The 57,671-nt window shown below is 32.6% G+C and carries 46 protein-coding genes, 2 tRNA genes, 3 pseudogenes, 1 riboswitch and 1 other annotated feature (1 of these 53 running past the window's edge); of the genes and pseudogenes, 17 read left to right on the forward strand and 34 right to left on the reverse strand.

Going from position 1 to position 57,671, the window contains the following annotated elements:
• Positions 1 to 75 precede the first annotated feature (75 nt).
• From HMPREF2578_RS07970 to serS, 23 genes are all read right to left on the reverse strand, one after another.
• Complete coding sequence (locus tag HMPREF2578_RS07970; protein WP_070508375.1) at positions 76 to 1,632, reverse strand: type I restriction-modification system subunit M; 1,557 nt, start codon at positions 1,630 to 1,632, stop codon at positions 76 to 78.
• Between the two features lie 12 nt (positions 1,633 to 1,644).
• Positions 1,645 to 2,214, reverse strand: coding sequence for a restriction endonuclease subunit S (locus tag HMPREF2578_RS07975; RefSeq protein ID WP_070508376.1), 570 nt, complete (start codon positions 2,212 to 2,214; stop codon positions 1,645 to 1,647).
• Between the two features lie 91 nt (positions 2,215 to 2,305).
• Positions 2,306 to 5,098, reverse strand: coding sequence for a type I restriction endonuclease subunit R (locus tag HMPREF2578_RS07980; RefSeq protein ID WP_070508377.1), 2,793 nt, complete (start codon positions 5,096 to 5,098; stop codon positions 2,306 to 2,308).
• 443 nt (positions 5,099 to 5,541) lie between these two features.
• Positions 5,542 to 6,510: a TIR domain-containing protein gene (locus HMPREF2578_RS07985; RefSeq protein ID WP_070508378.1), complete on the reverse strand. Its 969-nt coding sequence runs from the start codon at positions 6,508 to 6,510 to the stop codon at positions 5,542 to 5,544.
• A 14-nt stretch (positions 6,511 to 6,524) separates the two neighbouring features.
• Positions 6,525 to 8,921, reverse strand: a complete 2,397-nt coding sequence (locus HMPREF2578_RS07990; RefSeq protein ID WP_070508379.1) for an ATP-binding protein — start codon at positions 8,919 to 8,921, stop codon at positions 6,525 to 6,527.
• 104 nt (positions 8,922 to 9,025) lie between these two features.
• Positions 9,026 to 9,838: an abortive infection family protein gene (locus tag HMPREF2578_RS07995; protein WP_070508380.1), complete on the reverse strand. Its 813-nt coding sequence runs from the start codon at positions 9,836 to 9,838 to the stop codon at positions 9,026 to 9,028.
• 162 nt (positions 9,839 to 10,000) lie between these two features.
• Entirely contained in the window at positions 10,001 to 10,480 is a 480-nt protein-coding gene (rlmH, locus tag HMPREF2578_RS08000; RefSeq protein WP_048760983.1) for a 23S rRNA (pseudouridine(1915)-N(3))-methyltransferase RlmH, read from the reverse strand.
• Between the two features lie 420 nt (positions 10,481 to 10,900).
• Positions 10,901 to 11,683 carry an MBL fold metallo-hydrolase gene (locus HMPREF2578_RS08005; RefSeq protein WP_087437087.1) on the reverse strand — a complete coding sequence of 261 codons (783 nt, stop codon included), beginning with the start codon at positions 11,681 to 11,683 and terminating at the stop codon, positions 10,901 to 10,903.
• A 273-nt stretch (positions 11,684 to 11,956) separates the two neighbouring features.
• Entirely contained in the window at positions 11,957 to 12,748 is a 792-nt protein-coding gene (locus tag HMPREF2578_RS08010; protein WP_070508381.1) for a two-component system regulatory protein YycI, read from the reverse strand.
• Entirely contained in the window at positions 12,749 to 14,080 is a 1,332-nt protein-coding gene (locus tag HMPREF2578_RS08015) for a YycH family regulatory protein (RefSeq protein WP_070508382.1), read from the reverse strand. It abuts the gene before it with no gap.
• The gene (gene walK, locus HMPREF2578_RS08020; RefSeq protein WP_070508383.1) at positions 14,070 to 15,896 is read right to left on the reverse strand and encodes a cell wall metabolism sensor histidine kinase WalK; all 1,827 of its coding nucleotides are present in this window, start codon (positions 15,894 to 15,896) and stop codon (positions 14,070 to 14,072) included. Before walK ends, HMPREF2578_RS08015 begins: the two co-directional genes overlap by 11 nt.
• 12 nt (positions 15,897 to 15,908) lie before the next feature.
• On the reverse strand, positions 15,909 to 16,610 hold the full coding sequence (yycF, locus tag HMPREF2578_RS08025) for a response regulator YycF (RefSeq protein ID WP_048679001.1): 702 nt from the start codon (positions 16,608 to 16,610) through the stop codon (positions 15,909 to 15,911).
• 488 nt (positions 16,611 to 17,098) lie between these two features.
• A tRNA-Asp gene (locus HMPREF2578_RS08030) sits at positions 17,099 to 17,171 on the reverse strand.
• A 5-nt stretch (positions 17,172 to 17,176) separates the two neighbouring features.
• Positions 17,177 to 17,251: transfer RNA gene (locus HMPREF2578_RS08035), tRNA-Glu, on the reverse strand.
• Between the two features lie 390 nt (positions 17,252 to 17,641).
• Positions 17,642 to 18,925, reverse strand: a complete 1,284-nt coding sequence (locus HMPREF2578_RS08040) for an adenylosuccinate synthase (RefSeq protein WP_017175614.1) — start codon at positions 18,923 to 18,925, stop codon at positions 17,642 to 17,644.
• 279 nt (positions 18,926 to 19,204) lie between these two features.
• Complete coding sequence (gene dnaB / locus HMPREF2578_RS08045; RefSeq protein ID WP_002449507.1) at positions 19,205 to 20,605, reverse strand: replicative DNA helicase; 1,401 nt, start codon at positions 20,603 to 20,605, stop codon at positions 19,205 to 19,207.
• Positions 20,606 to 20,713: 108 nt separating this feature from the next.
• Positions 20,714 to 21,160: a 50S ribosomal protein L9 gene (gene rplI, locus HMPREF2578_RS08050; protein WP_002488452.1), complete on the reverse strand. Its 447-nt coding sequence runs from the start codon at positions 21,158 to 21,160 to the stop codon at positions 20,714 to 20,716.
• Positions 21,157 to 23,124 carry a DHH family phosphoesterase gene (locus tag HMPREF2578_RS08055; RefSeq protein WP_017175615.1) on the reverse strand — a complete coding sequence of 656 codons (1,968 nt, stop codon included), beginning with the start codon at positions 23,122 to 23,124 and terminating at the stop codon, positions 21,157 to 21,159. The genes rplI and HMPREF2578_RS08055 overlap by 4 nt, the downstream gene beginning before the upstream one ends.
• Positions 23,125 to 23,151: 27 nt before the next feature.
• Positions 23,152 to 24,063, reverse strand: coding sequence for a YybS family protein (locus HMPREF2578_RS08060; RefSeq protein ID WP_070508384.1), 912 nt, complete (start codon positions 24,061 to 24,063; stop codon positions 23,152 to 23,154).
• An 89-nt stretch (positions 24,064 to 24,152) separates the two neighbouring features.
• Positions 24,153 to 25,121, reverse strand: coding sequence for a homoserine O-acetyltransferase MetX (locus HMPREF2578_RS08065; RefSeq protein WP_017175617.1), 969 nt, complete (start codon positions 25,119 to 25,121; stop codon positions 24,153 to 24,155).
• Between the two features lie 71 nt (positions 25,122 to 25,192).
• Positions 25,193 to 25,293, reverse strand: a riboswitch (SAM riboswitch).
• 85 nt (positions 25,294 to 25,378) lie between these two features.
• Positions 25,379 to 25,708, reverse strand: a complete 330-nt coding sequence (locus tag HMPREF2578_RS08070; RefSeq protein ID WP_070508385.1) for an AzlD domain-containing protein — start codon at positions 25,706 to 25,708, stop codon at positions 25,379 to 25,381.
• Positions 25,705 to 26,400 (reverse strand): AzlC family ABC transporter permease, encoded by a 696-nt coding sequence (locus HMPREF2578_RS08075; RefSeq protein WP_049418820.1) that lies wholly within the window; start codon positions 26,398 to 26,400, stop codon positions 25,705 to 25,707. The genes HMPREF2578_RS08070 and HMPREF2578_RS08075 overlap by 4 nt, the downstream gene beginning before the upstream one ends.
• A gap of 286 nt (positions 26,401 to 26,686) precedes the next feature.
• Positions 26,687 to 27,970 carry a serine--tRNA ligase gene (gene serS / locus HMPREF2578_RS08080; RefSeq protein WP_002488451.1) on the reverse strand — a complete coding sequence of 428 codons (1,284 nt, stop codon included), beginning with the start codon at positions 27,968 to 27,970 and terminating at the stop codon, positions 26,687 to 26,689.
• 75 nt (positions 27,971 to 28,045) lie between these two features.
• Positions 28,046 to 28,249 (reverse strand) — a binding site (T-box leader).
• Between the two features lie 270 nt (positions 28,250 to 28,519).
• Here serS and HMPREF2578_RS08085 point away from each other — a divergent pair.
• Positions 28,520 to 29,332, forward strand: coding sequence for an NAD(P)H-hydrate dehydratase (locus tag HMPREF2578_RS08085; protein ID WP_002488487.1), 813 nt, complete (start codon positions 28,520 to 28,522; stop codon positions 29,330 to 29,332).
• Positions 29,333 to 29,380: 48 nt separating this feature from the next.
• On the opposite strand, the gene gyrA is transcribed toward HMPREF2578_RS08085, so the two are convergent.
• From gyrA to dnaA, 6 genes are all read right to left on the reverse strand, one after another.
• The gene (gene gyrA, locus HMPREF2578_RS08090) at positions 29,381 to 32,035 is read right to left on the reverse strand and encodes a DNA gyrase subunit A (RefSeq protein ID WP_070508386.1); all 2,655 of its coding nucleotides are present in this window, start codon (positions 32,033 to 32,035) and stop codon (positions 29,381 to 29,383) included.
• 41 nt (positions 32,036 to 32,076) lie between these two features.
• Positions 32,077 to 34,011: a DNA topoisomerase (ATP-hydrolyzing) subunit B gene (gene gyrB, locus HMPREF2578_RS08095; protein WP_019834694.1), complete on the reverse strand. Its 1,935-nt coding sequence runs from the start codon at positions 34,009 to 34,011 to the stop codon at positions 32,077 to 32,079.
• Between the two features lie 9 nt (positions 34,012 to 34,020).
• On the reverse strand, positions 34,021 to 35,136 hold the full coding sequence (gene recF / locus HMPREF2578_RS08100) for a DNA replication/repair protein RecF (RefSeq protein ID WP_017175622.1): 1,116 nt from the start codon (positions 35,134 to 35,136) through the stop codon (positions 34,021 to 34,023).
• The gene (gene yaaA / locus HMPREF2578_RS08105; RefSeq protein ID WP_170999996.1) at positions 35,133 to 35,375 is read right to left on the reverse strand and encodes a S4 domain-containing protein YaaA; all 243 of its coding nucleotides are present in this window, start codon (positions 35,373 to 35,375) and stop codon (positions 35,133 to 35,135) included. Before yaaA ends, recF begins: the two co-directional genes overlap by 4 nt.
• Before the next feature lie 359 nt (positions 35,376 to 35,734).
• The gene (gene dnaN / locus HMPREF2578_RS08110) at positions 35,735 to 36,868 is read right to left on the reverse strand and encodes a DNA polymerase III subunit beta (RefSeq protein ID WP_025987126.1); all 1,134 of its coding nucleotides are present in this window, start codon (positions 36,866 to 36,868) and stop codon (positions 35,735 to 35,737) included.
• A 289-nt stretch (positions 36,869 to 37,157) separates the two neighbouring features.
• Positions 37,158 to 38,510 carry a chromosomal replication initiator protein DnaA gene (dnaA, locus tag HMPREF2578_RS08115; RefSeq protein ID WP_002488122.1) on the reverse strand — a complete coding sequence of 451 codons (1,353 nt, stop codon included), beginning with the start codon at positions 38,508 to 38,510 and terminating at the stop codon, positions 37,158 to 37,160.
• 692 nt (positions 38,511 to 39,202) lie between these two features.
• On the opposite strand from dnaA, the gene rpmH reads away from it, so the two are divergent.
• From rpmH to HMPREF2578_RS08165, 10 genes are all read left to right on the forward strand, one after another.
• Positions 39,203 to 39,340: a 50S ribosomal protein L34 gene (gene rpmH / locus HMPREF2578_RS08120; protein ID WP_000240855.1), complete on the forward strand. Its 138-nt coding sequence runs from the start codon at positions 39,203 to 39,205 to the stop codon at positions 39,338 to 39,340.
• Between the two features lie 98 nt (positions 39,341 to 39,438).
• Positions 39,439 to 39,783, forward strand: coding sequence for a ribonuclease P protein component (gene rnpA / locus HMPREF2578_RS08125; protein ID WP_017175623.1), 345 nt, complete (start codon positions 39,439 to 39,441; stop codon positions 39,781 to 39,783).
• 140 nt (positions 39,784 to 39,923) lie between these two features.
• The gene (gene mnmE / locus HMPREF2578_RS08130; RefSeq protein ID WP_017175624.1) at positions 39,924 to 41,303 is read left to right on the forward strand and encodes a tRNA uridine-5-carboxymethylaminomethyl(34) synthesis GTPase MnmE; all 1,380 of its coding nucleotides are present in this window, start codon (positions 39,924 to 39,926) and stop codon (positions 41,301 to 41,303) included.
• A gap of 70 nt (positions 41,304 to 41,373) precedes the next feature.
• On the forward strand, positions 41,374 to 43,251 hold the full coding sequence (mnmG, locus tag HMPREF2578_RS08135; RefSeq protein ID WP_017175625.1) for a tRNA uridine-5-carboxymethylaminomethyl(34) synthesis enzyme MnmG: 1,878 nt from the start codon (positions 41,374 to 41,376) through the stop codon (positions 43,249 to 43,251).
• Positions 43,251 to 43,973 carry a 16S rRNA (guanine(527)-N(7))-methyltransferase RsmG gene (rsmG, locus tag HMPREF2578_RS08140; RefSeq protein ID WP_017175626.1) on the forward strand — a complete coding sequence of 241 codons (723 nt, stop codon included), beginning with the start codon at positions 43,251 to 43,253 and terminating at the stop codon, positions 43,971 to 43,973. Before mnmG ends, rsmG begins: the two co-directional genes overlap by 1 nt.
• Before the next feature lie 53 nt (positions 43,974 to 44,026).
• Entirely contained in the window at positions 44,027 to 44,866 is an 840-nt protein-coding gene (gene noc, locus HMPREF2578_RS08145; protein ID WP_017175627.1) for a nucleoid occlusion protein, read from the forward strand.
• A 170-nt stretch (positions 44,867 to 45,036) separates the two neighbouring features.
• The gene (locus HMPREF2578_RS08150; protein ID WP_017175628.1) at positions 45,037 to 45,399 is read left to right on the forward strand and encodes a DUF3147 family protein; all 363 of its coding nucleotides are present in this window, start codon (positions 45,037 to 45,039) and stop codon (positions 45,397 to 45,399) included.
• A gap of 18 nt (positions 45,400 to 45,417) precedes the next feature.
• Positions 45,418 to 45,813 carry a DUF3147 family protein gene (locus tag HMPREF2578_RS08155; protein ID WP_017175629.1) on the forward strand — a complete coding sequence of 132 codons (396 nt, stop codon included), beginning with the start codon at positions 45,418 to 45,420 and terminating at the stop codon, positions 45,811 to 45,813.
• Complete coding sequence (locus HMPREF2578_RS08160; RefSeq protein WP_017175630.1) at positions 45,779 to 46,321, forward strand: TetR/AcrR family transcriptional regulator; 543 nt, start codon at positions 45,779 to 45,781, stop codon at positions 46,319 to 46,321. Before HMPREF2578_RS08155 ends, HMPREF2578_RS08160 begins: the two co-directional genes overlap by 35 nt.
• 415 nt (positions 46,322 to 46,736) lie before the next feature.
• Positions 46,737 to 47,312, forward strand: a complete 576-nt coding sequence (locus HMPREF2578_RS08165; protein WP_017175631.1) for a helix-turn-helix transcriptional regulator — start codon at positions 46,737 to 46,739, stop codon at positions 47,310 to 47,312.
• A 42-nt stretch (positions 47,313 to 47,354) separates the two neighbouring features.
• Here HMPREF2578_RS08165 and HMPREF2578_RS08170 read toward each other — a convergent pair whose 3' ends face one another.
• The 4 genes from HMPREF2578_RS08170 to HMPREF2578_RS08185 are packed head-to-tail and all read right to left on the reverse strand — an operon-like array spanning position 47,355 to position 50,632.
• Complete coding sequence (locus tag HMPREF2578_RS08170) at positions 47,355 to 47,546, reverse strand: VraH family peptide resistance protein (RefSeq protein WP_017175632.1); 192 nt, start codon at positions 47,544 to 47,546, stop codon at positions 47,355 to 47,357.
• Between the two features lie 26 nt (positions 47,547 to 47,572).
• Positions 47,573 to 49,453 (reverse strand): FtsX-like permease family protein, encoded by a 1,881-nt coding sequence (locus tag HMPREF2578_RS08175; protein WP_017175633.1) that lies wholly within the window; start codon positions 49,451 to 49,453, stop codon positions 47,573 to 47,575.
• A complete protein-coding gene (locus tag HMPREF2578_RS08180; protein ID WP_017175634.1) occupies positions 49,443 to 50,201 on the reverse strand; it encodes an ABC transporter ATP-binding protein in 759 nt (252 codons plus the stop codon). Before HMPREF2578_RS08180 ends, HMPREF2578_RS08175 begins: the two co-directional genes overlap by 11 nt.
• A 23-nt stretch (positions 50,202 to 50,224) precedes the next feature.
• Complete coding sequence (locus HMPREF2578_RS08185) at positions 50,225 to 50,632, reverse strand: YxeA family protein (RefSeq protein WP_037541632.1); 408 nt, start codon at positions 50,630 to 50,632, stop codon at positions 50,225 to 50,227.
• A gap of 206 nt (positions 50,633 to 50,838) precedes the next feature.
• Here HMPREF2578_RS08185 and lepB point away from each other — a divergent pair, with 206 nt between their 5' ends.
• Positions 50,839 to 51,411, forward strand: coding sequence for a signal peptidase I (gene lepB / locus HMPREF2578_RS08190; protein ID WP_017175636.1), 573 nt, complete (start codon positions 50,839 to 50,841; stop codon positions 51,409 to 51,411).
• 227 nt (positions 51,412 to 51,638) lie between these two features.
• Here lepB and HMPREF2578_RS08195 read toward each other — a convergent pair whose 3' ends face one another.
• Entirely contained in the window at positions 51,639 to 53,213 is a 1,575-nt protein-coding gene (locus HMPREF2578_RS08195; protein ID WP_017175637.1) for a BCCT family transporter, read from the reverse strand.
• A gap of 183 nt (positions 53,214 to 53,396) precedes the next feature.
• Between HMPREF2578_RS08195 and HMPREF2578_RS08200 the strand changes: the two are divergent.
• From HMPREF2578_RS08200 to HMPREF2578_RS08220, 5 genes and pseudogenes are all read left to right on the forward strand, one after another.
• Positions 53,397 to 53,582, forward strand: a pseudogene (locus HMPREF2578_RS08200) (RimJ/RimL family protein N-acetyltransferase); the annotation flags it as partial.
• A gap of 88 nt (positions 53,583 to 53,670) precedes the next feature.
• A pseudogene (locus HMPREF2578_RS08205) lies at positions 53,671 to 54,111 on the forward strand (GNAT family N-acetyltransferase); the annotation flags it as partial.
• Positions 54,112 to 54,300: 189 nt separating this feature from the next.
• Entirely contained in the window at positions 54,301 to 54,693 is a 393-nt protein-coding gene (merR, locus tag HMPREF2578_RS08210; RefSeq protein WP_001863748.1) for an Hg(II)-responsive transcriptional regulator, read from the forward strand.
• Between the two features lie 28 nt (positions 54,694 to 54,721).
• Positions 54,722 to 56,362, forward strand: a complete 1,641-nt coding sequence (gene merA / locus HMPREF2578_RS08215) for a mercury(II) reductase (RefSeq protein WP_017175640.1) — start codon at positions 54,722 to 54,724, stop codon at positions 56,360 to 56,362.
• Between the two features lie 159 nt (positions 56,363 to 56,521).
• A pseudogene (locus tag HMPREF2578_RS08220) lies at positions 56,522 to 57,671 on the forward strand (ISL3 family transposase) (it continues 172 nt past the right edge of the window).

The raw sequence follows: 57,671 nt of genomic DNA on the forward strand, positions 1-57,671 counted from the left end.
GCTAGGTTTCCTAATTTTTGAAGTTTCCATTCATCTTTAAACTCTGGGAATCTTAATTCTGGAGTATTTGTGTATTCAGTCATGTTTTAACACTCCTAATTCTTTGAGATAATCGTTGATTTCTGATTCTACGTTGGTGATTTCTTTATCAATATCTGACAGTTGTTGTTGGACTTGGTCTAAGTCAATCGGTTCTTCTTCTTCAAATGTATCGACATATCTTGGTATATTTAAGTTATAGTCATTTTCTTTGATTTCATCTAAAGAAGCTACATAGCTAAATTTATCAATAGTTTCTCTATTACGATATGTTGTAACAATTTTATCAACATCTTCATCTGTCAGTAGATTTTGGTTTTTACCTTTTTCGAATGATTGTGAAGCATCAATGAATAGTACGTTATCACTATCTTCACGACATTTCTTAAATACTAATATACTTGTGGGAATACTTGTGCCAAAGAAAAGGTTGGCTGGTAATCCAATCACTGCATCTAAATAGTTCTTTTCTTCAATTAAATATTTACGAATCGTTCCTTCAGCCGCACCACGGAATAGTACTCCATGAGGTAAAACAACAGCCATTGTACCATTATCATCTAAATAATGAATCATATGTTGAATGAAGGCAAAATCTGCTTTTGATTTAGGAGCTAACTTACCATAACCGCTAAAGCGTTCATCATCTAAGAATGATGGATCGGCACTCCATTTCGCACTATAAGGTGGATTGGCAACGACTGCATCAAATTTTTCTCCTCTAAATGCGGGATTTTCTAAGGTATCATCATTATCTATTTTAAAACGTGTATAATTTACATCATGTAGTAACATATTCATTCGTGCTAAGTTGAATGTGGTATTGTTATATTCTTGACCATAATAGAAGCGAACATCGGCTTCACGTCCCACACGCAATAATAATGAACCTGAACCACATGTTGGGTCATATACATTTTTTAAGTTCGGTTTATTCGTAGTCACAATCTTAGCTAAAATCTTAGACACTTGTTGCGGCGTATAGAATTCCCCCGCTTTTTTACCTGCATTAGCCGCAAATTGACCAATTAAATATTCATAAGCATCCCCTAACATATCAATTTCAATATCACTATGCACAAACGGAAGTGTAGCTAAATTAACCATGACTTTCGAAATAAGTTTCGTACGTGCTGCATTGGTATTACCTAAACGTGTAGAGTTTAAATCCATATCAGCGAATAAATGGTCAAAGTCTTCTTCACTGTCTTCACCACGTGTTGATTCTTCGATTTTATTAATCGCTTTATGCAAATCTTCAATTTCAAACGTTTGAGTTTCAATTTTCTGAATTAAGTGACTAAACAAATCTTGAGGTTCAATTACAAAACCAATTAAATTGATTAACTCTTGTTGTAACGCTTCGCGATATTCTTCATCTTCCCATGCTTCTGCATATGAAATGTGGTCTTCCTTTAATAACTCAGCTACTTCTTCTTCTGTTTTTTCTGATAAGAAGCGGTAAAAGATAAGGCCTAAAATATAATTTCTAAACTCGCTTGCATCCATGTTTCCACGTAAATCATTCGCAATACTCCATAATTTCTTTTGTAATTCGGCTTGTTGTTGTCTTTGTTTTTCCGTTGTTGACATCTATATGTCCTCCTAAAATAAATATTCTGATAAAAGTTGGTCCATCAAGTAAGTGCGTTTCGCTTGTAAATACTTTAAGTATCTACGTCGTTCATTAAGTTTTCCTATACGTTGTTGTTGTTCTAATGGAGGTAGCGTTATCTTAAGTTGTTTAAGTTGATTCAATGTTAATTTTTTAACTAATGAACCTCCTTGCTTAAATTGATTTAACTGACTCTTTGCTTGAGATGAAGCATTCATCCAATAGACAAAATAATTAGCATCGATGTGTGCTGTGTCAATTTCAATATGCGTATAATTATAAGGGAGAATACTTTCATGATGTTGTTGACTCACAATGACACACTCACTCGTCATCATATTAATCACGATATCACCCGTATGAACCATCTTGGCTTGATGTGTTGTGCTTAAGGTTACCTGCTTAGGCTGATGTGCTGTTGGTTGAAACACTCCATCATCGAACTCCATCATACGTTGATCATAGATAGGTAATGTTATACCTTGAGAAGCTTCTACAGTCTCAAGTCGATTGATTAAAGAACCATTATGAAACGTAAATAATTGAGATATTTGACTCACCTTCTTTTTTGTATTTTTTTATTACTACAAATTGAGTATATAATAAAAAAATCCTTGTAGTAAAGAAAAAATACAAGGATTTTTGTAAAATTTATTCAATCATACCATATTTTTCAACGGTATCTTCAATAAACTGTATAATTTGGTCGGTTTTTCGTTTACGTTTCATAAAAGGTTCTGAAATATTTTGACCGATAGATTTACGATCGATATTACCACTATATTCATACTCATTAACAGCTTCATTAAGTAACATAGCAGAAAAAGCTTTTTGTTCTGCAAATGCATCAATTTCTTTGGTTTTTTCTTTGTCTTCAAATTCATAATAGGCTTCATTAATATCGGAATCTTCTTTTAGTGACGGCACAACTTTATCTAAGAAGCTACGGATCAAATCAGCTTTCAAACGTAATTGTTGATCATCGGCTTTATCTAATAACTTATGAATTTGATGACGTTTTTCATCACGTGCTTTTGCATCAGATAGATTAATTTGACCAATGAGATCCATAATATACTTCACATTAATCAAATCATTACGCATTAATTCAACTTGGAAATCAATATCATCTAAAACGGAAACAGCCTCTTCATCATCCACTTTTTTACTGCGTATGACTTCTTCATAAATATTTAAGTATTTTCCTTTATAATCTTCATATGTTTGTTCTGCAATACCAAGTTCATTTTCTGTAAATTGAAATTCATCGAAGGTTTTTAATTTAATTAAAGTATTCGATAGATCACGGAACGAAATGACAAATTCTTTTTTTAAATCCTCAGCCTCTAATTTATCGACATCTAAAGGCGTTGGCGCTAGTTGAAAAACGTTTTGCAAGATATCTCTGAAATTATCTAAATATTCTTCGTAAGACAGACTTAATACTGTATCTGTATTATCTGTTTGTGAGAAAATTTCAATGGCTTCATCCGTTTGTTTTTTTAAATCACGATAACATACAATATTACCGTAAGGTTTACGTTCTTTTTCAACGCGATTTGTTCTTGAATAGGCTTGAATTAAATCATGATGTTTCAAGTTTTTATCAACGTAAAGGGTATTCAGTTTCTTACTATCAAAACCAGTCAAAAACATATTAACTACAATAAGAATATCAATCTTGTCATCACGAACCACTTCTTTCATACGCTTAGATACGTCAGAAAAGTAGCCTTCGAAATTATCCGTATTATAGTTCGTTTTAAATGTTTGATTATAATCATTCATAATGCGATCGAGCACTTCTCTTGAATGAACATGATTGTCATCCTCTTGTGCATCTTCATTAGCCTGATACGTAAAAATAGTTGCAACATTTAAATCATGAACACCTTCGTTTTTTAGTCTTTGGAATGTATCATAATATTTAATCGCCATTGGAATACTTTGAACCGCAAACATAGATGTGTAATTTCCGTTATCCGTTTTCTTGTGATAATTTGAAATTAAATGTCGACAAACAGCTTCAATACGTTCATCTGCCATCCAAATTTCCGACGTATTAATTTTAGACATATATTCTTCATCCAAATCTTCATGTGAATTAAATGTTTGATTGTATTCAACGGAAAATCCAAGCACATTATGGTCCCTAATAGCATCTTTAATGAGATAGTGATGTAAACATGTATCAAAAATGTCCGCTGTAGCACGCCCATCTTGGCTCTTATTTTCTTCAAAACGTGGTGTGCCCGTGAATCCAAAGTATTGTGCATTTTCAAAATGTTGCTTAATTAAACGATGCATGTCACCAAATTGCGTACGATGACACTCATCAATAATAAAAATCACTTTATCTTGTTTATATGATTCCATTACTGAATGATTGGACTTCACTGCATTCGCCATTTTTTGAATCGTTGTCACAATTAAAGGTAAAGTTGGATCAGCTAACTGTCTCAATAATTTACGTGTATTATCCGTAAAATCAACCGAGTCTTCTTGGAATTTATTAAATTCAGATAACGTTTGATTATCTAAGTCCTTACGGTCGACTAAGAAAATCACTTTTTTAATATTTTCTTCTTGCGATAATAATTGACTCGCTTTAAACGAAGTCAGTGTTTTACCACTACCTGTGGTATGCCAAATGTAACCATTGTTATTTGTTTCTAACGCACGATTTAAAATGGCCTCAACCGCATAGACTTGATAAGGACGTAAGGCCATTAGAATTTTATCTGTTTCATTGACGATCATATAACGACTAATCATCTTAGCAATGTGACATGGTTCTAAGAAATCTTCAATAAAGTCTTTAAGATAGTTAATACGCTCATTTTGTTCATTACTCCAATAAAACATTTGTCCCTTAAAGATTTCACGATCACTATTCGCATAGTAGCGTGTTTCCATTTTGTTACTAACGACAAATAATTGTATGTATCGGAATAAATTTGTATAGTTTTGACGACGATAACGCTCAATTTGATTAAACGCTTCCGTAATCGCTACCCCACTACGTTTCAATTCTATTTGAACTAATGGTAGACCATTAATCAAAATCGTCACATCATAACGACTTTTATACTTATCTTTCACACTGATTTGATTAGTTACTTGGAATTTATTCTGACACCATTGTTTTAAGTTCATGAAATTCAGATATAAATCAGTATCATCATCACGTTTAAGTACATAACTATCGCGTAATTGCATTGCACTATCAAATACAGATTTACCGTTAATTCCCGTCATTAAACGTTCAAATTCACGATCCGTCAGCGGTTTCCCATTTAATTTATCCTTATGACGTTCATTGATAATGTTCCGAAAATTATCATGTAGTTGTTCAACGTTATGTATATTTACTCGTTCGTATCCTAAACTCTCAAGTTGTTGTAGCACTTCATTTTCTAATGCATATTCACTTTGATAAGCCATTCATTCATTCACCCTAAACTTAATCTTTCCTTAAATATATCAAAATTTAGTAATAATTAATATTGCATACTTCGTTTTTAAGCAACTAATTAATAAAAACCGCATCACTTATGATATGCTTTTGCGTATCGGTTAATGATGGGGTTTTTCTTCTTTTTAAGCTTAAAAATGACTTAACTAATCTCATATTAAAGCCAACAATATTTCCTTAATTTTGAGCTTTATTTTACTTCGTCAATAATAAATTAATTTAAATCTTAGTTCTATGGATAAGATTTTGTCAGTATATATAATCTAACTTTTGGATAGAAAATGATGTTTCGATTACTTTTTACTAATGAAGACACAATATTTTGAATACCTTATATAATAGAAGTTTTTAAAAATACATTCTATTCAAGAATAATTCTTCAAACTTGCTTAAAAAAATAGTGAAATTACAATTACTTATTGATTAAATCTACTAATTCTTTAAAATCATTCTCATACATATCTTTAAAGGATTTACCTACTTTATCACTCAAAGTGTTAATAAAATCATCCATTGTAGATATTATAGAATTTAGTTTTCGCACATCTAATGATAAGTTAGACATTGATTCTACGGGAAGATTTGCGCATTCAATACTTTGATTTAATTTCTTTCTTTTATTTTCCCAATGAGCAAGATATTTTATTCTGTTTTCAAAATCATAAATATTAGCTTCAAATCCATTGTATCTATTTTTTTCATTATAATATATTTCGTCGTTACTATTAACAATGATAAAAAACAACTTTTCTTGATAATTTTTATCTTGCATTAACTGCATAACCTCATACATACAATTAAGCGACATAATATATGCACTGCTTACCACTGCAATAGTAAAATCATGCTCTCTTATTGTCTTCATAAATTCTTCTAAACTATCCCTATACTTTGTAATATTTATATCACGAGTTATTTCTATATTATTATATCTATCTAACTCACTCTCTAAAATATCCACTAAATCACTATCTTTATGTGAATACGAGATAAAAACTTTTTTTATCATCATTTCTTCTAATTCTCCATATTTACTGATTTTGTAAGGTATATTATTGACTTTTACTAAATCATCTGATTTATCAATTGAAATATAAAAAAGATTATTACCATTAAACAATAGATTATTATATTTTATCTTTATTGACCCTTCTATTAAATTTTGAATATGTTTTAAATCTAAATTAAAAGCAAATTTTTTTACAGTTAATTTCACACCATCATCCTTTATACCAAAAATAATATCCCCACCATTACTATTAGAATATGCAGAAATAAATTTCGCTATTTCTTCATAGCTCACAATTGGATGAAAATATGTGATATTCTCTCTATTACTATTATTAATTTTATTCCATATATCTTCAACTGTCCTACTCATTAATATCATCTCTCTTATAATTTAGTTAATGGTATTTTAGATATACCTGTTGTTTTAAGTAAATCTCCTAAAGTAATCATCTTTTGGTTTTCACCATCGTCTGTCCACAATTGGTAAGCATAATCATCTAAAGCCTCTAATTCCTCATCATGATAGAATATTATCTTTTGATAATCGCTTGGGCGAATAATGATTCTTATATCTTTTCCTTTATATTTAGCCGGGAAGACCGTGTCAGAAAACTTTTCACTAATCCAGTCTTCTAAAGTAGCTGGAAGTGCATAATCTTTAAGTTTACTTAAATAATTAAAAATATTTTCTATACTTCTATGTAATAAATTCTCAACATAACGTTTCATTTCTTCTGTTGAAGTAACTACATGCTTTAATTGTTTAATTATATCTTCACTACTGAGTTCAGAATTATTAATAACCTCCATTACTTTATCTCTATTATTTATTAGTTCATCTAATTCTTCATATTTAATATTATTTTCTTCTATTTTTTCTGCTATTTTATATCTTTTTAGATTTTCTTCTGGAGATGACAACATCATTTGTTTTGAATATAAATTTTCAAACCACTCTTTTGATTTTTCTTGATTTGCTAGGAACCAATTAGTTAATCTATTAAATATTTTTTGAGTATTTTCTGTTCTTTCTATATTATCAATAGTTTCCTTAGTTAAAAGTTGTGATACTTTAGAATCAATTTCATTAGCACATATTGCATTTGTTTTAACTTTACTTGATTGGTTATTGAAATAATCGTTAAAAGCAACAATATCCTTATTTAATAACTGCTCTTTAATTTTTCCACCTAGAGATGTTAAAATCTCTTTTAGCTCATTGTCTATATTTTCATCAAGATAAATATCATTAAATTGTATAAATTCATTATTTTGATTAGGCACTAATACTGATTCTAAAACCGTCTCAATACCAGCGTCTTTAATCCAGAGAGAATAAAAGTCATTTAACCAATTAGTATAAGAAGTTTCATCCTTCAAGTAAGTAGCTAAATTATCAATATTTAAATTTTTAAAAGTATCATTTATCCAAGAGAAGTCCATATTCTCTCCAAATACAACAGACCAACCTAAGTAAGAATCTTTAGTTGGTATTAATGCAAGTCGAAAATCAGATAAAATATCCCAAAGCAAACTTTTATATGTAATTTCTTTGGTTTTCGGTAATCCTATTACTACTTTATTATTATCATTTTTAAATGCTAACTTTTCTATTTTTCCACAATTATCAACTGGAATAATTCTACTAGTATCAATATATTCTTTGATTGCTTTATAGGAATACTCTTGAATAACTGATTTACTAGATGGTTTAATAATACAAATATTAAATTCATCTTTCACTTTTTTAGTTTTTGTACAATAATATATCAATTCCTTATACATCGAAATTGCTTCTTTTATTAATTCCATATTTAGCGTATTACTATCTCGAATGGCATTCCTATCTCTTTCTACATCAAATAAATTAGAATTAACTACTATAGGAAACCTAAAATCCTCAGTCCCTAATAGAGGGAAATCACAGAAAATTTTTGGCATAGTGTCAGGAAATGCTGAGAAGTATAACTTTTTATCGGAAATTTCAATATTACATCCAATTGTTACCCTATTTCCATTTAATATTAGTAATTTTTCTTCTCTATCTGGAGAGGCAATACAAACAATCTTAAACTTACTATTTTTTTTAAATTTATTTTCACTTTTCTTCATGTAACACTGTTTATTATATGTAATAGATTTTATATTTTCATTAAAAGTTAATACGTAGGGAATAGTCTTTTCTAAATCAGCTATCCCTTCTTTAACTGCTTGTTTTATATTTTCATCATCAATTGAATAAATAAATTTTGTATCATTAGATTTTTCTTCTAATTCTTCTTTATGTTGACTAATAGTAGATAATTTTTCTAACATAATTTTCGTTTTTTCCTTAATATCGCTATATGTTTCTCCTGATCTATCAACTTTAAAATCTAGTTTTGTATATTTACCATCTTCTTGAATAAATGAACCTTTAATTTGTACAATTTCCGATAGCAAATGAGTCGACATAAAGCCAGTACCAAACTTTCCTGTTTTTTTTTCTTCCAAGCTTTGCTTAGAGGAAATTTGTGTAATCAAATCTAATAAATTTTTATAACAAAATGGTAAGCCATTGTGACTAAATACAATTTGATTATTATAATATTCAATATTTATATCGATTTTTCTATCTTTTGGGGTACAGTCTGATGCATTCTGAATTAGTTCCCAAATCCATCGACGTCTAATAACTTTCTTTTCTACTTCGGAAGACTCTCTTATCTTTTTCAACTCATCCCAAATTGTATTTGAACTAGCATCCAAAACTTTATTTAATAATACATATTCATTATTCATATTAATAATCAACCTCATTTCAAAAATTAAATAATATTATTATATCATTTAAAAATTAATGGTATAAAATATAAAAAATCTTTCTTTAATAATTTTCTTTTTATTCATATTTTTCTACTCTTTTTATACGTTGATAGTAAAAACTCTGTCATAGCTTTTGCAGCATTAATAGCAAGAATGGCATGTCTATTTTCTGGCTTATAATTCTTAAAAGATTTACCATGAGCATCTCCATATTCATTACGAATTTCATCTAAACCATTGATAATATTAATCATACCGCTTAAAATTGTTTTAAACATCGCTTCATTATGACCACCAGGAGAAAGGTTCATAATTTTCCCTACTTTTTTGTAGAGATCTCTTAAACCTTCATTATTTTTATACAACACTTCTTCTGAATCCAGAATATGTTTTATACTACTTTCTACCATTGCTTTAGCCGATGTAATAGCATCTTCAGGGTCAATTTCAGCTTCTTTTTCGATTCGTTCACACTCTCTTAATATATAATTATTATCACTATTTCGAGCTAATTCTTTGATATTAAATAAGCTTACCTTGGAGTTCCTATTAGTTATAATACCCTTGTCTTTCTCATACTCAAAACCATTTAATTTAATCACCTTAATAAGCCTACTTATTTCTTCATCATTATCCCAATCATCGAGATCAATTTGCCATTTTATCAGATAGAATTCAATAACTTTTAATAACTTTTGAAACTCTATATCATTTTCAAGATTTAATGTAGAAATATATTCCCATGCTAAACTTTTTCTTTGACCATTATATTTAGGTGTTACATTCGGATTTTTTATTATATTAGCATAACTAAAAGAATTGTCTATCTCTTCCAAAACACTTCTACTAGATAAAATATTTAAAAACTTATCAATTAACATTTGCCTATTCATACCAATCAATTCCCTTCATTTATCGCCATATATTAATTACTATTTATATCATTAAAATAGTCTCATTTATCATATGTTTAACCAAAATATATCAATAAGTTTTATAAAACTTATATGTTAAGATTCGATTAATTTTTCTTCACGAAGTGGCTAAAAACCGCATCACTTATGATACGCTTCGCCTCTCATAATCTTAAATGCTCGATACACCTGTTCAATTAAGACGACGCGCATCATTTGGTGTGGGAAGGTCATTTTACTGAATGAGAGTGCGTAGTTGCTACGATTTAAGACGTCTTGATGTAGTCCGTTTGATCCTCCAATGACGAAGACGAAGTCGCTTTGCCCTTGTGTCATACGTTGTTGTAGTTCTTTAGCTAAACCTTCTGATGACAACATTTTACCTTGTATTTCTAATGTAATAACGGTGGCTTGTGGTTTAATTTTGGCTAATAATCGTTGTCCTTCTTTTTCTTTGACTTGTTCAATCTCTTTATCACTCATAGTTTCGGGTGCTTTTTCATCCGGCACTTCAATCATCTCAATTTTAGAATATGCACCGAGTCTTTTTTCATATTCAGCAATCGCTTGTTTCCAGTATTTTTCTTTTAATTTGCCGACAGCTAAAATAGTAATCTTCATTATAGTCCTCCGTGTTGATAATAGTTATTCTACTTATCCACAAGTTATCAACTTGTTAACAGAATTCCCTCTAATTATAACAGGAATGTATATAAATTCTGTGGAAAATTTGAGATTTATCTACAAAAAATGTCATTTATATACTATTTTTGTGGATAAGTATGTGTATAATGTGAGTATTTCTATGTGTATTATTCACAATAGTGGATAACTTTCTTTAAATTTGGGGATAACTTCACGACCGTCTTTTATATTTATTCACAGATTCTAAATAAATCACTCTAATTATCCACTTTTTAATGAATATTCATGTATAGTCCAAATTGTTAGATAATAACTTTAATTTTTCCAAAAAAAGAGCTTAATAAAAACCTCATATTTTCTTAAGGCTTTCATTAAGCTTCATACTTCATTTCAATTTTATAACGTGTAAATCGGTGTCGCTTGTGCTTTATCTGTATCACATAATAATACTTCTTTTTCAGTATCGATATCATGTTCATTTAATACTTGTCCAACACTCATGCGTGCTAAATCTTTCATATTATTATCACGAGATAAGTGTGACAGATAGATACGTTTCGTATGACCTGTAATCACATCCGCCATCGCATGTCCTGCATCTTCATTTGACACATGTCCCATATCACTTAAAATACGCTGTTTCGTCTTCCAAGGATAACGACACATGCGTAACATATCTACATCATGATTACTTTCAAACATAAAAGCGTCACTACCTTGAATCATACCTTTCATTCGATCTGACACATAGCCGGTATCTGTAATCATTGTAAATTTTTTATAGTTATTATGGAAAATGTAAAATTGTGGATCAATCGCATCATGAGAAACATTAAACGATTCTATATCAAAACCTGCAATAGATTTTGTTTCATATGGATTGAAAATAAATTTTTGATCCATTGGAATTTTATCATCTTTTTTCTCAATCGCTTTCCACGTTTTTTCATTCGCATACACTGGTAAACCATATCGACGTGCAATGACGCCAAGTCCTTTAATATGGTCGCTATGTTCATGTGTCACTAGGATGCCATTCAGATTCTTCATATCTCTATCAATCTGACTAAATAAATCTTCCATCTTTTTACCCGTAAGACCGACATCTACTAATAGACTGCCTTTCTCACTTTCTACATAAGTCGCGTTTCCTGTACTACCGCTTGCTAATACGCTCATTCGAATCAAGATGGTTCATCCTTTCTCTTTATCTTAAATTTTAATTATTTAGAGTGCCTTCAGTCTAATTATTTTATATTTACTCTTTTTCTAAAAAAATATAGTTTCGAACTTGTATCTCTGTTCGAAACTTTCCGCTCTAAAAGTACTTTTATATTATACTATACCAACCTGTAACTAGAAATTCCAATTCTCTGTTTATATTAAATATGTAAGAGCAAAACAACGGGCAAATTTGACCGCCATTTTGCTCTATTTAAAATGATTCACTTTTTAGTTATCAATCACTTTTGGATTGACTGAAGTGGCTTCAACATAATATTTTTTCGTTTCTTCTTTACCTTTATGTTTCACTTTGATTTCCCAGTTTGCTTGTAGTAATTGAACGTTGGTTTCTCTTACTACTGAGTAATATCCTAATCTTGCATCTAATACTTCATCGCCAGCTTTTAAATAACGATTGAAATACAAGCTTTCAATTGCTTTACGCGGCGTAATGACTTGCTTCTTAGGATTATTGTCACCTTTTGCAGGTTCAATTTTACTCATTAATGTTTGTTTATACATTGTCGCTTTACCATCGTCTATATTAAAGCGAAGGCGTGCTTTATTGTTATTAAGCAATGGGTACCCATCATACGTTTGTTCGTAAGTGACTGTATTTGAATTCATATCGCCAAGTTGATAGACCTTACCATTATAAATATGATTGATAATGTAATCTTTTAAATCGCTGAGATTACGATCACTTACATTTACAGTATTATCTACGTCACCGCTTACTGTGAAACCAGAATCACTTGTTTCTAATGAAGATTTATTTTCAGCGTATGATTTAAAGTTTTTAGAAGTAGCAGTAATCATTTGCATCTTCGTACCACTTACATCTTTATTTAATACATCTGTCGATACTTTAATCTCTTCTTGCTGGAAGTTTACTTCATTATCGCTTTCAGTTTCATTAATTTGCGATTTAGTCACCTTATTAATATAAATCAGAATGAGAAAAATATTGACTAGAACAAACACGAAAATAAACAATGTTTTGGTTAGTTTCCAGTTCATTTATTCAAGCCTCCCATCCTGATATACATACCATTCACCATCATACTCAACATACCACGTTGGAATAAATTCACTATTACGTTGTACTTCGATGTCATCTTTATCTGGCTTATCATCTTCTTTATAGCCAACGATCATATTCGATACTTTCTCAAAATCAATGTTATGATTATTTGCAAGTGACGCACGTACCGTTTCCAAACTATCTAATGATGTTGTTGCGCCGTCTAAAGGCACACTTGAACGTAGAAGGGCACGTTTATAGTCATAAATTCCTTTTTCTCCCCAAGTCACGTTAATTTCATTTAACTGCTGATCATTAAATGTAGGATGTCCATTGAGGAATAATTGATAGGTTAATTCTCCTGACATATTATCCGTATTGAACAGACGGAAATCATCGTTAAAGAAACCACCATGATTATTAATATATTCGAATGTACTTGGAATGGAGGTATCCATATCTTTCGAACCTGATTCATCTTCAGATAAGTTTTTATAATGGTACTTTTTACTGTCATCATTATAGTTTGCGACGCCAGTATTATTATTATATGTGGTTGAACCACTTTTTCCGCTTCGAATAATGACAGAATCATCAAATAAAATTGAGTTCATCGTTTCGACTGAAATCGTATCATATACCATACGATATGAGCGTAGGTCTTTTGGATGTTTCGGCGCAAAAATATGCGTTGATTTATCAATCGTCGTCTTATTCGTAATCACTTCCGAATAGGTTTCCATATCTTTTTCTAAATGATGAATGATTTTATTAAATGGCGTTGCCTTAGCGTCTATCGTCACTTTCATGACTTGTTGATGATGTTTACTCAGCGCATATAATTCTAAATCACCCTTAGGATTTTTATCAATTAAAATTCGATTAAAGCTAAAATGTTTAGGAATTTTAGCTGAGTTATTAAGTACTTGACCTAAATAGGTTGTTAGTGGCATATCATACGTAAAATCCAACACGACAAAATCATGGTCTAATATCGGAGTTTGCAAATTATACCCTTTTTGCATCAATTCTACTTTACTCACTTCATGATCTTTGAGTGGATCAATCACTTGAGCGAGTTGAGATCTTGATGGTGTCAATCCTTTTACTTTATCCCCTTTAACTGACACAACTTGATAAGGTGAAATCACTGTGTCCATCTTTGCAGCTAAAGGTTTACCAATGGTTTTAGTATTATTTTTTTTACTATCCGCGCTGTCTAAATTATTTAAATCTGGAGTAAAGTTCCAAATCATATACGTAAGGACAATACTCATCATGACTAAAAGAAAAAGGATAACTGATTTAATATGTTCCTTACTGTTCATCCCAATCACCGTCGTCTATCACTTCACATGGAAGTGTAATAAATATCGATGTGCCTTGTCCTTCAACACTGTTTGCCCAGATACGACCATTATGTGCTCCGACAATTTCTTTTGAAATGGCCAGTCCAAGACCCGTACCACCCATTTTACGTGTACGTGCTTTATCTACGCGGTAGAAGCGATCAAAGATTTTATCCACTTTATTAATTGGAATACCGATGCCATTATCTTTAATACGAATGGTCATTCGATTATAAAGTGCATTTTGTTTCACGTGGAACTCGACACGTTTATCTCCACGAGAATATTTCATCGCATTCGTAATGACGTTATCAAATACTTGCGTCATCTTATCTGGATCTATTTCTGTGAAAATCGTTTCATTTGGAATTTCACGTACAAACGTTGTATCTTTCGCTGCCATTTCATGTCGATTAATAATTTTATTAATAAACATATTAAAGTCGACAATTTCTTTTGTAATTTGTTCTGTCTCATTATCCATTTTAGATAATTGAAGTAAGTCATTGACTAGTCGAATCATACGTACCGTTTCTTCACGTGTGACTGAAAGGAACGATGGCGCAAGATTTTCATCTTTCCAAGCGCCTTCTTCAAGTGCTTCAATATAACTGTTCATTGAGGTTAGTGGCGTACGTAATTCGTGTGATACATTGGCAACGAATTCGCGACGTTCACGTTCCACTTGTTGTTGTTCTGTAACATCGTGTAATACGGCGATATAACCATTAACAAATCCCGTATCTTGTACAATCGTGCTAAAGTTGACACGTGCAATAATACCTTCTTCTTCGTTCATATCAATTAAGATACTATCATTATTCTCTTGAATTTCTTCTAATGAAAAATCGCCTTCTATTTTTAAAACATTTAGCATGTAATAACCAATGAGATCTTCTTTCGCCATACCTAACATTTTAATCGCCATATCATTCACAATACGAATACGACCACGTCGATCCGTCGCAATGATACCATCACTCATATGTGTGATGACAGAATCGAGTCGACGTTTTTCACTTTCTGTATTCGCTTGGGCTTCTTGTACACGTTTAGAAAGATTATTAAACGCAAGCGCAAGTTCACCAATTTCGTCATTGCCATAAATCTTAACACGCTGTGTATAGTTCCCTTTCGACATTTCAACTGTTTGGTTACGCATATCTGTAATCGGTCGCGTAATCGTTCGCGCAATAAAGAAACCGAGTATAACCGTGATAAATAAGGAAATAGCCGTACCAATAATAAAGATTTGGTTAATATTGTTAAGCTGGTTATATACATCATTAATATTTGACTCTATGTAAATATTACCGATCACATCATTGCTATTCTTAACTGGTAAGTTGTAAATCCAAATCCGTTCTTTACCATGACCATAGTCTTTTAAGACGTTATGACTATTTGCTTCGCCAAGAGAGATTGCTTTTTGAACAGAATTATCATTCACTTTTTGATTAATTAAGCTATGTGATGATAACTTCGCTGTAGCCATTATAATTTGGTCTTTATCAATAAAGCGGATTTCTTCAATCTCTTGTCGGTTAGCGTATTCATTCAGTAGCGATTGAACTTCCTTTTGTGCATTTGAAGGATGGTCTTTATAAATACGCTCAATATTGACTTCGAGTTGTGTCGCATATTGTTTAATATTCTTCATGAAATTATTTGTTAATTCTTTTTCTAAACTATTAGTGAAATACAGACCAATAATCTGCATTCCAATAATAATCAGTAAGACATAAACAATAACGAGTTTTGTGTGAAGGGATTGGAGTTGTTTCAGCCACTTCATCGTTTGCAACTCCTAATCATGTTGTTGGAGGAAGTATCCAACGCCTCGACGTGTCACAATATATTCTGGATGAGATGGATCGTCTTCAATTTTTTCTCTTAAACGACGAATGGTTACATCCACTGTACGCACGTCTCCAAAATAATCGTAGCCCCAAACCGTTTGTAATAAGTGTTCACGTGTCATAACTTGACCCATATGTTTTGAAAGATAGTGGAATAATTCAAATTCACGATGTGTTAATTCAATATCCTCACCACGTTTTTTAATTGAATAGGCATCGGGATAAACCACGATATCTTTAATCGCAATTTCATTCGTTATACCTTCTGATTCTTGCGCAGGTTGAGAATAGTGACGTCTTAAGTTTGCTTTCACACGTGCAATTAATTCACGTGTACTAAATGGTTTCGTCACATAATCATCAGCGCCTAATTCAAGACCCAATACTTTATCAATTTCTGAGTCTTTCGCTGTTAACATAATAATTGGCATTTCGTATTTTTTACGTACTTCACGACATACTTCCATGCCATCACGACCAGGTAACATAATGTCTAACAATACGATGTCTGGCTCTTCTTCATAAATTAAATCGACTGCATCATTACCATCATAAGCGCAATGAACTTCATAGCCTTCTTTTTTTAAATTAAATTCTAAAATATCCGCAATTGGCTTTTCATCATCAACTACAACAACTTTTCTAGCCATATCTATAAACCTCATTTCTCAAATTGTAGTTTAAACCTTAATGTTTATTATATTTTGAGTAAAACATTAACTGTATTATATGGCGCTATCTTACGTCTTAACGCACGTTTATCTACTATATAATTTAACATTAATATTCACTTAATTCTATTTTCATATTTAAAATTATAGAATAACATTAATTTAAAGTTTACCACTCTCGTTTTATATTACAAATAAGTTGAGCGCCTTGAATATTGGACAAAAGTCGTAGGAAGACTGAAACGATACAATGTTACAAAATGATGATAGAGGATAGTCGTTGAAAATTAAGAGTGATATATAAAAGATGTATAAAAAAAGAGAGAAATATTAAAAATATATTGCGACGTCACCTATTTGTAATACACACATCGTTTTACTCATGATAACGTCTATATATTTATAAAAATAAAGACGCAATATTAAAAAAGCATAAAAAAAATGCCTACCCTTTTGGATAAGCAATACGGTCTCGACGGGAATCGAACCCGCGATCTCCTGCGTGACAGGCAGGCGTGTTAACCGCTACACTACGAGACCTAAAATGGTGACTCCTACGGGACTCGAACCCGTGTTACCGCCGTGAAAGGGCGGTGTCTTAACCGCTTGACCAAGGAGCCGTTCTTAAGCACAAGATAGATTATAGCATAGCTTTTATTTTAAAGACAAGAACTTTTTTACATAATTTTAATATTTTTTTATAATTCCTTAATTTTTAGAAAAAAAGAGTTGTTTTGAAGATAGATTACATAACAATATACTTTTTTTCTTTACTTTTACATTATTAATTCATATTCAAATTTAAATGATACGGTTATCATTATCTTATTTTATATATAAAAAACGTTGCTAAAGTGAGTCACTTTAACAACGTTAGATGTATACAATTAAATGTTTTATTATTAACAGGCTTCGAAACGTAATTCTCTCATCCATCATATGCTAATCTCTAAAATCAAAAACCGATTTTCGCTCTTAGCACGTTATTGCTCTAGGTTTATACGCTTTTCTTACCATAATTTTTCTAATAGGTTTGTTTGCTCACGGTCAGGGCCTACAGAGAAGATTGAAATATGAACGCCACATAATTCAGAAATACGTTCTAAGTATTTACGTGCGTTTTCAGGTAATTCTTCTAATGTACGACAACCTGTAATGTCTTCCGTCCAACCAGGTAATTCTTCGAAGATGGGTTTACAACGACGTAATTGATCTAAGTTTGCTGGATATTCTGTGATTGTTTCACCATCTAACTCATATGCTGTACAGATTTTAACTGTATCTAAACCTGTTAAAACGTCAATTGAGTTAATAGATAAGTCTGTAATACCACTTACACGACGAGAGTGACGTAATACAACTGAGTCGAACCAACCTACACGACGAGGACGTCCTGTTGTCGTTCCATATTCACGACCTACTTCTCTAATATGATGACCATCTTCATCGAATAATTCAGTAGGGAATGGGCCATCACCTACACGAGATGTATAGGATTTACATACACCAATCACTTTAGATACGAAGGTTGGACCCACGCCAGTTCCTACTGTCACGTTACCTGCAACAGGATTACTTGACGTTACGAAAGGATATGTACCATGGTCGATATCTAACATAACACCTTGTGCACCTTCAAATAAAACCTTTTCATCAGCTACGAAAGCGTCATCCAAAATTTTAGCTGTATCTGTAACGAATTCTTTTAAACGTTGACCAGCGGCATAGTATTCATCGAACATTTCATCAAAGTGTGGACAAGTTTCATTAAACATCCCTTTGAAATATGCATTTTTAATCTCAATATTTTCTTTTAAACGTCTTTCAAATGTATCTTTTTCTAATAGATCAGCCATACGAATACCAATACGTTGTGCTTTATCTACATAAGCTGGTCCAATACCTTTTTTCGTTGTACCGATTTTATTATCGCCGCGACGACGTTCTTCATATTCATCTTGTGCTAAGTGATACGGTAAGATGACTTGCGCACGGTTTGAAATACGTAGATTATCTGTAGAAATACCACGTTCATTTAAACCGTCTAATTCTTTTAATAATGCAACAGGATCTACAACCACTCCATTACCAATCACTGCTAATTTATCTTTATAAAAAATACCTGATGGTACTAAATGTAATTTGTATGTTTCTCCACCAAACTGAATGGTATGACCTGCGTTATTACCACCTGAAAAACGCGCAATCACATCTGCTTGTTCTGCTAAGAAATCTGTAATTTTACCTTTACCTTCGTCTCCCCATTGTGTCCCAACTACTACGATTGATGACATGTGAGCACCTCCAAAGTTTTCTCAATTAACCACTAAGTATTCTATCAATACGTTTCATATAATGCAAATAAAAATCGAACATTAAAAATAGCATTCACATCAGTCAAATAAATACGTATTTTTTATTAAAAAACCTTTAAAATTGCTAATTTACCAGTATCTCAAGTCAGTTTTACAAATGTTTAATACACATACTTCACTTAACTTTACTTTTTAAAAACAAAATAAAAACCGTACATTTATATTAAAAATAATAATAATGTACGGTAAAAAATATTTTTATGACATGTCTGCATGTGCATAATCAATGTCTGTAAATTTATTATATTGTTTCATAAAGTGTAACTTCACTGTGCCTGTCGGGCCGTTACGTTGTTTGGCAATAATAATTTCAATCTCACCATTATCGTCATTGGATTGAGGTTCGAACTGCGTACTATCGTCATCTTCTTCACCATCGCCTCGATTATAATAATCATCACGATACAAGAACGCAACAATATCTGCGTCTTGCTCAATTGATCCTGATTCACGAATATCACTCATCATTGGTCGTTTATCTTGACGTTGTTCTACGCCACGAGATAACTGACTCAGTGCGATAACGGGACATTCTAATTCACGAGCGATGGCTTTTAACGTACGTGAGATTTCAGAGACTTCTTGTTGTCTATTATCTGAAAAGCGTGAGCCACTCCCTTGAATAAGTTGTAGATAGTCAATGACAATCATATCAAGACCATGTTCTTGTTTAAGACGACGACACTTTGATCGTAAATCTGTAATACGAATTCCTGGTGTATCATCAATAAAAATCTTTGTTCTCGATAATTTACCTACTGCAATCGTAAATCGATTCCAGTCTTCTTCTGTCATTGTCCCTGTTCTTAAACGGTTAGAATCTACATTTCCTGAACTACAAATCATACGTGTCGCAAGTTGATCGGCACCCATTTCAAGTGAGAAAATACCTACTGTATAGTTATCTTCATGAGTGGCTACTTTTTGAGCGATATTAAGTGCGAAGGCAGTCTTACCTACAGAAGGACGGGCTGCTAAAATAATTAAATCATTTCTATTAAAGCCCGCAGTCATCTGGTCTAAATCGCGGTATCCAGTAGGAATACCCGGCGTTTGCCCACTATTTTGATCAAGTTCCTCTGCAGTCTCATATACTTGACCTAAGACATCTCTAATATCTTTAAATCCATCACTTTGACGGTTTGCTGAGAGTTCAAGAATACGTTTTTCAGCATCACTTAAAATAGCATCTAATTCAAGCTCATTATTATACCCATCATTCGCAATGCTGTCAGCTGTTTGAATTAATCGACGTTTAAGCGCAAGATTAGCAACTATATTTCTATAGTATTCAATATTACGTGTCGTCGGTACATTATTCGATAATTCAGCTAAATATTGAGGGCCACCAGCCTCACTTAATGTACCTTCTTTCGTTAATTGTTCCATTAACGTGACTACATCAATCTCATGAGCATCTTCGTTTAAGTTCATCATTGCTCTAAAGATATGTTGGTGTGCACCTCTATAAAACGACTCAGGAAGTAATACCTCCTGAGTCGAACCTATTAATTCTGGATCTAAAATAATTGCACCTAAGACAGACTGTTCAGCTTCATTGTTATGGGGCATTTGTCTTTGATCATACATATTATCCATCAATCATTACACCCATCTATCTTAAAATTTTCGACATGCTAGTGCAACATTATATCTTTCTATGAATTGCTTTTAAAAGAATGGACTACCTATTTGTCCTAAATCTTTTTATTTTTCTACAGTGTGTACGCGAATTGTACCTTCAACTTCTTTGTCTAATTTAACAGGTACATTAGTATAACCTAACGCGTGAATACCGTGTGGTAAATCCATTTTACGTTTATCAATTTTAATATCGTGTTGATTTTTTAATGCGTCAGCAATTTGTTTTGTACTAATAGAACCAAACAATTTACCGCCTTCACCAGTTTTAGCACTTACTTCAACTTCGATATCTTCTAATTTTGCTTTTAATGCTTTAGCATCATCGATTTCTTGTTGTCTATCCGCTTCAGCACGTCTATTTTGTTGTTCTAATTGTTTTAAATTACCTGGTGTTGCTTCAACAGCATATTTATTTTTTAATAAAAAGTTATTTGCGTAACCTACTGGCACGTCTTTAACTTCACCTTTTTTACCTTTACCTTTAACATCTTGTGTAAATATTACTTTCATGTATCTTCACTCCTACTCATTTGTTCAGTAATTGCTTGTTGTAATTGCTCGATTGCTTCTTCTATAGTGACACCTTTTATTTGCGTTGCAGCATTTGTTAAGTGACCTCCGCCACCTAAGGCTTCCATTGTTAATTGAACATTAATACCGCCTAATGAACGTGCTGAAATACCAATAAGATTATCTTCACGTTTCGCTACAACGTAAGAAGCTTCAATGCCTTCTAAACTTAACAATTCATCCGCAGCTTGTGCAACTGTTACAGGATGATAGATTTTATCATTAGAACCGTGAGCAATCGCGACACCGTGATCTTGAACTTCAACTGTACGTATCAATTCAGAACGATTAATATACGTATCAACATCATCTTTAAGGAATTGTTGCGTTAAGATTGTATCGGCACCATGCGCACGTAAATAACTTGCCGCATCAAACGTTCTTGAACCTGTTCGTAATGTAAAATTACGTGTATCAACAATAATACCTGCATACATAATTGTAGATTCTAAACGTGATAAACGTTGTTCTGTTGGCTGATATTCTAATAACTCTGTGACAAGTTCTGCAGTTGAACTTGCATAAGGTTCCATATAAACGAGTAATGGATTTGAAATAAAGCTTTCTCCACGTCTATGATGATCAATGACTACTTTACGATTCGCTTTATTTAAAATATTTTCATCTAATACCATTTCAGGTTTATGTGTGTCTACCACAACAACCGTTGTTTTTGACGTCATCATATCCCAAGCCTCATCAGATGTCACAAATCGTTCTTTCAATTCAGGTTTTTTATCAATTTCTTCCATCACACGACTTAATGTTGGATCGATATCTTCTTCATTAAGTACCACATATGCTTCTAAATTATTCATTGACGCAAATCGAGATACTCCAATAGCTGCGCCAACCGCATCTAAGTCGGGACGTTTATGTCCCATAATAATCACTTTGTCGCCTTCAGTTAAGATATCTTTCAATGCGTGAGAGATAACACGTGCTCTAACACGTGTTCGTTTTTCCATCGGGTCAGTCTTACCTCCGTAAAAGCGGACATTACCATTCATGTTTTTAATTGCAACTTGGTCTCCTCCACGACCTAAGGCTAAATCAAGTCCTGATTGAGATAATTCACCAAGTTCAATTAAATCTTCGGTACCTTCACCAACACCAATACTTAATGTCAATTGTGCACGATAGCCTACACTTTTTTCACGTAACTGACTTAGAATATCAAAATTAGAATCTTCTATTTCTGCTAAGATTTTTTGGTTTAAATACGCTACGAATTGATCTGAACTATAACGTTTAAAATAAATGTTATATTCAGTTGCCCATCGACTAATAATACGTGTCACCATTGAGTTGATTTCAGAACGTTGTGTGTCATTCATATTTTGTGTAATTTCATCGTAGTTATCTAAAAACAACGTTGCAATGATAGGCTTTGATTCTTCATATAATTCATTTGTATGTACTTCTTCTGTAATATCGAAGAAATATAAACAACGTTCTTCTTCAGAATAACGCACATGATAATGGTACTGACCATGTTCGATTTCTATTTCTTGTATTCTTTCAAGTTGCTTAAGAATATTCGGAAAAACTTCATTGACTGGTTCTGAGATGACATTCGTTTCTAGATGTTCAGACATATATTGGTTGATCCATTCGATGTGATCGTCAGCATCAATCACAACTAAACCAATTGGCATGCGTTTAATTGCTTTATTACTTCCTGCTGAAATATGACCACTCAGATTATCCACATAATGATCCATTTTTGATAATGCTTGTTTAATCAATACCGCACTAATGACGATCATAATGATTAAAGCAATCGCCGTAAACGTTGCAATTAAAGGTTTAAATATAAACCCTACAATAACAATTGCAATTGCCGTAAGCACCATCAAAATGTAAGGAATAAGCAATGCTTTTTTAGTGGATTGACGGTTCATTCTTCCACCTCTATTCACTTTTTAAAGTCATTTTTTAATCATTCGTTTTAAGTTAATTCCTAAATCAAGTACGCCAAGTAATGATACGATATGCGTAAAGGGTGAAATCACTGTCCCCACGACCATTAATAATATAGATATCGCATCAGGTAATCGTTTGGCCTTTCCAAAGAAATGAATCAAACTCAATCCTTGGATATACATTAATAATGATAACACAACTTCGAAATTCAATACGATACTTTGGAATATACTTGGTTTCATCGCAAACATCACACATACTAGCACAATCATGTAAATCCATAATAATGTGCGATTCATCTGCCAAGCAAATAAAGGTCTAAACATAGGTGTTGCTACTTTGAATTTGCGTAAAATTGGAAATGTAATGATGATATTAATTAAAACTAAAAGAAAGACCATAATAATGATGTAACTTGGAAGTTGAACAGCCATTTGACGAAATCCTTCTTCTAAGATGATCTTATAATCTGATTCAACGCCTGAATTTACAATCGCATTGTTCATTGCGTCTTTTGCTGGTTTAATCAATACTTCGGTATTTGGAATCTTTTTGAACGCTTGTAATAACATAAATGCAATTAACGTCACAATACTTATATACATTGTTGTAATATATAAGATGCGTTCTTTAGATGTACGTTCTTTTAATAATTGGCCAATTACAAAACTTAGTAATAAAACTAGAATCATGGCACTTAATACAAAGGTATTCCCTAATAAGGTCGTGATGACTACAGTGAGTAAAGCTCCAATTCCAAATGTAGCAATTGATTTATGCCACATGATAATCCCTGGAATGGTAGCGAATAAACATAGAATCAGACCAATTATTGGCAATACATACGTAACTAAAGCAACTGTTACAAGCACGATAGTTCCTATAATCATTGCTTTAGGATGTACTTTTGAAAACACATTCGCCACTCCTATACTTTTTTGACTATAACGTCTATTTTAACCTCTATATTCAAATTAAACAAATGTGTTAACTGTTCTCTTATCTATTATTTTCGTTTGAATTTCGAAACTTTTAAAAAGTGATACAAGTTAGGTGCCCAGTCATTAAAATTAAGTAAAAAACCATCATGGCCTACGTTGTCTGGAACAAAAAAGTGACGATGATATTTAAAACGTTCTCCTACTGCTCTGACTTGATCATCTGGATATAACAAGTCATCTGTAAAGCCCATAGTTAGTACTTTTGTATTTAAAGATTGGAAGACCTCATCCACATCATCGCGCTGACGATCAAGATGATGACTATCTAAGACATTCAACATCGTTAAGTAACACGATAAATCGTAGGATTCTTTAAACTTATTGCCTTGATAACGTTGATAATTGACTACTTCATCTGGTGTGAAACGCGCGTCATAACTTTTTGAAGAACGATATGTTAAGAATCCAAGTTGTCTTGCAATACTAAGTCCCTCTTTACCTCCAATATGAATCGCTTCACGTGCAATTTCATTGAAAGCACGACTGTATGAAGAAGTTTTATCTGTAGCTGCTAAGATGACTGCCTTATCTACTTCGAATTGATGATTATATAATAATTCCATCACCTGCATGCCACCTAAACTGCCACCAATTAAAATATCGATTTTAGTAAATCCAAGGGCCTTTATTCCCAATTCAATTGCCTTAACGATATCTCTTAATGTTATTGTTTTAGGAAAATGAGCATCGTTTAATGGGGAGCTTGAACCAAAAGGACTTCCAATAACATTAAAAGTAAGAAACTGATAATCATAGATTGGCATATAACCACCATCAATGATTTCACGCCACCATCCAGGATGTTCATCTGTACCATAAGTTAAATGATTCCCAGTCAGAGCATGACAAACCACAACAAGCGGTTGTCCCGAATAACCTACGTGCTCATAACGCAATTTTAGATTCTCAATTGTTTCACCTGATTCTGTTGTAAAAGCACCTAAATGTAATGTATCTACTGTATAATTTGTCATGCTATGCCTCCTTAGAATAAAAAAATCGCTTCTACTCTTAATTTTAAAAGTGTGAAGCGATAATACTTTAGTACTTATCATTCGAGTATCTCGTTGGTTGTAGCACCGTACAATGATTTGTCGGTTGCTGAAGTTTCATAGGGCCAATTCCCTCAACTTCTCAAAATAAGAGTATCTATATATTGATTGTATTGTTTAATTTAAATTTATTTTAATACAATTGTCTGGTTAACTTCAATGCGCAGTAAATAAATGGATTAAAAGAACCATCGTATAGCTGCAATGAATACAATACCAACAATAATAGTGATGGTTAGACTACGCGTCACAACTGCGATAATGACTGTAGGAATGGTTGCTACAATGAATGGAATATTTATTTCAAAGCCCTGCATGCCTTTATGTTGAACGATAAAACTATCAATAACTAACGCAGTGAATAATGAAATCGGAATAAATGACAGCCATTTGATGACTGTTTCTGACAGTTGAATACGTGAAATCATTAAAAAGGGTACGACACGTACAATTAATGTCACTAATCCACACAAAACGATAAGTAAAAGCATATGTCCAGTTATTGTCATCGATCCATCACCACCCCAAGTGTTGCAGCACAAATTGATGTAACAAGAATGGCCACATAAGAGGGCATCAACCAACTTAAAATGAACATCATTACAATAACGAACGCAATTAATACGATATATATACTTACTTTGGAACGTGTAATCGTTTCAAATTGAGCCATAGCCAAGAAAATAAACATGGCTGTAATCGCAAAGTCTAACCCTAACATTTCAGGATGAGAGATGTATTTCCCAAAGACTGCTCCTAACACACAAGCTATTGCCCAAAATGAATAAGCAGTAATATTTAATCCATGTAACCATCGGTCATTAATTGTTTCCCCTTTTAAGTGTGGTGTTATAGCAACGCCAAATGTCTCGTCAGTAAGAATAGAAGACAAAGCTAAACGATTCCATATACCGTAATCTTTATAATTAGGTGATAATGTCATAGACAATAAAAAGAAGCGGGAATTCACAATTAACGTTGTTAACACGATTGCTGATATAGGTGTACCAGTAATGACTAAAGCACAAATAATAAATTGTGCTGCGCCTGCATAAACCAGTAAACATAACAGAAGAATTTCTAGAACACTAAAATCTTGAGAAGCTGCCACGATGCCAAATGATAGTCCTATACCGATGTATCCTAGTAGTGTTGGAATACATTCTTGGACCCCTTGTTGAAATGTTACATGTGACGTCATGTTAGCTCCCCCTTTATATATGTATTTTCAAATTGACTATATATTTTAATTAAATTCAGTCTAATATAATCTAATAGACGCTTCAATATCTTTAGACGTCCGTTTGAGTGAGGTTAGAGAGAAGGTCGTTTAGAAACATTGATACTTCAACGTTTTAAAAATATCAGAAATTTTCGATATTTTTAAAATCACTTTTCTCAGGGCAGTCTTATTTAATATAAAAATAAATAAAGCGATAGAGGACTACGTCACTCTATCACTTTATGAGTTGAATTCTATTTAATGATTAGTTGACTGGACGAATTTCTGTTTTGCCGCCCATAAATGGTACAAGTGCTTCTGGAATTGTAATTGAACCATCTTCGTTTTGGTAGTTTTCTACGATAGCTGCAAATGTACGACCTACTGCAAGTCCACTACCATTTAATGTGTGTACTAATTCTGGTTTAGAAGAAGCATCACGTTTGAAACGAATGTTAGCACGACGAGCTTGGAAATCAGTACAGTTTGAGCAAGAACTAATTTCTTTGTAGTCATTGTAACTTGGTAACCATACTTCTAAGTCATATGTTTTACTTGCGCTGAAGCCAATATCTCCAGTACATAAGATCACGCGACGATATGGTAATTTTAATTCTTCTAAAATTGCTTCGGCATTTTGAGTCATATCTTCTAATGCATCCCAAGAATCTTCAGGTTTTTCAAAACGCACCATTTCAACTTTATCGAATTGATGTAAACGAATTAAACCTCTTGTATCTCTACCAGCTGATCCCGCTTCACTACGGAAACATGCAGTTTGACCAGTGAATTTTTCTGGTAACACACCAGGTTGGATAATTTCATTTCTATAGAAGTTTGTTAATGGCACTTCTGCAGTTGGAATTGTGTATAAGCCTTCTTTTTCAACTTTGAATAAATCTTCTTCAAATTTAGGTAATTGGCCTGTACCAAACATTGTATCTGCATTTACCAATTGAGGTGTCATCATTTCTGTATAACCATGTTGTGTTGTATGTTTTGTTAACATATAGTTCATTAATGCACGTTCTAATAAAGCACCATCTTTAGTTAAATAAACGAAGCGCGCACCTGATACTTTTGCAGCACGTTCGAAATCAGCCATTTTTAATTCTTCTACTAAATCCCAGTGCGCTTTTGGTTCAAAATCAAATTCACGAGGCGTACCCCATTTTTTTAATTCAACATTTTCAGTGTCGTCAGCACCTTGTGGTACGTCATCTGCAATTAAGTTTGGAATACGAATTAAGATATCACGAATTTTATTATCTACTTCATTTAATTTTGCATCATTTTCTTTAATTTCATCGCCTAATTCACGCATTTCTTTAATGACGTCATCCGCATCTTCTTTGTTACGTTTTTTTTCAGCGATTTGATCACTTACTTTGTTACGACGTGCTTTCATTTCTTCTGTTTTACCAATTAAATCACGACGTTGATTATCTAATTCTAATACTTCATCAACAACCTTTGAATCATCTCCTCGTAATTCAATTTTGCTCTTAACTTTGTCCGTTTCGTCTCTGAATTGCTTGATGTCTAACATATAATATTCATCCTTCCAAAAAATTTATATTGAGTGACCATAGCGATTTAAAATAAAAAAAGACCACATCCCCATACAAGGGACGTGGTCTACGCGTTGCCACCCTATTTAACAATTTAATTAAATAAACTAAATTGCACTCCACTATCGATAACGGTTAAAACCGATTGTTCAATATAAGTAGGTAGATTCGCATAAAAATTAATTACTTGTTTACACTAACCACAAGCTCTCTGAAATTAATACCCTTATGTTACTTAGCCTACGAACAATACTTTATTAACTTAATTTTAATATAGCAAAGTCATATATAATTTTCAAGCAGTTCCCTCATTCAAATATAACAAACTATATACGTTAATATTCTGTCAATTTTAGCATTTATAAATTTATTTAAAATAGTGTTGACGAAACGCTTAAGCAGGTATAATATTTTCTATTGTATTTAAAACGCACATGATATTTTCGCTTGTCTTAATAACTCATCATTTCATTGATTTAATATATAGAAGTTATGACTTTCGAATCTAAATAGGGAGGATTCATCATATGGAAACATTAACTAATGTGACAATTCCTAAACGTAATGACGAAACGCATAAAGGTGATTATGGAAAAATTCTTTTAATTGGTGGTAGTGCAAATTTAGGCGGAGCAATCATGTTAGCTGCCCGTGCATGTCTTTTTAGTGGAAGTGGTTTAATTACTGTAGCCACACATCCTACTAATCATGCAGCCATTCATTCACGTTGTCCTGAAGCAATGGTAATAGATATTAATGATACTAAAATGTTAACAAAAATGATTGAGAATACAGATAGTATTTTAATTGGACCAGGTCTTGGCGTTGATTTTAAAGGAAATAATGCGATTACTTTCTTACTACAAAATATTCAACCCCACCAAAACTTAATTGTAGATGGTGATGCAATTACAATATTTTGTAAACTTAAACCTGATATTCCTACATGTCGTGTTATCTTTACACCACATCAAAAAGAATGGGAACGTCTAAGTGGTATTCCTATTGAAGAACAAACGTATGAAAGAAATAGAGAAGCTGTGGATAAATTAGGTGCTACTGTAGTACTAAAAAAACACGGTACAGAAATCTTCTTTAAAGATAAAGAATACAAATTACCAATTGGCACACCTGCAATGGCTACAGGTGGTATGGGTGATACATTAGCTGGTATGATTACAAGTTTTGTAGGTCAATTTGATAGCTTACAAGATGCCGTTACGAGCGCAACTTATATTCACAGTTATATTGGTGAAAAACTTTCTGAAAAAATGTACGTTGTGCCCCCTTCAAAATTAATTAATCAAATTCCTTATGTAATGAAAGAATTAGAACGATAAATAATAAAAATAAGACTTCCCTATATGTGGGAAGTCTTATTTTTATATTTAATTCTGATTTGAATCATTCTCAATATCTTCATTTACACGGTCCATGAAATCTTGTCTTACTTCGATGCGTTCATCATCTTCATCAGATTCAGTATGCAAAGCATTACCAGGTGTCGTATCATCTATCACTTGTTCATTTGCACTTTCTGTAGTTTGAGCACTCGCATTTTCTGTTTGTTGTGCCGCTTCAGTTGCAGCTTCATCTTCAGTTTTATCAATGACTTTCGCAACAGTTGATACGGCTTGATTATCGCCTAATTTCATTAATCGCACACCTTGTGTGGCACGGCCATTTTGAGAAATATCTTCAACTTGTAGACGAATAATAATACCACCATCTGTTACAATCATTAAATCTTCTTGACCGCTTACCGTTGTAATACATACAACATTACCATTACGTTCTGTAATTTTAGCTGTTTTTATACCTTTACCGCCACGATTAGATAAACGATATTCACTTACAGGTGTTCGTTTACCATAACCTTTTTCAGTAACGACTAGAACTTCATCTTCACTTTCAGCATAGGCTACGTCTAAACCTACGACTACGTCATTTTCTCTTAGAGAAATACCTCTCACACCTGAAGCTGTACGACCTAGTGGGCGTAAACTATTTTCAGGGAATCGAATTAATGAGGCATGTGCTGTACCAAGTAAAATATCTTGTTTACCATCAGTAAGACGAACTGCAATCAATTCATCATCTTCTTTAAAGCCAATCGCAATTTTACCATTCTTATTAATATGAGAGAAATTGCTTAATGCAGAACGTTTAACAATACCTTTTTTAGTAGCAAAGACTAAGAAACTGTTCTCATCTTCTAAATCTCTTACGGCAATCATCGTACTAATCACTTCATCATTTTCAAGCTCAATCGCATTAATGACTGGAATACCTTTAGATTGACGAGATAATTCAGGTACTTCGTATCCTTTCAACTTATAAACACGGCCTTTATTCGTAAAGAATAAAACATTATCATGTGTACTTAATGTTACAAGTTGACTGACAAAGTCTTCTTCTAAGGTATTCATACCTTGTACACCTCGTCCACCTCTGTTTTGTGAACGATATGTAGATACAGGTAAACGTTTAATATAGTTGTTATGACTTAAAGTGATGACAATTTGTTCTTCAGGGATTAAGTCTTCATCTTCTAAGTGATCTAAACCACCCAATTGAATTTCAGTACGACGTTCGTCACCGAAACGTTCTTTAATTTCTGTAAGCTCATCACGAACAAGTTGAAGTAATACATCTTCATTTGCTAAAATCTCTTCTAATTCTGCAATATAACTTAATAATTCATTATACTCATTTTCAATTTTATCGCGCTCTAACCCAGTTAAACGACGTAAACGCATATCTAAAATGGCTTGAGCTTGACGTTCAGACAATTTAAAACGTTCTTGCAATGTTTCCATCGCCACTTTATCTGTGTCAGACTCACGAATAATAGAAATAATTTCATCAATGTGATCAAGCGCAATTCTTAAACCTTCTAAGATATGTGCACGATCTTTCGCTTTTTTCAAATTGTATTCTGTACGACGACGTACAACTGTTTTTTGATGTTCTAAATATTCAACAAGCGCTTCTTTTAAGTTAATTAATTTAGGTCGACCATTCACAAGGGCAATCATATTTACACCAAATGATGTTTGTAATGGTGTGTGTTTATATAAATTATTTAAAATAACATTTGCATTGGCATCTTTACGTACCTCAATAACAACTCTTACCCCTGTACGTAAACTTGTTTCGTCACGAAGATCTGTAATACCTTCAATTCTTTTCTCACGCGCTAATTCTGCAATTTTCTCAATCATTCTTGCTTTATTCACTTGATATGGAATTTCAGTCACAACAATACGCTGACGACCACCGCCACGTTCTTCTATTGATGCACGTGCACGCATTTGAATTGATCCACGACCAGTTTCATAGGCACGTCTAATGCCACTTTTACCTAAAATTAAGCCAGAAGTTGGAAAATCAGGACCTTGAATATCTTCCATCAATTCTGAGATTGTGATATCAGGATTTTGACTTAAACGTAAGACTCCGTCAATGACTTCTGTTAAATTGTGTGGTGGAATATTTGTAGCCATACCAACCGCAATACCTGAAGCACCATTCACTAAAAGGTTAGGGAAACGAGAAGGTAAGACTTCGGGCTCTCTTTCTGTACCATCATAGTTATCTAAGAAATCAATAGTATCTTTATTGATATCACGTAACAGTTCTAATGTGATTTTGGTCATTTTTGCTTCGGTATAACGCATTGCCGCAGCACCGTCACCATCCATTGAACCAAAGTTACCTTGACCATCAACAAGAGGATAACGATAGCTAAAGGTTTGTGCCATTCTTACCATAGCATCATAAATTGAAGAGTCGCCGTGTGGATGATATTTCCCCATAACGTCCCCAACAATACGTGCTGATTTTTTATAAGGTTTGTCTGGAGTCATTCCTTGTTCATTTAGACCATATAAAATACGACGATGTACAGGTTTTAAACCATCACGTACATCTGGTAATGCACGTGAAACGATAACGCTCATCGCATAGTCTAAAAATGATTCGCGCATTTCGTTGGTTATATTTCTTTCATTAATTCTTGATTGTGGTAGAGAATCAGCCATCAAGATATCCTCCTTTTATAGTCAGTTCACATTAAGTTAAATTAGAAATCTAAATTAGCATAAACTGCATTATCTTCGATAAATTGTCTACGATTTTCAACAACGTCACCCATTAACATTTCAAATGTTTGATCCGCTTCTACTGCATCTTCAAGTTTTACTTGTAACATCATACGATTTTCAGGATTCATTGTTGTTTCCCATAATTGATCGGCATTCATTTCACCTAAACCTTTGTAACGAGAAATTTGCCATTTTGGAGTAGGATTTAGTTCAGCTTTTAATTTATCCAATTCACGATCGTTAAAGACGTAATATTTTTGTTTACCTTGTGTTAGCTTATACAATGGTGGTTGAGCGATGTATACATACCCAGCCTCAATTAATGGACGCATAAATCTGTAGAAGAATGTAAGTAATAATGTGCGAATATGCGCACCATCTACATCAGCATCTGTCATGATAACAATCTTATGATAACGGGCTTTAGAAATATCAAACTCGCCACCTATACCTGTACCAAATGCTGTAATCATTTGACGGATTTCATTGTTATTTAAAATACGATCTAAACGTGCTTTTTCCACATTTAATATTTTACCTCTCAACGGTAAAATCGCTTGTGTTTTTGAGTCACGACCTTCTTTTGTAGACCCCCCGGCAGAGTCACCCTCAACTAAGAAAATTTCACTTTCATCAGGATTTTTACTTGAACAGTCTGCCAGTTTACCAGGTAAACTTGAAATTTCTAATGCTGATTTACGACGTGTCACTTCACGCGCTTTTTTAGCTGCTACACGTGCTCTTGACGCCATGATTCCTTTTTCAACAATGATTCTTGCAACATTTGGATTCTCATATAAAAAGCGTTCAAAGTGTTCTGAAAATAATCGATCAACGATTTGACGTACTTCAGAGTTACCTAATTTCGTCTTCGTTTGACCTTCGAATTGTGGATTACCATGTTTTATAGAGACAACTGCTGTTAAACCTTCACGTGTATCTTCACCTGAAAGACGTTCTTTATCATCTTTAATAATCTTACTTTGAGTCCCATAACTGTTTAAGACACGTGTAAGTGCACGTTTAAAGCCATCTTCATGTGTACCACCTTCATATGTGTGGATATTATTCGCATAGGATAATAAGTTTGTAGCATAACCGCTATTGTATTGTATTGCAATTTCTACTTCGATATCATCTTTTGACTGATGAATATAAATAGGTTCGTCATGAATAGGTTCTTTATTTTCGTTCAGTAATTCAACGTAAGATTTAATACCACCTTCATAATGATACGTGTCTTCACGTTGTTCTTCATCTTCACGTTCGTCTCTTAGTGTAATTGAAATACCTTTATTTAAGAATGCTAATTCTCTAATACGTTTTTGAAGTGTTTCATAATTATAAACTGTTGTTTCTGAAAAGATTTCACTATCTGCTTTAAAGCGAATCACTGTACCTGTTTTATCCGTACTACCTATTTCTTTAAGATCAAATTGAGGCACGCCTTTTTTGTATGCTTGATGATAAATTGTTTCATTACGGTGTACATACACTTCTAAATCTTGTGATAACGCATTTACTACAGATGAACCTACACCATGTAGTCCACCAGATACTTTGTATCCGCCACCACCGAATTTACCTCCGGCATGAAGTACAGTAAGAATAACTTCTACTGCGGGACGTCCCATTTTTTCTTGAATATCGACAGGAATACCACGACCATTGTCAGTCACTTTAATCCAGTTGTCATTCTCAATCACTACTTCAATTTGATTAGCATATCCAGCTAGCGCTTCGTCAATACTGTTATCAACGATTTCCCATACCAAATGATGCAAACCTCTTTCTGAAGTTGAGCCAATATACATACCAGGGCGTTTACGTACCGCTTCAAGTCCTTCTAATACCTGTATTTGTCCAGCACCATAATTATCTGTGTTGTTTACATCTGACAATGTATTCACCATCACTTTCTATTACTTAATAATTTCACCTTGATTAATTCGGTAAAGTTTCGCATTATTCATGATTTCATGATCAATACCGTCTACCGATGTAGTTGTTACGAAGGTTTGTACTTTATGTTGAATTGTACTGAGTAAATGCGTCTGACGAGAATCATCAAGTTCACTTAAGACATCGTCTAATAATAAAATCGGATATTCTCCGACTTCAATGTTCATTAATTCTATTTCTGCTAGTTTAATTGATAAAGCGGTTGTTCTTTGTTGACCTTGAGATCCATAGGTTTGAGCATCCATGTCATTCACATTAAATCCTAAGTCATCTCTATGTGGACCGTATAAACATACTGCTCTATCCATTTCACGTTGTTGATATTCATTCAATAACGTGATGACTTCATCTAATAATTCACTCTTATTTTTACTTGTATCGCTAAGTTTAATACTTGGTAAATATTTTAGAGATAATGTTTCACGTTGGTTCGTAATACCAGCGTGGATAGGCTGTGCTAAAGCCTCTAATTCTTCAATAAATTGCTCACGTCTTAAAGTGACATTAAGCGCATATTGTGCAAATTGTTGATTTAAAACCTCTAGCATCGTTTTATCTGTTTTTTGACCAAGTTGTAACTGCTTAAGATAATTATTTTTTTGTTTGAGAATACGTTGATATTGAGCTAAATCGTTGAGATATACTGCAGAAATTTGCCCTAATTCCATATCTATAAATCGTCTTCTAATTTGAGGAGAACCTTTAACAATATTTAAGTCTTCAGGTGCAAAAAGAACCACATTTAGATGTCCAACATACTGTGTTAGTCGACTTTGTTCCAAGTGGTTCACTTTAACTTGTTTACCTTTTTTAGTTATATACATCGTTAATGGCATGGTTCCGTGTCTATAACTTAGCTCACCCTCTATTTTAGCATACTCAGAGTTAAACCGTATAAGTTCCTTGTCATTGGAGGTTCGGTGACTTTTAGCTAAAGCAAGGACGTAAATTGATTCAAGTAAATTTGTCTTTCCCTGTGCATTTTCTCCAATAAGAATATTCACTTCAGGATGACAATTTAACGTAACCGCTTCATAGTTACGATAGTTTTCTAATTGGAGTGTTTTAAGCTTCATTGCTCACCTTGATGAATAATAATAAATGAATCGATATCTGGAATATCAGGGAAGTCGATACGATCTTGGTCAGCTAGCTTTTTTCCACGACGTGTTTCACGTTCGCCATTTAATAAAACATCGTAATCTTGTAAGAACCATTTTGCTTGTCCACCTGATTCGATGATACCTTCTGTTTTAAGAAATTGACCTAACGTAATCTCGCCTTCAACTATTACTTCTTGAACCAAAATAATCACTCCATTTCTTTATATATCATTACTATATTATACCTTTTTTAGGAATAAATTTCATTTAAAATGAAGTGTGAAACCGTTTACTTTTAAATAAGTTTTTGTTATTTTAAATTGTTATGTAAAAAATAGATGATTTTTTGAAATTATGACAAAAATAATCAGAGACAATATCTCAATTTTTAATTTTAAGGCCTATTTCAGCGAATATAATGAGTTGTAGATAAAAACCACGTTTTACTAAATTTAGCTTCACTATGAACCTCTGAGATAGTTTAAAATCACTGTTTTAATCAATAAAAAAGTAGAACAGTAATTCAATAAGAACTCTGTTCTACTTTAACTTTTTAATTAATCTTTAATGACTAGTATGTTCTGATTGGTAAAATGAGTTGAGTGACTGAATCATCTGCTTTTGGTTTTAAGATAAATGGTTTCATCGTACCAAAGAATTCTACTTCAACTTCATCATTATCAATTGCTTTTAATGCGTCCATCATATATTTTGAGTTGAATGAAATTTTCAAATTGCCACCTTCAACATCAGTTGCTGTAACTTCTTCTTTTACTGTACCGATTTCTGGTGATGTAGATGATAATTCTACAACCTCATTTCCAGTACTTAATTTAATTACGTTATTTCCGCCTTCACGTGCAAGTAATGACGCACGATCTATCGCATGATAGAATTCTCCGTTATCTAATCCTAATTTGATTTCATAGTTTTCAGGGAAAAGACGTGTTGTATCAGGATAATGACCTTCTAATAAACGTGAAATAAAGTTTACGTTACCGACCTTGAACAATACTTGATTAGATGCAAAGAAGATATCGATGTCTTCATCATTATCACTCATAATTTTATTTAATTCAGATAATGCTTTACCTGGAATAATAACATTTTTATTTTCCGATTCATCTTCAAGCTTTAATTTTCTTACAGCCAAGCGGTGTGAATCCGTAGCAGTGCATATTAATTCATTATCTTGTATAAGCCAGTTCACACCAGTTAAAACTGGGCGTGTTTCTGAGGTGGACACTGCAAAGTTTGTTTGCGCAATAATGTTTTTAAGTACTTTTACAGATAATTGAATTGCATCATCACGTGATACTTGCGGTAATAATGGATATTGTTCAGGATCTAAACCACTTAAATTAAATTCTGAATGTCCTGATGTGATAAGGGTTTGAAACTGTTCATTTGTTGATAATTTAACATCTTTGCCTGGTAATTTTTTAATGATGTCAACAAAGAAACGACCAGGAAGAACCACTGATCCAGTTTCAGTAATATCAACAATATCTTCTCCATCTACTTGTTTAGGAATCGTGATTTCAATTGAAATTTCTGAGTCAGAACCAGTTAAGATAACGTTATTATCTTTAGCATCAATTTTGATACCTGTTAAAATTGGTAAAGTTGTTCTTGGTGAGATTGCCTTTAATGTATCATTCAATTGTGTGATAAAGTAATCTCTTTTTATTGTAAATTCCATTATTAATTTAAACTCCTTCCAGTCGTTTATACTTAAATTATATAGGTTTTAAAATCATAGTAATAGTAGTAGGGCTTGTGGATTAGTGGATATCTCATGAAACGCCTTTTATATCAAAGTTATACACATGTGGATAAGTTGTTAATGATGTGTATTACTTCTTCACATTATCCACAATTTAACCTTTTCTAGATTCTTGCTATATTTATAAAATTATTTAGAAGCACAATCATCTTTGATATTGAATGTCATATTTTAGCAATGCTGTTATATAACAGATTCATATTTCCTATTACTGTTTACGTATTTCTTTTTCTAAATCTTCGACTTCTTGTTTGAAAATTGGATCCGCCTTAATATCATTCGAAATTTTTTCGTGTGCGTGAATAACTGTAGTATGATCGCGTCCTCCAAATTCCTCACCAATTTTTGGTAATGAAAAATCAGTTAATTCTCTAGATAGATACATTGCGATTTGTCGTGGATATGCAATCGACTTTGTTCTTTTCTTAGCACTAAAATCTTCGATGCGTACATTGTAATAATGCCCAACTACTTTTTGAATATCTTGAATCGAGATTTTTTTAGATTTGGGAACTTGAATAATATCTTTTAATGCTTCAGCAGCAAGTTCTGTTGTAATCGGTTTACCTTGTAATTTTGAATAGGCAAGTAAACGCGTTAAAGCTCCTTCAAGTTCACGAATATTTGATTGAATTTGATTTGCAATATAATTCAATGCTTCTGCTGGAATTTCTAAGTTCTCTTCTTCGATTTTTTTCTGCAAGATGGCCATACGTGTTTCATAATCTGGTGGCGTGATATCAACAATGAGACCCCATTCAAATCGAGAACGTAAGCGATCTTCAAGTTTTGCTATTTCTTTAGGTGGACGATCACTTGAAATAACAATTTGTTTTTTATTTTGATGTAATTCATTAAATGTGTGGAAAAATTCTTCTTGTGTTTGTTCTTTATTTTGAATGAATTGAATATCATCAATTAATAATACATCGATATTTCTATATTTTTCTCTAAATGCTTCAGGTTCATTGTTACGAATGGATTTAATAAAATCATTTGTAAACTTTTCGCTTGAAGTATAAAGCACTTTGGCATTCGGTTTATTACTTAGTACGTGATGACCAATGGCATGCATTAAATGCGTTTTCCCTAATCCTACGCCTCCATAGATAAATAATGGATTATAAGCTTGTGCAGGTGCTTCAGCTACAGCTAAGCTTGCTGCATGTGGGAAGCGGTTGCCAGGACCAATCACAAATGTATCAAACGTATTATGCGTATTAAATTGATCGATATCATCATGGCTATCATCAATGGCAGACGTTTTGTTTACAGTATTTGATTGTTTACGACTCGTTTCATCAAGTTCAGCGAGTTGTTCAGCAGTGTAAAATTTTGGATCAACTTCATAACCAATGATGTCTTTCATAATTGTTTGAATTACATCTTTATAATTTGAGTTTAACCAATCAGCATAAAACTCATGAATAACAAAGATGTAAGCAACATTGTCGCGAATTTCTTTAAGTTCAGTGTCTTTTAAAAACGTATTAAACGTTGTTTTCGAAATCTCTGACTCAGCTACTTCTAATACCTTTTTCCAAATTTCTTGTTCCGACATATATAAACTCCATCTTTCTATAAATTTAAGACTTATACACAGTTTTTATAAGCGTGGATAAAAATAATCACAGCATGTTAATAATTATCCACAAGTTAATCACATTCGGTGGATAACTTTATATATGCTATGATTTATACACAGTAAAAACACGTATAGAATTTATAAAAAAATCCTATAAGATAAATGATTCAGACGACTTATCCACACAATTATACTTTTTAACTGCAATAGATGTCAAATGGCTGTGAATATGTTTGTAAATTTGGTATAAATCTGTGAATATGCTATTGATTATCCACAAAAAATTAAATACTATATGTGAATAAGTGGATAAAAAATGATACCATAATTTAATGTACTATAACAGGTTTGGGAAATAATTTATAAACGTGTATTAAATATGTATAAAATTGAGAAACTACTAAATCAATGAAATGTATAAATATTAAAAAATAAAAGTGATATAACTAAAAGAGCGTCTTGAAATTCATTAATTGGTTTCAAAAGCTGCTTGCTTTATAAATGGTAATTTGTTATATTGTAGTAGTTGCTTGAATTATGACTAGATAAAATCGAATTAAATCAAAATTATTTGATATTAACAATTATCATTTATCTATTAAAATAGTCAGGTTCATTAGAAGTAGATTTAGTGAACGAGATATAATATGTAGATGGAGGTGTTTTGCATGGTAAAACGTACTTATCAACCAAATAAACGTAAACATAGTAAAGTTCATGGTTTCAGAAAACGTATGAGCACTAAAAATGGCCGTAAAGTTTTAGCGCGTCGTCGTCGTAAAGGCCGTAAAGTTTTATCAGCATAAGATCACTGACTTCTCAGTGGTCTTTTTTTTCGTTTTAAACCCACACATTTTAATAGATGAATGTAACATAAAGAACAATGTAAGCGAGTGATTTAAGCGTGGAGAAAGCTTATCGTATAAAAAGGAATAGTGAGTTCCAAAAAATTTATAAAAAGGGAAAATCTGTAGCCAATAGACAATTTGTTGTGTATACATTAAACAATGAGTATGAACATTTTCGCTTAGGCATTAGCGTTTCTAAGAAAATCGGAAATGCTGTAACTCGAAATCGTATTAAGCGTGCCATTAGAGAAAATTTTAAAGTGCATAAGCAAGATATGATTTCAAAAGATATTATTGTAATAGCGAGACAACCTGCTAAAAATATGTCAACTTTAGAGATTCAAGGCAGTTTAGAACATGTATTGAAAATAGCAAAGGTATTTAATAAGAGAATTAAGTAAAGTTAGACTAACGGAAGTCTAATGTTAGACAAACCGAATACTAACCAGTAGGTTATAAAACAATATATTCGCAATTTAATTAGAAACTTATTACAATATTATATTGAAATTTTACTTAACTAGGGAGGCGAGAATGGATAATGGATTTTGATACAATTACAAGTATTTCAACTCCAATGGGAGAAGGTGCAATTGGTATTGTACGGTTGTCTGGTCCAGAAGCGGTTGAAATAGGCGATAAGTTATATAAAGGAAAGAAAAAATTAAAAGATGTTCCATCACACACTATTAATTACGGCCATATTATAGATCCTGAGACAGATGAAGTTGTAGAAGAAGTGATGATTTCAGTTTTACGTGCACCAAAAACCTTTACACGTGAAGATATTATTGAAATTAATTGTCATGGGGGTATTTTGACAATTAATCGCATACTAGAACTTACCATGACACATGGCGCTAGAATGGCGGAACCCGGCGAATATACTAAGCGTGCGTTTTTAAATGGTCGAATTGACTTATCTCAAGCAGAAGCAGTCATGGACTTCATTCGTTCTAAAACGGATAGAGCCTCTAAAGTTGCAATGAATCAAATTGAAGGTCGTTTGAGTGATTTAATTAAACGACAACGTCAATCGATATTGGAAATTCTTGCCCAAGTTGAAGTGAACATTGATTATCCAGAATATGATGATGTTGAAGATGCAACAACGGAATTTTTACTTGCGCAGTCTAAAAAAATTAAAAATGAAATTGATCAATTATTAGAAACGGGAACTCAAGGTAAGATTATGAGAGAAGGATTATCTACAGTGATTGTCGGTAAACCGAATGTAGGTAAATCTTCAATGCTAAATAATCTTATTCAAGATAATAAAGCCATTGTCACTGAAGTAGCTGGAACAACTCGAGATGTATTAGAAGAATACGTTAATGTACGTGGTGTCCCATTAAGACTTGTTGATACAGCAGGTATTCGTGATACTGAAGATATTGTAGAAAAAATAGGCGTAGAGCGCTCACGTAAAGCATTAAGTGAAGCGGATTTAATTCTTTTTGTATTAAATAATAACGAGCCTTTAACTGAAGAAGATCGTACATTATATGAAGTCATAAAAAATGAAGATGCTATTGTTATCGTTAATAAAACAGATTTAGAACGTCGATTAGATATTGAAGAAGTTAAAACTATGATAGGGGACACATCACTTATTCAAACATCAATGTTAAAACAAGAAGGTATCGACGAATTAGAATTACAAATCAGAGATTTATTCTTTGGTGGAGAAGTACAAAATCAAGATATGACGTATGTTTCAAACTCTAGACATATCTCACTTTTAAAACAAGCAAGACAAACAATTCAAGATGCCATTGATGCAGCTGAAGCTGGTATTCCTATGGATATGGTTCAAATTGATTTAACTCGTACATGGGAAATATTAGGAGAAATTATTGGAGAATCAGCAAGTGATGAATTAATTAATCAGCTATTTAGTCAATTCTGTTTAGGTAAATAATAAAAATTAAGACGGTCAGTAGTCTAAAATGAATAATAATAATTAAGGAAAAAATAGGGAGGTCAATTCAATGGTTCAAGAATATGACGTAATTGTTATTGGTGCCGGTCACGCTGGAATTGAAGCGGGATTAGCTTCAGCAAGACGTGGTGCTAAAACGTTAATGTTAACCATTAACTTAGATAATATCGCCTTTATGCCATGTAACCCATCAGTCGGTGGCCCAGCAAAAGGAATAGTAGTACGTGAAATCGACGCATTAGGTGGCCAAATGGCTAAAGCCATTGATAAAACACACATTCAAATGCGTATGCTTAATACTGGTAAAGGTCCAGCAGTTCGTGCATTACGTGCTCAAGCTGATAAAGTGCTTTATCAACAAGAAATGAAACGTGTCATTGAAGATGAAGATAACTTAGATATCATGCAAGGCATGGTAGACGAATTATTGATTGAAAATGATGAAGTTAAAGGTGTACGTACGAATATAGGTACAGAGTATCATGCGAAAGCTGTAGTTATCACGACAGGTACATTTTTACGTGGAGAAATCATTTTAGGTAAAATGAAATATTCAAGTGGTCCAAACCATCAACTTCCATCTATTTCATTAGCTGATAACTTAAGAGAACTTGGGTTTGAAGTTGTGCGTTTTAAAACAGGTACACCGCCACGTGTGAATTCTAAAACCATCGACTATTCTAAAACTGAGATTCAACCTGGCGATGACGTTGGTCGTGCGTTTAGTTTTGAAACTACCGAATACATTTTAGACCAACTACCTTGTTGGCTCACGTATACAAATGATCGTACACATAAAGTTATTGATGATAATTTACATTTATCAGCCATGTATTCAGGTATGATTAAAGGTACAGGTCCACGTTATTGTCCATCTATTGAAGATAAATTTGTACGTTTCAACGACAAACCACGTCATCAACTTTTCTTAGAACCTGAAGGACGTAATACGAATGAAGTTTATGTGCAAGGCTTATCAACCAGTCTTCCTGAACATGTTCAACGTCAAATGTTGGCTACTATTCCAGGTCTTGAAAAAGCAGATATGATGCGTGCAGGTTACGCGATTGAATATGATGCGATTGTGCCAACACAATTATGGCCAACATTAGAAACTAAAATGATTAAAAACTTATACACTGCAGGGCAAATTAATGGTACATCTGGTTATGAAGAAGCAGCAGGCCAAGGCATTATGGCAGGTATTAATGCTGCAGGGAACGTATTAGGTACAGGCGAAAAAATTCTAAGTCGTTCAGATGCTTATATTGGTGTCTTAATTGATGATTTAGTAACAAAAGGAACGAATGAGCCTTATCGTTTATTGACTTCTCGTGCTGAATATCGCTTATTATTACGTCATGATAATGCCGACTTACGTTTAACTGATATTGGTTATGACTTAGGCATGATTTCTGAAGAACGTTATGCACGTTTTAATGATAAACGTCAACAAATTCAAGATGAAATTGACCGTTTATCAAATATCCGTATTAAACCAAATGAACATACGCAATCTGTGATTGAAGCTCATGGTGGTTCACGCTTAAAAGATGGTATCTTAGCCATTGATTTATTGCGTCGTCCTGAAATGACGTATGATACAATTTTAGAGATATTAGAAGAAACACATCAGTTACCAAAAGCGGTAGAAGAACAAGTTGAAATTCAAACGAAATATGAAGGTTACATCAATAAATCATTACAACAAGTTGAAAAAGTTAAACGTATGGAAGAAAAGAAAATTCCAGAAGACTTAGATTATAGTAAAGTGGATAGTTTAGCCACTGAAGCACGAGAAAAATTAGCAGAGGTTAAACCATTAAATATTGCGCAAGCATCACGTATTTCAGGTGTTAATCCTGCAGATATTTCTATCTTACTTGTATATTTAGAACAAGGTAAATTACAAAGGGTGAAAAATTAATGAGTGGCATCGAATGGTTAACAAAAGCGTTAAGTGAGCAAGGGATTGAATTAACAGAACAACAACAACAACAATTTCAAACCTATTATCGTTTGCTTGTTGAATGGAATGAAAAAATGAATTTAACAAGTATTACTGATGAGCATGAAGTTTACTTGAAACATTTCTATGATTCTATTACAGCTGGATTTTACTATGATTTTAATCAACCACTAACACTTTGTGATGTAGGGGCTGGTGCTGGATTTCCAAGTATTCCTTTAAAAATTGTTTTTCCAGAATTGAAAGTAACCATTGTCGATTCATTAAATAAACGTATTCAGTTTTTAAATCATTTAGCAGTTGAACTTGGATTAACACAAGTAAGTTTTGTTCATGATCGAGCAGAAACATTTGGTAAAGGTGTCAATAGAGAAACATATGATGTGGTAACAGCACGTGCAGTGGCAAGACTTACTGTTCTAAGTGAGTTATGCTTGCCGTTAGTTAAAAAAGGCGGGCAGTTTATTGCATTAAAGTCTGCAAAAGGTGAAGAAGAATTAGCAGAAGCACAATTTGGTATAAGCATCTTAGGTGGAGAGTATAGTGATTCTTACACATTTGATTTACCAGAAGATGCAGGTGAAAGACAAATGATTATAGTTGATAAGCGCCGTCAAACACCTAAAAAATATCCTAGAAAACCTGGTACACCTAATAAAGCTCCTTTATTAGAAAATTAATCAATTTTTCGGTTACTCATGTTAAAATTGATTTTAAGAGGAGTGAATGGACAATGAAAAAACCTTTTTCTAAACTATTTGGTTTAAAAAATAAAGAAGACATCGTTGATTATATTGAAGAAAATCGTCATTCAAGTGTGGAATCCATTCAAATAGAGCGTATCGTACCTAACCGTTATCAACCGCGCCAAGTGTTTGATTCAAGTAAAATTACAGAACTTGCTGAGTCGATAGAAGAACATGGGTTATTACAACCCATTGTCGTTCGACCTATAGAAGAGAATATGTATGAAATTATTGCAGGTGAACGACGATTTAGAGCATTACAATCCTTGCATCAATCTAAAGCAGACGTCATTATTCGTCATATGAATGATGAAGAAACTGCTGTAGTGGCCCTTATTGAGAATATCCAACGTGAAAATTTATCTGCAATAGAAGAAGCCGAAGCGTATAAAAAGTTACTTGAAATTGGACAAACCACTCAAAGTGAGTTAGCGCAAAGTCTTGGAAAAAGCCAAAGTTTTATAGCTAATAAATTACGCTTACTTAAATTAGCACCAAAAGTAATTGTACGATTACGTGAAGGTAAAATTACAGAACGCCATGCACGCGCAGTATTATCCTTAAAAGAAGCGGATCAAGAACAATTGATTGAACAAGTTATTGCTCAGAAATTGAATGTCAAACAGACAGAAGCTCGTGTGAAACAAAAATTAGGCCCTGAAAAAGTAAAAGCAAAAACATTCCAATTTTCTAAAGATTTGACACAAGCACGTGATGAAGTTGGTAAGAGTATTCAAGCCATTGAAGACTCGGGTATTCATGTTGAGCATCGTGATAAAGATCACGAGGATTATTATGAAATTAAAATAAAACTATATAAACGTTAATGACTAAAAGAACAGGTAGAATGAATGTTGCATTCAGTATCCTGTTCTTTTTTTGTCACCTATTTTATAATAATGGATTCTTTATTTCATATTTACATAGTTTAAAAATTGAATTACAATATTACTAAACGAAACGTATCGTTTAATAATTAAGGTGAGAAGGGTTTCATGTGTTCGGAATATCAATTTCAAGTGCGATACTTCATTTTGTGATTGGAGGTATCGCTGTTGCCTTTGCATCGATTATGGCTGAGAAAGTAGGAGGGAAAATGGGTGGCATTATTGCGACTATGCCGGCAGTCTACCTAGCAGCTATTATTGCTTTAGCCATAGATCATCGAGGAGAACGGCTGATTCAAATGTCGATACATCTTAGTTCAGGAGCTATAATAGGTATTATTTCTTGCATTATTACAGTATTTATTACGTCGATTTATATAAGTAAACGAGATTATAAAAAAGGTACAGCGTTTGCATTTATTTGTTGGTTAGTCATTTCAATTGCTATTTTTGCGGTACGACACATTTCTTAATATTTGGAGGATTTTTTAATGAAATTAACTTTTATCAAATTTCTCGTGGGTGGTTTAGCTGTTATGTTAAGTTATATTATTTCAGTTATGCTACCTTGGAAAGAATTAGGTGGCGTTTTTGCAACATTACCTGCAGTATTTCTTGTTTCTTTATTTATTACTGGTATGCAACATGGGGATGTCGTTGCCAAACATGTTAGTAGAGGTGCAGTTTTTGGTATGACAGGTGTATTATGTAGTATCTTAGCAACATGGGCAATGTTATATTCTACACATGAGTGGTTACTTAGTATTTTGGTTGGTTTTGTTGTATGGTTTATTAGTGCAGTAATTATCTTTGAAATTGTAGAATTTATTTCACGTTTAAGAAGGAGAAAAGATGGCTGGAAGACCGAAAGATCCAACAATCAATGAAAAAATATTTAAAGAAATTGATCAGTTATTAGAAACTACTTATTTTAGAGATATGACAATAGATCAAATTTCTGAAAATACAGGTGTTTCTAAAGCGACGATTTATAGACGTTGGAAAGATAAATCATCTATTATTGTCGATATGTTTGTCAGTCGAATCCACGTTTTTGAAAATGATTATAAAACGATGTACGATGAATTGTATCATTTTCTAATAAGAGTTATGAATATTTATCAAACTCATTTAGGTCGTGCTGTGATTGAAATATTAATTAGTTATCAACAATCTGAAGCACGTGACATATTTATGAAAGGTTATTTTGATAGCAATCGTAAAATATTGAAGACTATTATTTCTAAATATATTGACGAAGCGGACCAAGATTTATTTATTGATTTAATTTTTTCACCGATTTATTTTAATATATTGATTAAACCTAACGTCCTTAATGAAGCTTATATTAAAAAGTTATTAAAAGTAATTTTAGATGCATATAATGTTGAATAGTAAAAATATTGAAACTATAAGAAATTAGAGTATAATTCTTATTCTTATATAACCCGTAGATGATTTTAATCTATGGGTTTTTTATTAATAATCAGTATTATACGATTTCGCTTTCCTAGGGGATAGTTTCAGTTTATGTCAACTCAAAGTCTTTTCATGTTTATTTATGATTAAGGTCTCAATCTTTAATTTGTCCTACCCCTTTAGGAGTTTCATTACCAATACTTTGCTTATATTTGTTCTAAAGATCCTAAAATATTGCAATACACTAAAATGTAAAACATTTTTTACACTAAAACTAAGATAATGTAAAAGAAAATTGATAGATTTTTATTAGAAAAAACGTTTTTATAAATATAGTATTATGATTTTAAAAATTAAATAAAAATAGTTTAATTTATAACGAGGTGAATGAATGGATATCGGTCAACAAATAAGAAAATATCGAGAAAGAGATGAATATTCTCAAGAATACTTAGCGGAAAAATTATATGTTTCTAGACAGACAATATCAAATTGGGAAAATGAAAAGAGTTATCCAGATATTCATAATTTACTAGTAATGTGTGAGTTGTTTGATATCTCACTAGATGATTTAGTTAGAGGAGATTTAAATTCAAATAAACAAGAATCTATAAAAAGAAAAATGAACATTTGGTCGTTAGTTATGATTATTGGATTTACTTTGTCTTCTATACTTATAGGTCCTCTCTTATATTATTTTAATTCATGGGGATTTATAATAATTGCTATTCTTTTTTTAATTAGCTTTTATAGTGGTACTCAAATAGATAAAATTAAATATAAATATAATTTAGATAACTACGATAGAATAGTAGCTTTTATGAATGGTAAAGATCCAAACGAAGTAAAATCTAGTGAAAAAAGGAATATATTTACTAGTATATTATCTTTTATTTTTATAGTGGGTTTATTTTTATGTATGTGTTATTTGAGTATATATTTAACAGAGATATTTTTGAAATATTAATGAAAAAGAAGCTCAATTCATTTTGAGCTTCTTTTTTTAATTCTAATGTTTGTTTTCTTCGTATCTTTTCAAAATATAGCCACCGCCAAGTAAGCCTACCGGCACACCAATAAATGGCGTTGTAATACTACTAGCAACTAATACTATCAGAGCTAACATGATACCATTAAACCAATTTACTTTTAAACTTAATAAGTCGTAATATGCGTGTTGAATCATTTCTTTAATAGTCATTTTAACATTTCCTTTCCATCTATTATTTAAATGGCATCTTTAATGATGCGTTCTGAATGAATGAACGAAATAACTGCAAATATCAGATATACAAGTGAATAGATAACCATGACAATGAAGATAGGTGTCAATGTATAATTACCTATTAACATCATAAATGCGTTTGCTGCAAAAAAGGCATGGAGTAAAGAAACCACTAATGGTAAACCGAAATTGAATATAATCTTTAAAGCTAGTCCTTTTATCATATCTGTATTCGTAAAACCAATACGTCGCAGAATACGATAATGGTTTATTTCATCTTCAGTTTCATCCATTTGTTTAATATAAATAATGCAACCAGCTGCCACTAAAAATGCAAGACCTAAGAAAGAAGTGACAAATATAAGAATGCCATTACTTTCATCAATTGCTTTTTTGTTTTCACTTTTTAAAACTACATTTTGTTTTCCTTTTTTAGCTAATGTTTCAGCTTTTGAAAGATCGCTATGATGCTTAATATTAAAACCATAATGATGTGTAAGTTGATTTTTTGTTTTTAAAGCATTATAGTTATCTGCGCTGATTTTAAGTACTGGTCCACCCAATGAAGCATCCATTGGAATGATTTCATTTAAATCTTTTTTATCTACATAAAATGTCTTTACTTGTTGCCCTTTTAGTTTTAAATCTTTATGGATTTGAACATTAAACATCATTGAAAGTGGACCTTGTAAATTTGTAATTGTAGCGTGATTACCTTTGATATGAGGATCAGCCATAATCGATATACTTTCATTTTGCATTGCGTTACCCGTTTTACTTTTAATTACATCATTTTCAATAATATGGGTATTGGCATTTTCATACGTTTTTTTTGTATATGGTATACCGTGTTGGTTAAGTTGATGTTCAAATTGTTGGGCCATCTTTACTTTAGTAAAGTTAATATCTTGAGGTGACGATGATTGAATATTAAAGTCAGCATTTGCTTTACTAATTGCTCCGAAACACAAGATTGTTACTGTAACTGCTGAAATGACTGTAATAATAGTTAAAGACATCGCATTTTTCTTCATTCTATACATAATCGAAGATGTAAAGACGACATCAGTGATAGAGACACGACCCTGTTTTGATTTTTTTAAAGATTTAAAAATAATTGAAACTGAACTTCTGAAAAATAAATATGCGCCTGCTACAGTTAAGAATAAAATAATAAACGGCGTTAATAAGGCCATCGTTAATTCTTGAAATTTACCAAACATTTCTGTAGACATATAATAACCTAACATCATCATTATGAGTCCAAGAATACCAGCAATACATTCTGGCATGGTGATTTTCGCTTTTACTGCCTCTGTTTTCATACTGTCTTTCATCATAGAAAGTATGGTTCTTCGTTTTAAAAAGATAGCATCTTCTAACATAATTAAAATAAACGCTAACATTAGCATGATTATTGTTTGAATTAAAGCAGCTACTTCAAATCCTATAGATGCATGAATGTGTAAATGCATCAGTTTTATTAATATTGAAAGCAATAATTTTGAACCTAAAATACCAATAATAACGCCAATAATGCCTGTACTAATAAATAAAGTGATTTGTTCGATAGCAAGCATTCTAAGAATGTTACCACGTGTTAGTCCAATGAGTTCGAATAATGCAAATTCGCGTGTGCGACGTTTAATAAATAGATGGTTCGCATACATTAAGAAAATGATAATCGTAATGAATAAAAAAACTGAACCAACTTTTGCACCTTGATTGATTATTTTTGATGAACCATTATTTAAGCTATGTGTGTATTGTAATGTGACAAAACTAAAATATAAGATGATACTTAAGATTAATGAAAAAAGATATAATATATAATGTTTGATATTACCTTTTAAATTCTTTAATGTAATTTGATTAAACGTCATTTGCCACACCACCTAGGGCTGATTGTAATTGAATGATTTCATTATAAAATTTAGATTTTGTTTTACTTTGTTGATGAATGTCTGAATGAATATCGCCATCTTTTAACATAATGACACGTTGTGCAAAACTTGCTGCTGAAGGATCATGGGTAACCATAATAATCGTACTATTAAATTGTTTGTTCATATCTTCTAAGCGATGAAGTAAATCTTGTGCACTTTTTGAATCAAGTGCACCTGTTGGTTCGTCTGCAAAAATGATGGATGGTTGATGTACAAAAGCACGTGCAGCAGCTGTACGTTGTTGTTGACCTCCAGAAATTTCACTAGGATATTTATCACTTAAATCATAAATACCAAGTGCCTCTGTGACGTCTTGATAGTTTTTTTCCATTTCATCTTTTTTCATTTTTTGGACAGATAATGGCAACATAATATTTTCTTTAACTGTTAATGTAGGTAAAACGCTATAATCTTGGAAAATAAAACCAAGTTCTTTCTTACGAAATTGTGCTAATTTTTTATTAGATAACTGGTTTATCTCATTGCCACTGATTTCTACAGTACCGCCTGAAATGCTATCAATTGAACTGATAACATTAAGGAGGGTTGTCTTACCTGAACCAGATGGTCCCATAATTGCAACGAATTCTCCTTTATCGACTGAAAAGTTAATATCGTGTAGTGCTTTAAATTTTTGTTTCGTTCCATAAATTTTTGATACATGATTAACGTTTAAAATAGGCATGATTATCATACTCCTTGTAAGTTTTATAATTTTTCTTTCGCTTTAGTTGGAATGTCTGATTGTTTTACTTCTTTATATGATGTAATTGTGTGAGATTTTTCGCTTACAACTAAGTAATGATGTTGTTTTAATTTTTTAGACGCTGTATAATCAATGTTTTTAGCTTTACCATCTTTGGTGTAACCTGTTTGATTGTAATGGTAGATATAGAAGTCTTTTTCCTTATCAACGACTTCCACTTTTGATGGTTTTTGAGTCTTAACATAATACTCATGCGTTGGTGCTAAGGGATTTAGTTTATTCCAATCATTGATAGAACGATTGTTAGGATGTTGGTCTGAATATGCGTTTAATCCAAATAAACCACCTATAATGACTACAATAATGACAAGAATAGTTAATATGATTCTTAATAATAATTTCAATCTCATCACTCCTTATCTCTATTACACTTCTTATTTTAAAAGGGTGAATGAAGCGGTGCCTTTATCTAACCTTACAAAGTAAGAGGTGTATCTTACGAATGTGAAAGATTTAAATAAAAATCAGTCGTAAGAAGAATGAAACGTGTTTGAAAAGTATGTATGATAGAGTAGAAGTAATCGAGAATAAGAAAAGATGATAGGCGGGATGAAATGTGAAACGAGAAATCATGGAGTGGGTTATATCCATTGTAGTGGGGCTACTGGTTGTTATTGTAGTAACAAAGTTTATTGGCGAATCTTATACAGTATCTGGATCTTCAATGCATCCAACGTTTCAAGATCGCAATAAAGTGATTGTAAGTAAAATTTCTAAATCTATGAATCACATTGATAATGGTGATGTCGTTGTATTTCATGAAGATTCAAAACGTGATTTTATTAAACGTGTGATTGGCACACCAGGGGATACAGTAGAATATAAGGGAGACCAATTATATGTAAATAATAAAAAAGTGTCTGAACCGTATTTAGATTACAATAAGAAACATAAACAAGGTCAATATTTAACAGGCTCATTTAAATCAAGTCAAATTAAAGGTTCAAATGGTGAAATGAAACTTCCTAAAGATAAATATTTAGTTTTAGGAGATAATAGACAAAATAGTATAGATAGCCGATTTGATGTTGTAGGTCTAGTAGATAAAAAACAACTTGTAGGTAAAGTCGTTTGGAGATATTGGCCATTTAATGAATGGAAAACTAACTTCAATCCAGGAACATTTTAAAAATAAAGTCACAACGAATGTCTTCAATTCGCTGTGACCTTTTATTTTATAGTAGAGTTTTTATCCTATACAAACTACAAGAGTAGTTAGAATTTATTTTGAATTTGTCGTCTCCAAAAAGAGGACTAAGCTTGAAAAAAGCTTGTGACAAATGCATTTTTCAATTCAATCATCGACTACTAATATATATAAAACCGGAGACATTTAATGATGTCTCCGGTTCTGTCTTATTTCATTTTAGATTGTTGGTTTGTGTTATGTTTAATATAGTCCTTTTTACGTTGATGATCAGGTTGTAAGGTTAAACCTAAGAGTTTTCTTTCTTGATTTGCATCTTTGAAAAATGAAATCATCATTAAAATAACAACAAAACTAAATGGTAATGCTGAAATAATAGCAGCTGATTGCAGAGCATCTAGACCTGTCGATCCACCAGATAGTAAAAGTACGTAGGCAATCGCTGATAACATGACGCCCCAAACAATCTTAACAAAACCGGATGGATTTAAACGACCAAATGATGTTTGCATACCTAATACAAATGTAGCTGAGTCTGCGGATGTAATAAAGAATGAGCCTACTAAGATAATAGCGATAAACGATAAAATTGCACCCATAGGCATCTCATTGAAAATACCAAATAATTGTGTTTCAGGTGGCATACTAAAGATATGTTTAGATTGCTTACCAATTTCAATACCAGTAATACCGAAGGCTGTAAACCATAGCATACTAATAATTGTAGGAACGCCTAATACTGCGATAACGAATTCACGAATCGAACGACCTTTTGAAATACGGGCAATGAAGATACCTACAAATGGTGACCAACTCATCCACCAGCCCCAATAATAAATAGTCCATGACTGTAACCATTCATGTTTTTGTGAGTTAAGTGGAGCAACATCAAAGCTATTAAAAATAAGTGTATTCAAATATTCACCAATTGAGGATGTAAACATATTCATAATTAAAATTGTAGGACCTACAATTAGAATAATAATAAGTAACATCGCAGCTAAAAGCATATTTAAATTACTTAAATACTGAATACCTTTGCTTAAACCACTCCAAGCACTAATTAAGAATAAAACTGTAACAATAAGAATAATAATGCCTTGAATAAGTTTATTGTTTGGCACTCCAAATAAATAATTTAAACCACCGTTAATTTGCATGGCGCCAACACCAAGTGACACTGCAACCCCAATAATAGTAGCAAAAACGGCTAAAACATCTACAACAGTACCTAATGGACCTTCTACTTTATTTCCGAAAATAGGACGTAATGTACGAGAAATGAGTCCTAAGTCATTTTTTCTAAACTGTGTATATGCAAGAGCTAATGCAACAATACCGTAAACTGCCCAAGGATGTAGTCCATAATGTAAGAAACTTGAACGCATGGCTTCAGCTAGAGCAGCTTCTGTTTCTTTACTCGCTGTTGGTGGCGATAGATAATGTGAAATGGGCTCAGAAGATCCATAGAATACAAGTCCAATACCCATACCTGCACTAAATAGCATTGTTAACCATGAAATGGTATTAAATTCTGGTTTATCATCAGGTTTTCCTAACTTAAGCTTTCCAATTGGATGAAAAATAAGTGTGATACAAAATATCAGAATAATGCTAATAAGTAGCATATAGTACCAACCAAACGTTTCTGTAATAAAACTTCCGATTGCTCCAGAAATTGAACCAAATTGATTAGGGAAGATGGCTCCAATAATTACCAGTAACCCTACAATAACTGAAGCAAAAATAAATACATTTGAAAACTGTTTAGATTTGTTTTCCATGTATTTAACTCCTTTCAAATTTAATAAAACAGATGTATAAAAGCTTAACATATATCGTTAAAAGAATAATGAATAAGTTTAAAATTTTACAAATATTTAATAAGTTTATGTTTTTAATGTATGTAATTATGTTATTATACTTATAATTTATCGAATATTTTGAAAATATAGGAGGTTTTAATTATGTTTGGATATCAAATTAATGACCACTTAAAATTAAAAATATTAGAAGAACGAGAAGCGGATCAACTTTTTAAATTAGTAGATAGTAATCGTGAGTATCTAGCGGAGTTCTTGCCATTTGTAGCATACACAACTGAGGTTGAACACAGTAAGAAGTTTATTCAGTCGGCCTTACAACAATTTGCGCGTGGAGATGGATTTCCATATCCTCTTTAGTAGCGGTTTTTTTCTTTAAGGTTCATTAATAATTATATAAGCGGGTGGGATAGTTATGATCTTTGGTTATCAAATAGATAAAGATATTAAATTAAAGATATTAGAAGAACGAGAAGCAGGGCAGTTATTTAAATTAGTAGATAGTAACCGCAAATATCTAGCGGAATTTTTACCTTTTGTTGAACATACAAAGAGGGTAGAAGATAGTCAACACTTTATCCACTCAGCTTTACAACAATTTATCGATGGTAATGGGTTTCATTGTGGAATATGGAGTGATAAAAAACTGATTGGTGTTATTGGATTACATTATTTAGACTTAGTTAATAAACGTACCTCAATTGGTTATTATTTAGCTGAAGATTTCCAGAAGAAAGGCATCATGACTAGATGCACTAAAGCACTTATTCAATATGTATATGAAGAATATGATATTAATCGAATCGAAATACAAATGTCTATTAAAAATAAGGGGTCTTCGGAATATATAGTGGAATTACTTTCTTAATAGTTTAAAAACAACTGGTGTTTAAATCGGATTTTCTGGCGGGATGTTAGGATAATCAATAGTATTATATAAAAGTATCAATCACATACGAGTGATACTTTGGGAAAAAAATAAAATAGTCCAATTTACTTGACCGTGTACTATGGTACACGGTTTATAATATTCATGGGGTGAAATAAGATGATTTATCGCATTAGTGAGTTTGCAGATAAATGTGGAGTTAATAAAGAAACGATCAGATATTACGAGCGAAAAAATTTATTACAAGAACCTCACCGAACGGAAGCTGGTTATCGGATATATTCGTATGATGACGTTAAGCGTGTTGGGTTTATTAAACGAATACAGGAACTTGGTTTTTCTTTAAGCGAGATTTATAAATTACTTGGTGTTGTAGATAAAGATGAAGTTCGTTGTCAAGATATGTTCGAATTTGTTTCTAAAAAACAAAAGGAAGTGCAAAAACAAATAGAGGATTTAAAACGAATTGAAACTATGTTAGACGACTTAAAACAACGATGTCCAGATGAAAAGCAATTACATTCGTGTCCAATAATAGAAACATTAACATGAGAGATTAATTAACGAAAGGAGCTTTTTTATGAATAAATTTAAGGTAAACATTTCAGGAATGACTTGTACGGGTTGTGAAAAACACGTAGAATCAGCACTTGAAAAGATAGGTGCTAAAAATATTGAGTCTAGTTATCGTCGTGGTGAAGCAGTATTTGAACTGCCCGATGATATTGAGGTTGAAAGTGCAATAAAGGCGATTGATGAAGCAAATTACCAAGCCGGAGAAATTGAAGAAGTATCATCACTAGAAAACGTGGCGTTAATTAATGAAGACAATTATGACCTTCTTATTATTGGTTCTGGTGCTGCTGCCTTTTCTTCGGCAATTAAAGCTATAGAATACGGTGCAAAAGTTGGAATGATTGAGCGTGGAACGGTTGGGGGAACCTGTGTGAATATTGGCTGTGTTCCGTCAAAAACTCTTCTTAGGGCAGGGGAAATCAATCATTTATCAAAAGACAATCCGTTTATAGGTTTACAAACATCCGCTGGAGAAGTGGATTTAGCTAGTTTAATCACGCAAAAGGATAAATTGGTGAGCGAACTTCGGAATCAAAAATATATGGATTTAATTGATGAATACAATTTTGATTTAATTAAAGGTGAAGCAAAATTCGTTGATGCTAGTACGGTTGAGGTCAATGGGGCAAAGTTATCTGCAAAACGCTTTTTAATTGCAACAGGTGCATCGCCTTCGTTGCCCCAAATTTCGGGACTTGAAAAAATGGACTATTTAACTAGTACAACACTTCTTGAGTTAAAGAAAATACCAAAACGATTAACTGTAATTGGTTCAGGATACATTGGAATGGAGCTTGGACAACTATTTCATCATTTAGGTTCAGAAATAACGCTTATGCAAAGAAGTGAGCGACTTTTAAAGGAGTATGATCCTGAGATTTCAGAGTCAGTTGAAAAAGCGTTAATTGAACAGGGTATAAACCTTGTCAAAGGGGCAACTTTTGAGTGTGTTGAACAAAGTGGAGAGATAAAAAGGGTTTACGTAACAGTAAATGGCAGTAGAGAAGTCATTGAATCAGATCAGTTACTTGTTGCCACTGGAAGAAAACCAAATACGGATTCTTTAAATTTAAGTGCAGCAGGTGTTGAAACTGGAAAAAATAATGAAATCCTGATCAATGATTTTGGTCAAACAAGTAATGAAAAGATTTATGCAGCAGGAGATGTGACTTTAGGACCACAATTTGTATATGTAGCAGCCTATGAAGGTGGAATTATTACTGATAATGCTATTGGTGGATTAAACAAAAAAATAGATTTATCGGTAGTTCCTGCTGTTACGTTTACGAATCCGACGGTTGCAACGGTTGGTTTAACAGAAGAACAAGCAAAAGAGAAAGGGTATGATGTGAAGACATCTGTATTACCTTTAGATGCTGTTCCAAGAGCAATTGTAAACCGTGAAACAACCGGTGTATTTAAACTAGTAGCAGATGCAGAAACACTAAAAGTATTAGGGGTTCATATTGTATCTGAGAATGCAGGAGATGTCATCTATGCTGCATCATTAGCTGTTAAATTTGGCTTAACGATAGAAGATTTAACAGAAACCCTAGCACCATATTTAACAATGGCTGAAGGGCTAAAATTAGCTGCACTTACGTTCGATAAAGATATTTCGAAATTATCTTGTTGTGCAGGCTAAGGGAACTTTTTTACAACTCCCTATTCAAGTGAACCAGCTAATGCTTTAAGGGATTTTCTAAGTGCATTTGTGGTCACAAAAATAATTTAACACTGATGATTTCGACATCAAATCTATAATTGATACCTTAACACCGCAGAGTAATAAAGGATGAATAATATGTCAGACTTATTACCCCCACCAGACATTAAAACAATAGAACCGCCACAAGAAAATGAAACCGATATGATGTTTAAAGTTGAAGCAGTTGGACCACCTGAACGTTGTCCTGAATGTGGTTTTGACAAGTTGTACAAACACAGTTCAAGAAATCAACTAATTATGGATTTGCCCATTCGTTTAAAGCGAGTGGGCTTACAATTGAACCGTAGACGATACAAGTGTCGTGAATGCGGATCTACCTTCTGGGAACGCCTAATATCTGTAGATGAAAAGCGTAGTATGACCAAAAGGCTTTTAAAGTCCATTCAAGAGCAATCCATGTCTAAGACCTTTGTAGAAGTCGCAGAAAGCGTTGGTGTTGACGAGAAAACCATTAGGAACGTTTTTAAGGACTATGTGGCACTCAAAGAACGTGAATACCAGTTTGAAACTCCTAAGTGGCTTGGGATAGACGAGATACATATTATCCGTAGACCTCGGCTTGTATTGACTAATATTGAACGCAGGACTATTTATGACATCAAGCCTAACCGTAACAAGGAAACATTCATCCAACGTCTTTCAGAAATCAGTGACAGGACTTACATTGAGTACGTCACAATGGATATGTGGAAGCCTTACAAAGACGCAGTGAACACTATCCTTCCACACGCTAAAGTTGTCGTAGATAAGTTTCATGTAGTTAGAATGGCTAATCAAGCCTTAGATAACGTCAGAAAGTCTTTGAAAGCCCATATGAGCCAAAAAGAAAGACGTACCCTTATGCGTGAAAGGTTTATCCTTCTAAAGCGTAAACACGATCTAAATGAACGTGAATCATTCCTCTTAGATACTTGGTTAGGTAATCTTCCTGCTTTAAAAGAAGCCTATGAACTCAAAGAAGAGTTTTACTGGATATGGGATACTCCTGATCCAGATGAAGGTCATCTTCGTTATAGTCAATGGAGACACCGTTGTATGTCCAGCAACTCTAAAGACGCATATAAAGACCTCGTGAGAGCCGTAGACAACTGGCATGTCGAAATATTCAACTACTTTGATAAAAGGCTCACTAATGCTTATACGGAGTCAATTAACAGCATTATTAGGCAGGTAGAGCGAATGGGTAGAGGTTACTCGTTTGATGCCTTACGAGCCAAAATCCTTT

The sequence above is a fragment of the Staphylococcus sp. HMSC072H03 genome, assembly GCF_001809305.1.
Classification (GTDB): Bacteria; Bacillota; Bacilli; order Staphylococcales; family Staphylococcaceae; genus Staphylococcus; species Staphylococcus hominis.

Excerpts from the sequence above, each read along its gene's own strand:
- rpmH (WP_000240855.1), top strand. The coding sequence starts at position 39,203 with ATGGTAAAACGTACTTATCAACCAAATAAACGTAAACATAGTAAAGTT.
- mnmE (WP_017175624.1), top strand. The coding sequence starts at position 39,924 with ATGGATTTTGATACAATTACAAGTATTTCAACTCCAATGGGAGAAGGT.
- HMPREF2578_RS08165 (WP_017175631.1), top strand. The coding sequence starts at position 46,737 with ATGGATATCGGTCAACAAATAAGAAAATATCGAGAAAGAGATGAATAT.
- rlmH (WP_048760983.1), bottom strand. The coding sequence starts at position 10,480 with ATGAAGATTACTATTTTAGCTGTCGGCAAATTAAAAGAAAAATACTGG.
- HMPREF2578_RS08085 (WP_002488487.1), top strand. The coding sequence starts at position 28,520 with ATGGAAACATTAACTAATGTGACAATTCCTAAACGTAATGACGAAACG.
- HMPREF2578_RS08075 (WP_049418820.1), bottom strand. The coding sequence starts at position 26,400 with ATGACGTCACATGTAACATTTCAACAAGGGGTCCAAGAATGTATTCCA.
- HMPREF2578_RS08010 (WP_070508381.1), bottom strand. The coding sequence starts at position 12,748 with ATGAACTGGAAACTAACCAAAACATTGTTTATTTTCGTGTTTGTTCTA.
- rsmG (WP_017175626.1), top strand. The coding sequence starts at position 43,251 with ATGAGTGGCATCGAATGGTTAACAAAAGCGTTAAGTGAGCAAGGGATT.
- HMPREF2578_RS07980 (WP_070508377.1), bottom strand. The coding sequence starts at position 5,098 with ATGGCTTATCAAAGTGAATATGCATTAGAAAATGAAGTGCTACAACAA.
- HMPREF2578_RS08005 (WP_087437087.1), bottom strand. The coding sequence starts at position 11,683 with ATGAGCGTATTAGCAAGCGGTAGTACAGGAAACGCGACTTATGTAGAA.
- serS (WP_002488451.1), bottom strand. The coding sequence starts at position 27,970 with ATGTTAGACATCAAGCAATTCAGAGACGAAACGGACAAAGTTAAGAGC.
- HMPREF2578_RS08065 (WP_017175617.1), bottom strand. The coding sequence starts at position 25,121 with ATGACAAATTATACAGTAGATACATTACATTTAGGTGCTTTTACAACA.
- merR (WP_001863748.1), top strand. The coding sequence starts at position 54,301 with ATGATTTATCGCATTAGTGAGTTTGCAGATAAATGTGGAGTTAATAAA.
- mnmG (WP_017175625.1), top strand. The coding sequence starts at position 41,374 with ATGGTTCAAGAATATGACGTAATTGTTATTGGTGCCGGTCACGCTGGA.
- walK (WP_070508383.1), bottom strand. The coding sequence starts at position 15,896 with ATGAAGTGGCTGAAACAACTCCAATCCCTTCACACAAAACTCGTTATT.
- HMPREF2578_RS07970 (WP_070508375.1), bottom strand. The coding sequence starts at position 1,632 with ATGTCAACAACGGAAAAACAAAGACAACAACAAGCCGAATTACAAAAG.
- dnaA (WP_002488122.1), bottom strand. The coding sequence starts at position 38,510 with ATGTCGGAACAAGAAATTTGGAAAAAGGTATTAGAAGTAGCTGAGTCA.
- noc (WP_017175627.1), top strand. The coding sequence starts at position 44,027 with ATGAAAAAACCTTTTTCTAAACTATTTGGTTTAAAAAATAAAGAAGAC.
- HMPREF2578_RS08170 (WP_017175632.1), bottom strand. The coding sequence starts at position 47,546 with ATGACTATTAAAGAAATGATTCAACACGCATATTACGACTTATTAAGT.
- merA (WP_017175640.1), top strand. The coding sequence starts at position 54,722 with ATGAATAAATTTAAGGTAAACATTTCAGGAATGACTTGTACGGGTTGT.
- HMPREF2578_RS07995 (WP_070508380.1), bottom strand. The coding sequence starts at position 9,838 with ATGAATAGGCAAATGTTAATTGATAAGTTTTTAAATATTTTATCTAGT.
- recF (WP_017175622.1), bottom strand. The coding sequence starts at position 35,136 with ATGAAGCTTAAAACACTCCAATTAGAAAACTATCGTAACTATGAAGCG.
- HMPREF2578_RS07985 (WP_070508378.1), bottom strand. The coding sequence starts at position 6,510 with ATGAGTAGGACAGTTGAAGATATATGGAATAAAATTAATAATAGTAAT.
- HMPREF2578_RS07990 (WP_070508379.1), bottom strand. The coding sequence starts at position 8,921 with ATGAATAATGAATATGTATTATTAAATAAAGTTTTGGATGCTAGTTCA.
- HMPREF2578_RS08185 (WP_037541632.1), bottom strand. The coding sequence starts at position 50,632 with ATGAGATTGAAATTATTATTAAGAATCATATTAACTATTCTTGTCATT.
- rplI (WP_002488452.1), bottom strand. The coding sequence starts at position 21,160 with ATGAAAGTAATATTTACACAAGATGTTAAAGGTAAAGGTAAAAAAGGT.
- HMPREF2578_RS08155 (WP_017175629.1), top strand. The coding sequence starts at position 45,418 with ATGAAATTAACTTTTATCAAATTTCTCGTGGGTGGTTTAGCTGTTATG.
- HMPREF2578_RS08180 (WP_017175634.1), bottom strand. The coding sequence starts at position 50,201 with ATGCCTATTTTAAACGTTAATCATGTATCAAAAATTTATGGAACGAAA.
- HMPREF2578_RS08195 (WP_017175637.1), bottom strand. The coding sequence starts at position 53,213 with ATGGAAAACAAATCTAAACAGTTTTCAAATGTATTTATTTTTGCTTCA.
- HMPREF2578_RS08070 (WP_070508385.1), bottom strand. The coding sequence starts at position 25,708 with ATGACAATAACTGGACATATGCTTTTACTTATCGTTTTGTGTGGATTA.
- HMPREF2578_RS08015 (WP_070508382.1), bottom strand. The coding sequence starts at position 14,080 with ATGAACAGTAAGGAACATATTAAATCAGTTATCCTTTTTCTTTTAGTC.
- gyrA (WP_070508386.1), bottom strand. The coding sequence starts at position 32,035 with ATGGCTGATTCTCTACCACAATCAAGAATTAATGAAAGAAATATAACC.
- HMPREF2578_RS08055 (WP_017175615.1), bottom strand. The coding sequence starts at position 23,124 with ATGAACCGTCAATCCACTAAAAAAGCATTGCTTATTCCTTACATTTTG.
- HMPREF2578_RS08040 (WP_017175614.1), bottom strand. The coding sequence starts at position 18,925 with ATGTCATCAATCGTAGTAGTTGGGACACAATGGGGAGACGAAGGTAAA.
- gyrB (WP_019834694.1), bottom strand. The coding sequence starts at position 34,011 with ATGGTGAATACATTGTCAGATGTAAACAACACAGATAATTATGGTGCT.
- HMPREF2578_RS08175 (WP_017175633.1), bottom strand. The coding sequence starts at position 49,453 with ATGACGTTTAATCAAATTACATTAAAGAATTTAAAAGGTAATATCAAA.
- yycF (WP_048679001.1), bottom strand. The coding sequence starts at position 16,610 with ATGGCTAGAAAAGTTGTTGTAGTTGATGATGAAAAGCCAATTGCGGAT.
- HMPREF2578_RS08160 (WP_017175630.1), top strand. The coding sequence starts at position 45,779 with ATGGCTGGAAGACCGAAAGATCCAACAATCAATGAAAAAATATTTAAA.
- dnaB (WP_002449507.1), bottom strand. The coding sequence starts at position 20,605 with ATGGATAATATGTATGATCAAAGACAAATGCCCCATAACAATGAAGCT.